A 57,671-nucleotide genomic window follows, 5' to 3' on the forward strand; every position below is an offset into this window, starting at 1 on the left:
TGGACGGCATGGCGCGTGACGTCGTCGCAGAAGCGGCTGAACTGTGCGGCAAAGTGAAATACGAGCCGACTTTCCTCGATCCGTGGGGCGATTTCCAGTCTTACGAAAACGTGGGTCACACTGAGAGCGGCTGGGACGTTGATCCGAAGACCGTCACTCAGGCAAATACCAAAGGCTTCCTCGGCGGTATGCGCGATCTGCAGGCCAAAGCGAAAAGCATGGGCCACAACCTTGAGCTGTCCATGAGCATCGGCGGCTGGACCATGAGTAACGGTTTCCACGAAACGGCGGCCTCTGACGCTTCCCGTAAAACCTTCGCGAAAGGCGTGGTGAAACTGTTCAAACAGTTCCCGATGTTCAGCGGCGTGGACCTGGACTGGGAATACCCGAACGTTGAAGCGGCGGGCAACCCTTACGGTGCCGAAGACGGCGCGAACTTTGCTCTGCTGATCGCGGAAGTGCGTAAGCAGCTGGACGCGGCTAACCGCAAAGACGTGAAAATCTCCATCGCAGCCTCCGCTGTGGTTGCCAACATTGAGTTCGCTGGCGTTAAAGAACTGATGAAATCCGGTATGGATTACATCAACGTGATGACCTACGACTTCTTCGGTACGCCGTGGGCTGAAACCCTGACTCACCACACCAACCTGAAAGCGCTGACCGCTGGCGGCTGGGCAGTTGAAACTATCGTTGATCACCTGCTGGCAGACGGTTTCCCGGCTGAGCGTATCAACATCGGTTATGCAGGCTACACCCGTAACGGTCGCAACGCTGAAATCTCCAGCTTCTCTCCGCTGGAAGGTTCCTACAATGCGGGCGAAGGCTTCACCACCGGTACGTTTGAATCCGGCACCAACGAATGGTACGACGTGATTTACAACTACCTGGATCTGGAAAACCAGAAAGGCCGTAACGGCTTCAACGTTTACACCGACCAGAAAGCAGACGCTGACTACCTGTACAACCCGGAATCCAAACTGTTCATGTCCCTGGACACCCCGCGTACCGTGAAAGCAAAAGGCGAATACGCAGCGAAACTGGGTCTGGGCGGTGTGTTTACCTGGACTGTCGATCAGGACAACGGCGTGCTGGTTAACGCGGCGCGTGAAGGTCTGGGCTATGAACTGAGCAAAGAAGTTATCGACATGGAGCCGTTCTACTTCGAAGGCATCAACGTTGATGAGAAAGAAGAAAAAGAAGAAGAAGGCGAAAAAGTGAACCATGCACCGAAAGCGGCTATCGATCTGCGCGTTGTTGCCGGATCCCGCGTACAGCTTTCCGGCGCGAACTCTTCTGACGAAGACAAAGACGAGCTGAGCTTCAGCTGGGGCGTACCGGCAGCGATTACCGTTGCTGATAAGACCAAAGCCGTGATCGAGTTCGAGGTGCCGGAAGTGACGGTTGAAACGCAATTCCAGTTCACTCTGTTTGTTCGTGATAGCTGGGGTGAGCCGTCAACGCAGCAGCGCTTCACGCTGACCGCTGTTCCTGCCATGTCTGATGTGCAGCCAGAGCCGCAGCCAGAACCACAGCCGGAGCCGCAGCCAGAGCCGCAGCCAGAGCCGCAGCCAGAACCACAGCCGGAACCGCAGCCAGAGCCGAAACCTGCGCCTTACGCACTGTGGGATGAGAACAAAGTTTACGGTGCCAATTGGGGTACGTTTGAGATTGTTAGCTGGAAAGGCCACAACTACCAGGTGAACTGGTGGTGCCAGGGCGAGCAGCCGGATCTGAACTGCGGTGCAGGCAAATCCTGGACTGACCTCGGCGCGTACTAATCAATCAAATACCACCTTGTATAAAGGATACAGGTAAATGGAAAGCCCCGGTTTACCGGGGCTTTGTTCCACTAAGGATAGAGGATTTATGATGTCGACCATTTCAATCAAGACCAGCGCGATCAATAGCCAGAGCTGGTATCAAAAAGTCACGCTCACCTTCACCAATAACGGCTCCCGCGCCGTGGATATGAATCACGCGAAAATCAGTTTCACGGCGACGGGGCATCCCGATCCGTGGGGCAATTTTGGTGGCACGCTGAAGGGTAACATTCCTGTGAAGCTGAGCACCCACGCGAAGGGCGCGCTGGACATCAACGAAATGATCATTAATAACCGTGCACCGCTGCTGCTGGAGCCAGGAAAAAGCGGGACGTTTTCCTTCAGCCTTGCGGCAACGCGCTGCCCGCTGACGTTCTCTGACCTGAGCATCGCGCTGGTCGCGGATGAGAAAGAAGAAGAGATTAAGCCCGCCCCTGCGCCGGAAGATAAAGAAGAACAACCGCTCCCGACACCGGAAGAGCCTGCGGATGAAGCACAAGAACCCGCCCCGCAGCCCGTGAGCGGAGAGGGGATCACCCTGTCAGTCAGCGATATCAACACCTTTAGCTGGTATCAGCGCGTTCGCCTGACCCTGAAAAACGGCTATTCCCGTTCTGTTGATCTGAATAAGCTGCAAATCACCTTCAAAGCCAGTGCCCATCCCGATCCTTACAGCCCGTTCAGCGGCAGCCTGCTGGGTAATCAGCCGGTGAAACTGGGCAGCGACGGCGGCTGGCCGATCGAAAAAAATAGCATCATTATTAACAACGACAGCTCGATGATGCTGGGCGCGGGCAAAACCGCTGAACTGGATTTTTATCTTTCTGCCACCCAGACGCCCATTGTCTTTGACGATCTTATCGCCCAGCTGGCCCGCGATCCGGGACGGCAGGGTAAAATTGAACTGGTTATGCCTGCGCAAGCGGTGAAAACGGATCTGCGGCCGGGCGTCGATATCACTCTCCCTGACGGTACGGTGAAGCACTACACCGGCGAATGGGGAAAAACGCTGGTCGTGACCGACCTCGCGGCGGGTCAGCACCAGATCTCTGTGCCGACGCTGCAAAATGATGATATGCAGATCGCCCCGGTAAAAGAAACGCTGACCGTCACGCTCGCGTCCGGGCAGGATAGCCAGCGGGTACAAATCGCGTATCAGCCGGTAGTGCTGTTCGCGTCTCTGAGCCTGAAGCTGGATATCGCGGGCTGCGAAGGCGGCGTGGTCAGTGCAGAACTGTGGGGCAGTGATAACACCGTCGCCCGCACCGTCGCGCTGAACGTCGGCGAGGTTACGCTGCTTAACCGTCTGAATGCCGGTCAGCGCTACGAAATTCGTCTGCTTTCCACCTGCATCAATAATCAGACCATTAGCTCACCTGCGCAGCCTGGTGTGGCGATCCCCCAGGCTGGTCACGTCACCGCCATCAGCGTTGGCTATCAGCAAAAAAGCGCGAATACCGCCGGTTTTGTTGAGGTGAAGGCTAACGTGCTGGGATTACCAAAAGGGGCCGGCGCCCAGCGCTATCGCCTGCGTAGCGGAGCCGGAAAAGGGGAGTATCAATATTTAGTCACGCTGGAAAGTCACAGCCAGCAGCAGGCGTTCCCGCTGCGCGTTGCGCCGGGGCAATACAGCGTTGAGGTCGCGGATGTGCATTGTGACGGCGTGCTGTGGCACTGTGAAACCACCAGCGTCCTGCGCTTAATGCAAAGCATTAACGTGATCACTCTTTCGTTCGAAAAAGGGATTATTTTGCAGGTTCGCGGCTGGCCGGATTTTGTCGCCCACGGTGGCGTCACGGTCAACGCGGCGGATACCGCCAATCTTTACCGCGACGTGCCGTTCAGCGCGCTGTTTAAATATGATGGTTTCGACGGCGGCGGCGATCCGATCCCGGCCCGCGAAATGGATCTCAACAGCGACGGTTTCCTCGATTACGACCTGCTGCCAATCCATAAAACCGTGCCGCTGGTGCGTCAGATCGAAAAAGAAGCGGGTCGCCCGATCATGCCGGTGATGGTGGTTTATACCGCGAACGCCAGCGGCGGCAGCGCGTTAAGCGATTTGCAGGATACGCAAAAGCTGCGTAACCACTTCGGTAACTTTATTACCCAGTGCCGCGCCGCGCAGTCTTACAAAGATGAGACGCATCCGGTACCGGCGACGTTCGTGATGAACCCGGATTTCCTCGGGGCCATCCAGCAGGAGCCTTACGGCTACACGGCGGTACGGCAGAAAAACAGCGTGCAGGTTAACGCCCAGCTTGCGGTCGCGGTGAAGGCGCTCGCGCCGCTGCTGGGTTACAGCATCCCGACGCTGCCGGTATTCAGCGACGATCTCTACGGTTATATCCAGGCGATAAACTATATCGTCCATCAATTTGCGCCGGACGCCGCTTTCGGCTGGCAGACCAACGTCTGGTCCACCGGTACGGCGGACTGGGTGCTGCGCGACAATGCCGATCCTGCGGCCCAGGGTAAACAGATTGCCGACTTTATTAATGAGTTGGGCGTTTACAGCGGCAGCTACACGCCTGATTTCATTGCGTTTGATAAATTCGAGCGCGACTGTTTCAGCCCGGACGCGCTGGCCCACTACGGCTGGAACGCCACCTGCTGGATGAACTACCTCGGCATGGTCAAACAGGCGGCAAAAGGCCTGAACAAACCGGCCATGCTCTGGCAGATCCCCGGCGGGCATATGCCAACAGTGGAGGAGGGCACCTCGAAAATCAGCGAAATGCATTTTGCTTCAGGCGGAACGTTCTTCATGGGAGATAAACGTATTGGCAGCAATGTCGATGCGATCACCTCTCTGTTGCAGAATACGGCGCTTAACAAGTCAACCTATGGCGCGGCCACCGTGGGCGAGTTCCTGCGCAAAGATAAAGGCTACGACTGGGGGCAAATGCAGGCGCTGAATCTGCCGGAATACAATGTCTTTTCCATTTTGTGGGGCGGCGGCTCTACCGTCAGCATTACCACCATTCATTCTAATGGCGAAGACGGCGGCTGGCTGGCGGATAAAATGCGTGAATATTATGCAGCGCCACGTCGCTTTGTTTAATGCCTGAGTAAATAATGACCCGGTTTTTCGGGTCATTATATTTTTCATGCTATGTGAAGTATTTTAACTCTTGATGTTAAGAATTATCCTGGTTAAGTTAATATAGAAATTCTATAAGCCTGTGTTAGTTATAATTAATTGATTTTGACTTTCGTAATTCGTACATTAAGCTCCCCTTAATTTGTTAAATAAGAATAGATAATGAATTTAGAGAACATTGAGAATAATAATGATGATTCATTACACTCTTTCATCTTTGCGCGTCAGGGAAAACCGTACGCATCTTTTGATAAGATATTTTCGGCCCTGATCCCCTACAGCGTGCCCATTTCATTAGCGGCGGGTGAGGTTTATCAGTTGGGCGCAAGAAAAGAAGAGTCTAAAATTGTGCTGCTGCTGGAAGGTATTTGTTCCTGTTGCCATAAGGAAAGCCAGTTGCATCTTGGTTCCATGTTTGCCCCCTCAATGTTGGGGATGCTCGACAGTTATGCCAGAACCTTCAACGTTTCTGCGTGGCCGGAGCACTATGTGATTGCCGAAACCGACTGCAAAGGCTATTCCATCCTGCTGGCTGATTTTCTTGAACTGGCCGACCGCTTTGAACTCTGGCACGACGTTGCCCGCATTCTGCTGCATCGCCTGATGATAATGAGCGCGCGCGAGCAGGAGCTGGTGGGCGTTGATTCCTATATCAAAGTCAAAGCGCAGCTTATTGAGGTCTGGGCTTATCCTGAAGCGTATCGTAAACGGATTAATATTCTGAACTTTATTCAGCAGCGTACCGGCTTATCCAAAAGCCGGATCATGAAGCTGCTGTCTGAGCTCAAAAAGGGCGGCTATATCGATATCGATGCCGGAAAGCTTACCGATCTGAAAAAGCTGCCGGTGGCCTATTAATCTTATTGAATCCGGCCTTTTTACGGGCTGAAAAAGGCCGGATTTCTTTGCACTACGCCTGTGGATATTTTTTTCATTAGCATAATCTTATTTCATGGTCAACCCGTAAATTGGCCTGTTCTTATCAGACTTTAATAGTCTTTTTTGAATCAACAAGTTACGCGAAGTCCTTTAAAGGGACGATAATAATATTGCTACTGAACACGCTGTTGGTAATAATAAAATTCGAATCGGAAACTCAATCTGTTTTACCGATTAAAGCTGCAAACTTATTGTTTAAATAAATAACGACCAAAGCTCTTTACAGGGAGTTTATCTCTGCTTATGCATATCGTATAGGGAATATACCGGGCAGGCGGGTGGGGCCAGCGCTCTTATATTTTATCAGAGGGTCACTTTTACCGTATTTAAAATTAAAAGAGGTTATATGAAAAAGTACTTATTAGCGATGGCGATGACCGCTATCTCCACGGGTGGAACAGCAATGGCCGCAGAAGCGTCAACCGTTACTGGCGGCACCGTGAATTTCGTGGGCCAGGTTGTTGATGCTGCCTGCTCCGTAACGGCAGATTCCATCGATCAGACTGTGACCTTAGGCCAGGTACGTTCCAGCAAATTAACGACCGCTGGCATGACGGCGAACCAGAAAGAAGACTTCAACATCAAACTGGAAGACTGCGACATCACCGTAAGCCAGAACGCTGCCGTTATTTTCAACGGTCAGCAAGATCCGACTCAGATTGGTGCGCTGGTCAACACTGCCGGTGCGGGTGCGGCAAGCAACGTAGCGCTGCAACTGTATGGCCCGGACGGGCAGGTACTGAACGTGGGTGAGTCCTCTTCAACCGTGACGCTTATTGACGGCGGCAACACGATCCCGCTGAGCGTTGACTACATCGCGACCGGCGAAGCGACTTCCGGTACTGTGGCAGCAACCGCAACCTTTAGCATGGTTTACTCCTAAGCGGATGCTCCTTCCGCCTTCCTCACGGTGAGGAAGGCGGCGTGCTTTTTGCGGCGCAAAAAGCAGAGCAAGCCGAAAAATAAAGAATAATTAATATGCAATACAACATCATTAAACGGCTTTTACGGCGGGTGAAAGCGTTCGCGCCTGCGCTGATGGCAGGCCTGATTATGCTGGGAACCCCGTTTAGTGCCTGCGCGGGCGGTGTGGCGCTCGGCGCAACGCGCGTGATTTATCCGCAGGGCGATAAACAGGTTTCTCTGCCGGTGACCAACTCTTCTGACAGCAATCTGTTTCTGATCCAGTCGTGGATCGCCAATGCGGACGGCAGCAAATCAGCGGATTTTGTTATGACGCCGCCGCTGTTTGTGATCCAGCCGAAGAAAGAAAACGTTTTACGTATTATGTATGTGGGTCCGGGCCTGCCCACCGATCGCGAAAGCGTGTTTTATATCAACAGCAAAGCGATTCCGTCGGTGGATAAACGCAAACTTCAGGGCAATGTTTTACAGATTGCCACCCAGAGCGTGATCAAGCTGTTTGTTCGTCCGAAAAATCTGCCGACCACCTCTCTGGAAGCGCCTGCGTCTTTACGCTGTCATCAGGCGGCGGGCAAAGTCACGATCGTCAATCCATCACCTTATTATGTGTCGCTGGTTGAACTGTTCGTCGGTAAAACCCGGCTGGCAAACACCATGGTTGCGCCGAAAGGTACGCTGATCCTGAACGCGCCTGCTGGCGGCGAGATCAAATTTGAAACGGTCAACGATTTCGGGGCCAATACGCCTTCGCAGACCTGTACTGGCGATTGATGGAATGAAACGCAACATGCTGAAAAGCGCAAAACCTGCTGCAAGGTGCTGGCTAACGCCGCTGGCACTGGCGGTAGCAGGTGCGCTGACGCCAGGGACCGGCCAGGCGGATAACTACTTTAACCCGGCTTTTCTATCGGACGATCCGGCAGCGGTTGCCGATCTTTCGCATTTTGAGGGCAGTGGACAAGCACCCGGTACTTACCGGGTTGACGTCTATCTGAACAGAAATTTTCTCGCCAGCCAGGATATCGAATTCAAAACGGCAAAACCGGTGCTGTCGGCGTCCGTCGCGGAACAGCGCGATAATACCGGGCTGAGCGCCTGCCTGACCTCTGACATGCTGGTGCAGATGGGCGTTAACCTCAGGGCATTTCCGGCGCTGGCCCATGCGCCTGCGGGTAGCTGTATTGATATCAGCGCCGCGATCCCGGCCGCCAGCGCCCGTTTTGATTTTGAACAGCAGCGGCTTGACATCAGTATTCCCCAGGCGGCGATGAACGCCAATGCCAGGGGATACATTCCCCCGGAACAGTGGGATGAGGGCATTAATGCGCTGACCCTCAACTACAACTTTACCGGTGCCAGCAGCCACGACGGCGAAGGCGGCGGCACCAGCAACGACAACTTCTTCGGCTTAAACAGCGGCCTGAATCTGGGACCGTGGCGACTGCGCGATTACTCTACCTGGAATTACACCAGCGGCGGTGAGCAGAGCGAAAACGACTGGCAGCATATCAGCACCTACGCGGAGCGCGATATCATAGCGCTGAAAGGGGAACTGACCGCCGGGGACAGCTATACGACCGCCGAAGTTTTCGACAGCGTGCCATTTCGCGGCGTGCAGATCGCCTCCGATGACAATATGCTGCCGGACAGCATGAAAGGATTTGCGCCCAACGTGCGCGGCATCGCCAAAAGCAACGCTCAGGTCACCATCAAACAAAACGGCTACACCATCTATCAGAGCTATGTACCGCCGGGCGCGTTTACCATTAAAGATCTCTATCCCACCTCTTCCAGCGGCGATTTAACGGTAGAAGTGAAAGAGTCAGATGGCTCGCTGCACAGCTACGTGGTGCCTTACGCCGCCGTCCCGGTTTTGCAGCGTGAAGGACGGGTGAAATATTCGGCGACCGCCGCAGAATATCGCGGAGACAGCAGCCAGAAAGAGGACGTGAAATTCGGCCAGGCGACGCTGCTGTGGGGTCTGCCGCACGGCTTTACCTTCTACGGCGGCAGCCAGCTTTCCGATCATTACCGCGCGGCGGCGCTGGGCGGCGGCATGAACATGGGCGAGATCGGCGCGGTTTCCGTTGACGTCACCCAGGCGCACAGCACCCTTGCGGACGGCAGTACGCATCAGGGGCAGTCGGTACGTTTCCTGTATGCCAAATCCCTTGAAGAGATCGGCACCCACGTCCAGTTGACGGGCTACCGCTACTCAACCTCCGGTTTTTACACCCTTGATGAAACCACCTGGCGACATATGCAGGGCTATACCGACTCGGACGACGACGACAATAAGCCAGAATGGCAGGATTACTACAGCCTCTACTACACCAAACGCGGCAAGATCCAGGTCAACCTTTCCCAGCCGCTGGGCCAGGGCGGATCGGTCTTTTTTACCGGCAGCAAGCAGAGCTACTGGCATACCGATCGCACCAATTCATTACTCCAGGTTGGCTATAGCGGAACGCTATGCCGGGTGAACTGGAGCCTGACCTACAGCTACACCAGAGCGCCGAGCGAAAAAGAGGGCGACCAGCTTTTCTCGCTAAGCCTGGCCCTGCCGCTCGGCCAGTGGCTACAGCCGGGTGGGGATGTCACCCAGCATCATCACAATGTTTATGCCACCTACAGCGCCAGCACCGACAAACACCATAACGTCACCCAGAACGCGGGTATTAGCGGCACGCTGCTGGACGATAACAACCTTAACTACAGCGTGCAGCAGGGTTATCAGAATCACGGCGTGGGGGCGAGCGGGTCGGCCGACATGGAATATGACGGGGCGTATGGCAATGTTGACGTCGGTTATAACAACAGCGACAACGGCAACTATCACCGCCTGAACTACGGCGTGAGCGGAGGGGTAGTTGCTCATTCGCAGGGTGTGACGTTCAGTCAGCCGCTTGGCGATACCAACGTGCTGATCGCGGTGCCTGGCGCGAAGGGTGTCCGGGTTGAAGGCGAACCGGGCATTCACACCGACGCGCGCGGCTATGCCATCGTGCCGTATGCCACGACCTACCGGCAGAACCGCGTGGCGCTGAACGTTGACTCAATGGCCGACGATGTGGATATCGATGATGCAGTGACCACCGTGGTGCCTACCGCAGGTGCGCTGGTGAAAGCCTCCTTCAACGCTCACGTCGGGGAGCGCGCGTTATTCTCCCTGATCCACCTCGGCAAACCGGTGCCGTTCGGCGCAACGGTCAGCCGGGACGATATCAGCGGAGAAACCATTGTCGGCGACGATGGCGAAGTCTATCTGTCAGGATTAAGCGCCCGGGGAACACTGAAAGCGCAATGGGGCAGTCAGTCCGATCAGCAGTGTCTGGTTCATTATCAACTGCCAAAAACTCAGCAACCGCTGGTGCGGCAAAAAGTGGAATGTCAGTAATGAGGGTGCGTTTTATATTTTTGGTTGGATTATTTCTGGCACAAAGCTGTCTGGCGGACGTTTGTCAGAATGTTAACGGTACGGCCTCAACGATTGATTACGATCTCTCTGCGGCGTTAACCGTGGCACAAGACCAGCCTGGTGAGACGGTACAAATGGCGAGAAGCCAGGAGGTGGATGTACAGGCCGTTTGCCCGGAGGGAATGTCGCGGTACGGCCGGACCTATCGCTCCTACGTCACCTCTTTGCCAGTGGTAGAAACCAGTGGGTCATGGCAATACCTTAAATTAGATGATGAGTACCTCGAAGGCGCGATGGAAATTCAGGACTCCGTAGCGGGGACGATTTATCCGCCACGGAATTATGTCCTGATGGGGTATGACGAAAATGTGGATCAGGGTTTGCCTTTTTATATTCGCGATTCGAACCTGGTTTTTCAGATTAAAATCGTCAAGCCCTTTATTGGCGAGATTACTATTCCTCTGAAAACGATGTTTAGCGTCTACGTCACGACCAGAAACACCGATCCACTTAATTACGTGGTTTATAACATCGTTTACAGCGGCAGCGTTACCGTGCCGCAAAGCTGTGAAATCAATGCCGGGCAAACGATCCTCGTCGATTTCGGCACGCTGAACAGCGGCGGATTTATTCGCGCGGGGCAGAAGCCGAAAGGCGTGCGCACCCGCACCTTTAACGTACCGGTGAAATGCAGCGGTGGCGACGATCGGGTCAGTTTAAGTATGCGCGTAATGGCGACGCCGGACAGTAATTTCAGCCAGGCAATCGCCTCGGATAACGCGGACGTCGGCGTGGTGGTTGCGGACAGCCAGGGCCGCGCCCTGACGCCGAACGACAGTTCCAGCAAGGTGCCGTTTACCACCAACGCGGCGGGCATCGCGGATCTTCAGTTCCAGGCTTACCCCGTCAGCACCACCGGTAATACGCCCGCAGAGGGGACGTTTACCTCGCTAGCCAGCTTACGGGTGGACTTTGACTAAATGAACATAAAAGCATGGCTGGCTGGCGGCATTCTGATCGCCAGCCTGGCGGCCCACGCCGATGACCCAGATTATAACCTTGAGTTTACCGGCACCATTGTGGCGCAGAGCTGTAGTGTCGATCTGTCGAGCATCAATCAGAGTATTGACCTCGGACAGTTTCCGGTCGATCAGTTCGCCTCCGTCGGCACGACGACCAAATTTAAGCCGTTTAACATTAACCTGATCGGCTGCTCGCGCAGCATCAGCGGCACGAAAATCTGGTTTAGCGGCGAGGCGGACAGCGATAACCCCGCGCTGCTGGCGCTGACGGACACCGGAATGGGCACCATGACGATAATGGCCACCGGCGTGGGTGTGGAACTGCTCAACGATGATCAGGATCCGATCGTCATTAATAACAGTGATTCGGCTGTCTATCCGCTGAAGGCCGGGCGCAACACGCTCTCATTTTATATCCGCTATAAATCCACCCAGCCACAGGTCACATCCGGTAACGCGACGGCGGTGATGTATTTTGATCTGGAATACCAGTAAGGAACGGTTATGAACTATTTTTGGGCGCTGCTGCTGACGTTGACGGCCAGCGTGCAGGCGTATGATGGCCGGGTCAATATTACCGGCACCATCACCGACAATACCTGCACGCTGTCGCAGGACTCAGAGAACATCACCGTTGAGATGGGCAACGTCTCTAATCGCCAGTTTTACCAGCCGGGCGCGGGGGCAGCGTATGAAAAATTTACGATCAATATCGAAAAATGTGGCAGCACCGTCAACGGCGTGACCGTGAGTTTCAACGGCGCAGCGGACAGCGCCTACCCGGGTTTGCTGGCACTCAGCGCCGGGGCAGGGAACGCGTCGGGCGTCGGCGTGGCGCTCTATAACGCCGATAAAAGTCCGATCCCGATCGGCGATGACAGCCAGCTTCTGCCGTTGATCGGCGGCCAGCAATCCGCGCATCTCAACTTTTACGCCCGCTACGTGGCGGACGGCGGCGCGGTAGCGGCGGGCACCGCCAACGCCTCGGCAACGTTTATTTTAACCTATGCGTAAATTCCTTCTTTGTATCCTGCTGGCGCTGCTCATGTTCTTCTGCGCCTCGACTCATGCGGGCGTGGTGATCGGCGGCACGCGCTTTATTTATGGCGAGGGTCGCTCGTCGCTGGACGTGTCGCTGCAAAATGACTCGGACAGCGCCTGGCTTATCAACAGTAAAGTGCTCTCTGCCGAACGCTGGCCGGGGGCAGAGGTGCCTGACCTGTCCGCCGCGCCTTTTATCGTCACGCCGCCGCTGTTTAAGCTGCCTGCAAACCAGGCGAATAAGGTGCGCCTGATCCGCACCGGGGTGCCGCTACCGGAAGATCGGGAGAGCCTGTTTACCCTCAGCGTGGCGACGATCCCGGCCGGAACCGTCGGGCCAAACAGCGTGCAGATGGGGGTCCGCTCCGCTCTCAAACTGATTTACCGACCAAAAGGACTGGCAGGCGATCCCGCCCAGGCCTATAGCCAGCTGCGCTGGTCGCGCACCGCCGATGGCGTGAAGGTCGAAAACCCGACGCCTTTTTACGTCACGCTTTTTATGAGCGAGATTAACGGCAGGCCGATCGATAACGCAGGCGTCGTTGCCCCCCGATCCACGCGCACCTTCAACGGCTGTCAGCACACCGCCGCCTGCCCGATCCGCTGGCAGACACTGAATGATTACGGGCGGGTGATGCCGCCGTTAACCTCGCAGGTTCAGTAACCGTATTTAACTCCACGAAATGGGAAGTCTGTTATGTCTGATAAATTATTCAAAATTCGCCGCCTTGCCGGATTGATGCTGCTGGCGGGGGCGTTCGTTGCGCCAGCCGTTCACGCGGAAGCCAGTCCGGCATTTACGCCCGCGCAGCAGGCACAAATTGGTCAGCTCGCTGAAAGTTACTTCACCGCCCACCCGGATAAAATGGGCGAGATCATGGGCACGTATCTGGCGAACCACCCGGAATTTCTGATCGCCGCCAGCGAAAGCCTGCATCAGCGTCAGCAAATCGCCCAGCAGCAGGCTTACGTACAGCTTGCGCTTCAGTATCAGTCCGATCTGTTGTCGGAAAACAGCCCTTCCGTTGGTCCGAAAAATGCCAAAGCGGCGGTGGTGATGTTCTTTGATTACCAGTGCGCGTGGTGTAGCAAAATGGCACCGGTCATTGAGCAGGTGATGAAAGCGAACCCGGACACACGCTTTGTGTTTAAAGAGTTCCCAATTTTTGCCTCCCGCTGGCCTGCGTCGGGTCTGGCGGCGCGCGTCGGCGAGCAAATCTGGCTGAATAAAGGAGGGCAGGCATACGTGGCGTGGCATAACGCGATGTACGCGACCGGGAAAGTCGAGGGCGAACTGGCCGACCAGGATATCATTACTCTCGCCCAGCCGTATTTAACCGCCCAGCAAATTGCCGCCGTGAAAGAGCAGCATGACAACGGTCCGGTACACGACGCGCTGCTGATCAACCGCGGGCTGGCGCAGCATATGGGCTTTACCGGTACGCCAGCCTTTGTGGTCATGCCGCAGACCATGAATCCTGATGTCAAACAGATCTCCGTCATTCCGGGCAGCACCTCGCAGGATATGCTGTTGATGGCCATCCAGAAAGCAAAAGGCTAATTTGTCAGGGATGCCTGCGGGCTTCCCTGTATTTTTTGCTTTATTATGGATTCTCCATGAGAAATGGTTTTTACCGCGCCACGCACAAAGGAGTGTCATGCATTATGAATATAAAGCCATTTACCCCGGTTATTCTTTTTTTCCCTCTTTGGCTGCCATCCGGTTTACTCTGCGCAGCGGGTCAGCTTGATTTCAGAGGCTCGGTAATAGAATCCGGCTGCTGGCATGAATCTAATTTGCCGATGGTCCTGTGCCAGAAACGTAATACGATTGAACGTCATATCATTATAGAAAATTTAAATACCACTATTTCCTCACCGAGCGCAACGGTCGAGCAGGTCTGGCTGGATGATGACAAACAAATTACGCTCCTGCGTATCATTTATGACTAATGATTAACTTTACGGGCAGCCTGAACAGCGTTGCCCGCATATCTTTTCTCTCTCAATGTCCCTCTCATCATTTCATCGCATTTCTTTTTAATCGTTTTTGTTATTTTGTGATTAGTCATTTAACGGCGGGAAAGGGAATATTTGCCCGGCAGAATGCACTGCAACAACATTTAAATTAAAAGGAAATTAATCATGGCACAGAGCAAGCTCATTAAGAGTGATACTCTCACAGAAACCAGTCATGCCGCTGACGGCTTTAACCCGGCAACAGAAGACAGCAAATATAGCTACACTTCTGCCCGCGTAGCTAAACCGGTCTACAACCAGTACAAAGCTGATGCCTCTAAACCGAAAGTGTTTGGCTACTTCACTGACTGGTCTCAGTACGATGCGCGTTTGCAGGGCGACGATGTTCCTGCTAACCGTGGTCGCGGTTACGATCTGATGAATGTCTCTCCGACGGCTTACGACAAAATCATTGTCGGCTTCGTGGGCATCGTGGGCTTCCATAAAGTGGACGGCATGGCGCGTGACGTCGTCGCAGAAGCGGCTGAACTGTGCGGCAAAGTGAAATACGAGCCGACTTTCCTCGATCCGTGGGGCGATTTCCAGTCTTACGAAAACGTGGGTCACACTGAGAGCGGCTGGGACGTTGATCCGAAGACCGTCACTCAGGCAAATACCAAAGGCTTCCTCGGCGGTATGCGCGATCTGCAGGCCAAAGCGAAAAGCATGGGCCACAACCTTGAGCTGTCCATGAGCATCGGCGGCTGGACCATGAGTAACGGTTTCCACGAAACGGCGGCCTCTGACGCTTCCCGTAAAACCTTCGCGAAAGGCGTGGTGAAACTGTTCAAACAGTTCCCGATGTTCAGCGGCGTGGACCTGGACTGGGAATACCCGAACGTTGAAGCGGCGGGCAACCCTTACGGTGCCGAAGACGGCGCGAACTTTGCTCTGCTGATCGCGGAAGTGCGTAAGCAGCTGGACGCGGCTAACCGCAAAGACGTGAAAATCTCCATCGCCGCTTCTGCTGTTGCTGCCAACATCGACTACGCCGACGTTCATACGCTGGTGAAATCCGGTATGGATTTCGTTAACGTGATGACCTACGACTTCTTCGGTACGCCGTGGGCTGAGACGCTGACTCACCACACCAACCTGAATGCACTGACCGCAGGCGGCTGGGCAGTAGATTCCATCGTCGATCACCTGCTGGCCCAGGGCTTCCCGGCTGAGCGTATCAACATCGGTTACGCAGGCTACACCCGTAACGGTCGCAACGCAGAAATCTCCAGCTTCTCTCCGCTGGAAGGCACCTACAACCCAGGTGAAGGCACCACCACCGGTTCGTTTGAATCCGGTACGTCTGAATGGTACGACGTGATTTACAACTACCTGGATCTGGAAAACCAGAAAGGCCGTAACGGCTTTAACGTGTACACCGACCAGAAAGCCAACGCTGACTACCTGTACAACCCGGAATCCAAACTGTTCATTTCTCTGGATACCCCGCGTACCGTGAAAGCGAAAGGCGAATATGCAGCGAAACTGGGCCTGGGCGGCTTCTTTACCTGGACTATCGATCAGGACAACGGCGTGCTGGTTAACGCCGCGCGTGAAGGCCTGGGTTATGAGATCAGCAAAAAAGTCATCGACATGGAGCCGTTCTACTTCGAAGGCATTAACGTGACCAAAGAAGAAGAAAAAGAAGAGGAAGAAGAAGACAAACAAGCGCCGACGGTGAACCATGCACCGAAAGCCGCGATTGAACTGCACGTTGTTGGCGGTTCCCGCATTCGTCTGTCCGGGGCAAAATCGTCCGATGAAGACAACGACGAAATGAGCTTCAGCTGGGGCGTACCGGCAGATATCGACGTTGCAGATAAAACCACCGAATCTATCGAATTCAACGCGCCGAAAGTGACTTCTGACACTGAGTTCACCTTTACGCTGTTCGTGCGTGATACCTGGGGCGAGCCTTCTACCCAGCAGCGTTTTGTCCTGACCGTTGTGCCTGCGGCTTCCAAAATTAAACCGGAAGATGAGGAAGAAGACGAGTACAACGACGACGAGTACGGCGATGATGACTACGATTACGGCGATGACGACTACGAGTACGACGAAGATGACTTCGAGTACGACGAAGAAGAAACCACCCCTGCCGATCCGAACGCTCCGCACCCGTGGTGGGATGCCAACACAGTTTATGGCGCAACCTGGGGCGCGTTTGAAACCGTCAGCTGGAAAGGCCACAACTACCAGGTGAAATGGTGGAGCCAGGGCGAGCAGCCGGATGAAAACTGCAGCCAGGGTTCAGTCTGGACCGATCTCGGCGCGTACTAAGTTTTAAAACCTTGTTGCTATTATCAAGCCCCGAAGCGATTCGGGGCTTTTTTTCTGAGGCTTACGCCAGTATAAACCGCGTATTCCGAACAGGGCGAAAAACTATTCATATCGTGAATCCGACAAGCTGCGGCAAGATGCTTTCAATGCCAGACATCATTTTGCCTGCTCCATGCGGATGGGTAACGTTAAGGTTTTGGTGTTGGGGAGGGTAATACGTTTCTGGAAAGTCAGCAGGCATAAAAAAACCCGCTTGCGCGGGTTTTTCACAAAGCTTCAACAATCAGGCGATTAAGCCAGTTTGTTGATCTGTGCGGTCAGGTTAGCTTTATGACGCGCAGCTTTGTTTTTGTGGATCAGACCTTTTGCGGCCTGACGATCCACGATCGGTTGCATTTCGTCAAATGCTTTCTGTGCAGCAGCTTTGTCGCCAGTTTCGATGGCTGCGTATACTTTCTTAATGAAGGTACGCATCATAGAGCGACGGCTTGCGTTGTGCTTGCGAGCCTTCTCAGACTGAACGGCGCGCTTCTTAGCTGATTTGATATTAGCCAAGGTCCAACTCCCAAATGTGATCTTTATGGACAATTCAAAGGCCGAGGAATATGCCCGGTTAGCCTTCTTTTGTCAATGGATTTGTGCAAATAAGCGTCGTTATTACGGCGACGCTCGTTACGTAGTGATGGCGCAGGATTCTACCAGCTTGCGCCGCGTGAATACAGCTTTTCCGCCATAAAAATCGCAGTCTGGCGATAGATTTTCCTGTATGCACCGCAAGGTGGCTGAAATCGCTGCCTCTTTCTGCTTAAGGATGCAATCGTCGGTTAACGTCGCCTGCTGTACAAGGTATAATCCGACGATTTTCACTGTTTTGAGCCAGAGATGAAGCTGATACGCGGCATACATAACCTCAGCCAGGCCCCACGCGGGTGTGTGCTAACCATTGGTAATTTCGACGGCGTGCATCGCGGACACCAGGCGCTGCTGAAAAATTTGCGTGCGGAAGGGCAGGCCCGTCATCTCCCGGTTGTGGTGATGATTTTTGAACCGCAGCCGCTGGAGCTGTTTGCCCCGGATAAATCCCCCGCCCGCCTGACGCGGCTGCGTGAAAAGCTGCGCTATCTGGCAGAATGCGGGGTCGATTACGTCCTTTGTTTGCGCTTCGACAGGCGCTTTGCCGCGCTGACGGCGCAGGCCTTTATCAGCGACCTGCTGGTCGACCGTCTCGGCGTGCAGTTTCTGGCCGTAGGTGATGATTTCCGCTTTGGTGCTGGTCGCCAGGGCGATTTCTTGTTATTACAGAAGGCTGGCGCAGAGTATGGTTTTGACGTCACCAGCACCCAGACCTTCTGTGAAGGCGGTGTGCGGATCAGCAGTACCGCCGTGCGCCGTGCGCTGGCAGAAGACGATCTCGCGCTGGCTGAAAGCCTGCTGGGCCATCCGTTCACCATCTCCGGGCGCGTGGTCCACGGCGACGAGTTAGGGCGCACAATTGGCTTTCCGACGGCGAATGTCCCACTGCGCCGCCAGGTCACGCCGGTGAAAGGCGTGTATGCGGTTGAAGTGATGGGCCTCGGTGAAAAGCCTCTGCCCGGCGTGGCAAACATTGGCACCCGCCCGACGGTGGCAGGCGTGCGCCAGCAGCTTGAAGTTCACCTGCTTGACGTTGCAATGGACCTTTACGGTCGCCATATAGATGTAGTGCTGCGCAAAAAAATACGCAGCGAGCAGCGATTTGCCTCCCTCGACGAACTGAAAGCGCAAATCGCCAAAGATGAGTTAACTGCCCGTGAATTTTTTGGGCTATCAAACCCGGCTTAACGCCTGAGTAATAAAATACGGAAACGAGAATCTGATGAGTGACTATAAATCAACCCTGAATTTGCCGGAAACAGGGTTCCCGATGCGTGGCGACCTCGCCAAACGCGAACCGGGAATGCTGGCGCGTTGGACCGATGATGACCTGTACGGCATCATCCGTGCGGCCAAAAAAGGCAAAAAAACCTTCATTCTGCATGATGGCCCTCCTTATGCGAATGGCAGCATTCATATTGGTCACTCAGTTAACAAGATCCTGAAAGACATTATTATCAAGTCTAAAGGGCTTTCCGGTTTTGACTCGCCTTACGTGCCAGGCTGGGACTGCCACGGTCTGCCGATCGAACTGAAAGTTGAGCAGGAATTTGGCAAGCCGGGCGAGAAATTCACCGCCGCCGAGTTCCGCGCGAAATGCCGCGAATACGCCGCCGGTCAGGTTGAAGGGCAGCGTAAAGACTTTATCCGCCTGGGCGTGCTCGGCGACTGGTCGCATCCGTACCTGACCATGGACTTCAAAACCGAAGCCAACATCATCCGCGCGCTGGGTAAAATCATCGGCAACGGCCACCTGCACAAAGGCGCGAAGCCGGTGCACTGGTGCGTAGACTGCCGTTCTGCGCTGGCGGAAGCGGAAGTCGAGTATTACGACAAAACCTCGCCGTCCATCGACGTTGCCTTCCAGGCGGTCGATCAGGCGGCGGTGCAGGCGAAATTTGGTCTGCCTGGCGTTAGCGGCCCGATCTCGCTGGTGATCTGGACCACCACCCCGTGGACCCTGCCAGCCAACCGGGCGATCTCGCTCTCCCCGGAATTTGACTACGCGCTGGTCCAGGTCGAAGGGCAGGCGCTGATCCTCGCCAAAGATCTGGTTGAAAGCGTCATGCAGCGCATCGGCGTTGCCGATTACAGCATCCTCGGCACCGTAAAAGGGTCTGAACTGGAGCTGCTGCGCTTTACCCATCCGTTTATGGGCTTCGACGTTCCGGCGATCCTCGGCGATCACGTTACGCTGGATGCCGGTACGGGCGCGGTCCATACCGCAGGTGGTCACGGTCCTGACGACTACACCATCAGCCAGAAATACGGTCTGGAGATCGCTAACCCGGTCGGCCCGGACGGCACTTATCTGCCGGGAACCTGGCCGGGTCTGGACGGCGTGAACGTGTTCAAAGCCAACGATGCCATCGTTACCATGCTGGGTGAAAAAGGCGCGCTGCTGCACGTAGAAAAAATGCAGCACAGCTATCCGTGCTGCTGGCGTCACAAGACGCCGATTATCTTCCGCGCCACGCCGCAGTGGTTTGTCAGCATGGATCAAAAAGGTCTGCGTGCGCAGTCGCTTAGCGAAATCAAAGGCGTGCAGTGGATCCCGGACTGGGGCCAGGCGCGTATCGAATCAATGGTCGCTAACCGTCCTGACTGGTGTATCTCCCGCCAGCGTACCTGGGGTGTGCCGATGTCGCTGTTCGTCCACAAAGAGACGGAAGAGTTGCACCCGCGCACGCTGGAACTGATCGAAGACGTTGCCAAACGTGTGGAAGTTGACGGCATTCAGGCATGGTGGGATCTCGATCCCCGCGACATCCTCGGTGACGACGCCGACAACTACGTGAAAGTACCGGATACCCTCGACGTCTGGTTTGACTCCGGTTCAACCCACGCGTCCGTGGTTGACGTACGCCCGGAATTCGCGGGTCACGCGGCGGATATGTATCTGGAAGGCTCGGATCAGCATCGCGGCTGGTTTATGTCCTCGCTGATGATCTCCACCGCCATGAAAGGCAAAGCGCCTTACCGCCAGGTACTGACCCACGGCTTCACCGTTGATGGTCAGGGCCGTAAAATGTCCAAATCCATCGGTAACACCGTATCGCCACAGGATGTGATGAACAAACTGGGCGCGGACATTCTGCGTCTGTGGGTGGCATCAACGGACTACACCGGCGAAATGGCCGTTTCCGACGAGATCCTCAAACGTGCTGCCGACAGCTATCGTCGTATCCGTAACACCGCGCGTTTCCTGCTGGCGAACCTCAACGGCTTCAACCCTGAAACTGATATGGTGAAACCGGAAGACATGGTGGTGCTGGATCGCTGGGCGGTCGGCTGCGCAAAAGCGGCGCAGGACGATATTATCAACGCCTACGAATCCTACGATTTCCTCGAAGTCGTTCAGCGCCTGATGCGCTTCTGCTCCGTCGAAATGGGGTCTTTCTGGCTCGATATCATTAAAGACCGCCAGTACACCACCAAAGCGGACAGCGTCGCGCGTCGTAGCTGCCAGACCGCGCTGTATCACATCGCCGAAGCGCTGGTACGCTGGATGGCTCCGATCATGTCCTTCACCGCAGATGAAATCTGGGGCTACCTGCCGGGCGAGCGTGAAAAATACGTCTTCACCGGTGAGTGGTATCAGGGGCTTTTCGGTCTTGCGGAAACTGAAGCCATGAACGATGCCTTCTGGGACGAACTGCTGAAAGTGCGTGGGGAAGTGAACAAGGTGATCGAACAGGCGCGTACCGACAAAAAAGTCGGCGGCTCTCTGGAAGCCTCGGTGACGTTATTTGCACAACCTGAACTGGCGGCTAAACTGACGGCGCTGGGTGACGAATTGCGATTTGTCCTGTTGACCTCAGGGGCCAGCGTTGCCGATTATGCCAACGCGCCTGCTGATGCGCAGCAAAGCGAATTACTCAAAGATCTGAAAGTGTCTCTGAGCAAAGCCGAAGGTGAGAAGTGCCCGCGCTGCTGGCACTATACTCAGGACGTCGGTAAGGTGGCGGAACACGCAGAAATCTGCGGCCGCTGTGTGGTCAACGTCGCCGGTGACGGCGAAAAACGTAAGTTCGCCTGATGAGTAAACCGATCTCTTCAACAGGGCTACGCTGGCTGTGGCTGGTGGTAGTCGTGCTGATTATCGATCTGGGCAGTAAATACCTGATCCTCCAGAATTTTGCTCTGGGGGATACAGTGTCCCTGTTCCCGTCGCTTAATCTGCATTATGCGCGTAACTATGGCGCGGCATTTAGTTTTCTGGCGGATAGCGGCGGCTGGCAGCGCTGGTTCTTTGCGGGCATCGCCATCGGGATCTCTCTGGTCCTGGCGGTGATGATGTACCGCTCGCAGGCCACGCAGAAGCTGAACAATATTGCTTACGCGCTGATTATTGGCGGTGCGCTGGGCAATCTGTTCGACCGCTTATGGCACGGCTTCGTCGTCGATATGATCGATTTCTACGTCGGCGACTGGCATTTTGCCACCTTCAACCTTGCCGACAGCGCTATCTGCATCGGTGCGGCGCTGATTGTGCTGGAAGGGTTTCTGCCTTCCAGAGCAAAGAAAGTCGCTTAAAACATTGCCGGATAGCGTTACGCTATCCGGCCTGTAATAAATGTCGGCCCGCCATCGGGCACTATAACAGAGCAATCTGCATGTCTAATTCTGTACAAAGCAACAGCGCGGTGCTGGTGCATTTCACGCTGAAGCTGGAAGATGGCTCGACCGCCGAATCGACGCGCAATAACGGGAAACCGGCGCTGTTTCGTCTTGGCGATGCGTCGCTCTCCGAAGGGCTGGAGCAGCACCTGCTGGGGCTGAAAAACGGCGACAAAACGACGTTTTCTCTGGAGCCGGATGCGGCGTTTGGCGTTCCCAGCCCGGATCTGATTCAGTATTTCTCGCGTCGGGAATTTATGGACGCGGGCGAGCCGGAAATCGGCGCAATTATGCTCTTCACCGCGATGGATGGCAGTGAAATGCCGGGCGTGATCCGCGAAATTAACGGCGACTCGATCACCGTCGATTTCAACCATCCGCTGGCCGGGCAAACCGTCCATTTTGATATCGAAGTGCTGGAAGTCGATCCGGCACTGGAGGCATAAGATGCAGATCCTGTTGGCCAACCCGCGCGGCTTCTGCGCCGGGGTAGACCGCGCTATCAGCATTGTTGAAAACGCGCTGGCGATTTACGGCGCGCCGATTTACGTGCGCCATGAAGTGGTCCATAACCGCTACGTGGTTGACACCCTGCGCGAGCGCGGCGCGATTTTCATTGAGCAAATCAGCGAAGTGCCGGACGGCGCGATCCTCATTTTCTCCGCGCACGGCGTCTCCCAGGCGGTGCGTAACGAGGCGAAAAGCCGCGATCTCACCGTCTTTGACGCCACCTGCCCGCTGGTCACAAAAGTGCATATGGAAGTGGCGCGCGCCAGCCGTCGCGGGGAAGAATCCATTCTGATCGGTCACGCCGGGCACCCGGAAGTGGAAGGCACTATGGGGCAATACAGCAACCCGGCAGGGGGCATGTATCTGGTCGAATCGCCGGACGATGTCTCGACGCTGAACGTCAAAGACGAAAGCAAGCTGTCGTTTATGACCCAGACGACCCTCTCGGTTGATGATACCTCGGATGTGATCGATGCGCTGCGCGAACGCTTCCCAAAAATCGTCGGACCGCGTAAAGACGATATCTGCTACGCCACCACCAACCGTCAGGAAGCGGTGCGCGCGCTGGCTGAACAGGCGGATGTGGTGCTGGTGGTCGGCTCGAAAAACTCTTCCAACTCTAACCGGCTGGCCGAACTGGCGCAGCGGATGGGTAAAGCGGCGTATCTGATTGACGACGCCAGCGATATCCAGGAAGCCTGGGTCAAAACCGTTAACTGCGTGGGCGTCACCGCAGGCGCATCCGCGCCGGACGTGCTGGTACAAAACGTCATTTCCCGTCTGCAGGCGCTGGGCGGCGGTGAGGCTATTCAGCTTGAAGGGCGCGAAGAAAATATCGTCTTCGAAGTGCCGAAAGAACTGCGCGTGGACGTGCGGGAAGTCGAGTAACGCTTCGCCTGGTCGGGCTGGATAAGCCCGACAATATTCCTGACCATAAACGTGATCCCCTCCGCAAAACCTCGTCGCCTGCCGCAAGGTTAATCGATTAATCTGCTATTATTACGCTGCTGTTCTCCTTGGGCCGGAGAAAATTATGCATACCTTAATTACCCAGCCGCCGCAGGTGGCGTGGGCCAGCGGCCTGCTGTCTGGCGCTCCTCTGATCCATAAATCTACCCGCATCGCGGATCTCAACGGCGTTTTTGCCGATCGCAACGCCTGGCGGGAATTCGATCCGCAGCAGGTGGTGTATGACGTGGAAATGTTTGATTCTCCCTCTCCTGAAGGCGCACTCTACACCGGCGTGACCCATCTCCAGCCGGGGAAAGTGGGCGACGAATATTTTATGACCCGTGGGCATTTTCATGCCCGGCGCGAGCAGGGCGAGGTTTATTGCGGTCTGCGCGGTACGGGGTATCTTCTGCTTCAGGATGCGCAAGGCGAGGCGCGGATTGAGCACGTCTTTCCCGGCTCGGTACATATCATCCCCGGCTTTACCGCGCATCGTCTGATTAATACCGCAAGCGAGGTGCTGTCGGCGCTGGCCGTCTGGCCGAGCGCGGCCGGGCACGATTACGCGGCGCTGGCGCAGGGATTTAGCGTGCGGGTGATCGAGCAGGGCGGGCAAGCGCGGGTGCAGGAGAAGACCCATGACTAACTTTGGCCTGGACATGACCATCCATCATCAGCCGCTGGGATTCAGCTACGGTAATGACGTCACCGGACCGATGCCGGAGATCCGCACCCTCGATCAGATCCGCGCCTCGCTGCGCGATCCCGCCTGCGAAGGGCCGGATCGGGTGTATGCCATTGCGATGGACGTGGCCCGCCTTCAGGATCGTGACGAGCTGCAAAAGCGGATGCTGTTGTTTGGCGTCGTCACCTATGCGGCGGGAAAACTGGGGGACGAGCCGATCCGCAGTCAGGGGCACATTCACCGCATCAGCCAGCACAGCGGCTGGTCGCCGCCGGAGCTGTATGAAATCTGGCAGGGGAAAGCGATTATCTATATGCAGGAGCGCGTCGAGAACGATCCGGGCCGCTGCTTTGCCGTACTTGCCGGGCCGGGAGACAAAGTGCTGGTGCCGCCGGGCTGGGGGCACGCCACCATTTCTGCCAGCCCGGACGAGGCGCTGACCTTCGGCGCATGGTGCGACCGGGAGTATGGCTTTGAATATGAGGCGGTGCGGGCGCACAAGGGGCTGGCCTGGTATCCTTTAGTGCAGGATAACAATATTATCTGGCAGCATAATTCGCATTACCAGCCGGGACGGTTGCAGGTGATTACCCCCCGGCGCTACAGCGAATTCGGAATTACCGAGGCGCCAATCTACCAGCAATTTATTACCGATCCGGCGCGCTTCCAGTTTATTTCCCGCCCGGATAAATCGGCGGAACTGTGGCACCATTTTCATCCGTAGCGCATCAGGTTGCAGGGAAATCCCTGCAACCTGCCCGCCTTAATCGGCAGAAAAGCCGTTCTCATTAATGACCTGTTTATACCAGCCCGCGCTTTTCTTCAGGCGGGTTTCTTTGGTTTCAGGATTGAACTCGACCAGCCCGTACATATTTTTAAACTGGTTGCTGGGCGACCATAAATCAATAAATGACCATAAATGGTAACCGTGCAAATTAACCCCTTCGCCAATGGCCTGGTGTGCGGCGGTCAGATGCTGTTTCAGAAAGTCGATCCGGTAATCATCAGCGATTTCGCCGTTCTCGCCCCGGTATTGCCATTCCCGCTCAACGCCCATGCCGTTTTCGCTGATATAGCATTCGATATTGCGATAGCGGGTTTTGATCATCGCCAGCGTATCGTACAGCGCCTGCGGGAAAATCTCCCAGCCGCGTGAAGTATTCATCACCCGCCCCGGCATCTCCCAGAAGTCATAAAAATCATAACGGCTGGTTTTAACCGTATCGCTGGCTTCTTTCGCCATAATGCGAGCCGGGAAGTAGTAATTCACCCCCAGTACATCAATGGTATTCGCGGCAATCGTCGCCAGATCGCCGTCGTGGATCTGCGGTGCCGCATTCGCCTGCGCCAGCAGCGGGAGATAATTTTCCGGGAAATGGCCGTGAATAAGCGGCGCAAGAAAACATTCATAATTGAACAGGCTGTAAGCTTGCGCCGCCTGAATATCTTCCGCCTGCTGGCTTCGCGGATAGGCATAACTGACGTCAATCACCGAGCCAATCTTGTTACGGAAATGATTCTGCCGGTAGCATTCAACCACTTTAGCGTGCGCCAGTACCATATTAAAAATGGCCTGGCTGTGATAACGAAAATCAGTGATATTCGGATAGCAGCGGTTATCCAGATATTTTAAATCAGCATCAACACGCGGTTCGTTATAGACGTGCCAGATATCCACTAAGTCATCGAAAAGGTCGAAGCAGTGATGGCAGTAGTTGACGAAATCACCAATAATTTCCCGATTGCCAAAGCCACCGCGATCTTCAAACAGTACCGGCATATCAAACCAGTAAAGCACCACATACACCTTAATACCGCGACGGCGTAAGTCCTGAAACAGCGAGCGGTAATAGTCTGCGGCCTGCGGATTAACATTTTTGCCGTCCGGCATCAGCCTTGCCCACAAAATTGAGGTACGGAAGCTGTCGTGCTGTAATTGTGAAAGATAATCGTGATAAACCGGAAAACGGTGATACCAGTCTAAGGTTTCATTCGGGCCTTGCTGCTGATAAAAACGGTCCGGGTGCTGCTGATAATATTTTTCATACACCGTCGGCGCTTGGCCGTCGTGATCCCATGCGCCTTCTGTTCCCTGGGCCCAAATCGCGCTTCCCCAGGAAAAATTGTCAGGAAACTGATAAAACATAGAAACTCCTTGATGATGAATTAATCTTGCTCGCGTTTGATCATATTTTGTTTGTTAATAATTCGGATAAAGGGCAGCCATATTAAAACGCCGATAAAAATATTAAATGCCTGAAGCAGCGCGCCCATCATGGAATTAGTCGCCAGAAAGCCAGAGAGTAAGGGCGGGGTGGTCCAGGGGATCTGCACCCCGGTGGGGCGGGGAACCATACCCAGACTCATAAAGAGGTAGGTGCTGATCACGAAAACGACCATCACCAAAACCCAGGGGATCAGCGTCAAAACATTGAGCACCACCGGCAGGCCAAAGGCGACCGGTTCCGAAATATTAAACACGCCTGCCGGGACTGAGATTTTGCCAATTTCAGCACCGGAGGTGCCTTTTGTGGCGAACAGCACCAGCGCAATGACCAGCGAGAAGAACTGCGGGGCGATAAAAATATCCATAAACTGCTGGGTCACGATGTAGGGCAAGGCTTCTCCGGCAGCAAAAGCCTGCGCGTTAGCGGTGGAGGCCACCTGCCACAGCGGCGACATAATCGCCCCGACCAGGCTTTGTCCGTGCAGCCCCATAAACCAGAACAGCTGAATAAATACGGCGGCGATGGCGGTAGGTATCAGTCCGGTCCCAATGTTAACCAGCGGCAGTTGCAGCACTTCATAAATAAATTTATTCATGTTCCCGTAGGGCGTTAACACGAAGCCGTAGCGGACAAGCGCCATGGCGAAAAACGTGATGATCAGCGGAAGCAGGGTGATAAACGAGTTCGCCACGTTCGGCGGCACCATCTCCGGTAATTTAATGGCTAAGTTTTTTGTTGTTAACCAGTGATACAGTTTGCAGGAGAAAAAGGATGAGATAATCCCGACAAACATGCCTGCCGAGCCAAGATATTGGGTGGGAATGGTGACGCCGCTCATGCCTTCAGCATTGGTCGTTAGCGTAAACGGAATCAATATAAAGAACGATCCTGCCACGATAACAATGGTAAAAAGTAGCGAAGTTTGATGCTGCTTCGCATAAAAATAACCGATGCAGAGAATCAGGTAGACGGAAATAAACCCCAGAGTAATATCAACAATCGGCGACAGCATTTCTCTGATAAAAAGTAATGCAGCGTCGGGAACAACTTTTTCAATAAACGGAAAATACATAATAATTAAGGCGCACGAGCCGCCAATGGTAATTGGGATTAACGATATCATTGCATTTTTTAATATCGTTAAAGTGCTGTTATTTGCGACCCAATTACCTGCCGGAATAAGCCATTTTTCTAAAAAACCCTCAATGTTATTCATAACTATCTCCATAGCCAAAAAGATCGTCCTTTGAGCGCCCGGTAACGGGCGGCGCTCATATTTACTGGCCTTCATCTTTCATTGTGGTGCTTACGGCTGGTTGCTAATAAAAGGTATGTCCTCCCTGTGAATAAGCCGCGATTAACCGGCAAACAGACCGCTCGCCACCCCAGCGGCAGCCAACGCCAGCAGTAACAGCATGGCTTTGACCGGCGACACGCCGCGTTTCGCCATCAGATACCAGGTGCCCAGCACCACAATCAGCGGCAGCAGCTGTGGGAAAATGCCGTCCAGCATTTGCTGAACATGAATATTCACGCCGTCTTTGGTAATAAACTCCAGCCCGGTGCCGAGCTTGACGTAGCTCGCCGCCACGCCGCCCATCACAAATACGCCCAGTAATGACAACGCCTCACGCAGGCGCGTGGATTTGCTGCTGACCAGCATCTCCACCGAGCCGGACCCCATTTTGTAGCCTTTCAGAAACAGCAGCCACGAGCCGGGAATGATGATGGCCAGCCAGGCGACGGTATAAAACAGTGGGCCGAGGATGCTGCCACCCGCCGCCAGCGCCATGCCGATGCTGAGCAAAATAGGGATCAGCATACCGGGGATCATGGAGTCGCCAATGCCCGCCACCGGCCCCATCAGCCCGACTTTCAGCGTGTTAATCGTCTCGCCGTCAATCGGTTCACCGTTGGCTTTTTTCTCTTCCAGCCCCAGCACCATGCCGTTAACGATGGCCCCAAGCTGCGGCTCGGTATTGTAGAAAGAGGCGTGGCGGCGCAGCATTTCGGTGCGCTGCGCGACATCCGGGTACAGTTTGCGGGCGACGGGCAGCATACTGAGGCAGAAGCCAAGCGATTCCAGGCGTTCAAAACTCATCGATGACAGATTGTGCATCATCCACGCCCGCCAGCAGCGGCGCAGATCGGATCGGGTAAGTTTGCGATCTTCCATCAGAATTCATCCTCATCATCTGCCGCACGCGGCGCGCTGGCGCTGGTCTGCGGTTCCGGTTTGTAGTTGTAGTGGATCAGCGCCAGCAGCGCGCCGACGATCACCAGCGCCACCATATTGAGCTTCAGAAAAACAATGCACACAAAGCCCACCAGGAAGTAGATCAGCAGGGAATAACTTTTGATGATCTGCTTAAGCAAAATGGCGATACCGACGGCAGGTAAGATCCCGCCCAGCACGTTCATGGTCGACAGCACCATTTTCGGCAGACTTTCCATAAAGCCGCTGATGTACTGCGCGCCAAAATAGACCGCGATAAACGTGGGAATAAAGCGCAGCAGGAAGTTGGTGGCCTGCGGGAAGATCACGCTGTTGAGATAAATTCCGCGCGGGTTGTCCTGTTCAATCGCCGTATCCGCGCGGTGGTTCCAGAATGAGTTCAGTACCATCATCGCGTTGAACAGAATGGTTCCGGCAATTCCGATGGTGGCGGCCAGCGCAACCGCCACTTCCGGCCCCTGACCGGACAGCACCCCCAGCGCAATCGCCGGGAAAGCCACGAAGTTCAGATCGGCGGGCATTGAGCCGCCGGGCGTCACCATCGCGATATACACCGCCTGCACCGCGACGCCAATCATAATGCCGGTTTTTACATCGCCGAGGATCAGGCCGACCAGTAAACCGGAGACCAGCGGACGGGTGATCAGATACCAGCCGCCGGTCAGCCCCAGCAGCCAGGGGCTACTGAGCGCGCCGAGATAGCAGAGGATGCCAATTAACGAAGCTTCGATAAACATGGTGTGTTCCTTATTTCAGCTTTTGCCGGGCGTCCTGCCATTGATAAGCGCTGGCATCCGGCACCAGCCGAAATTCAACGAGATGCCCGCGCGCCGTCAGCCAGTCAAAGGCGGCGATTTCCCCGGCGTTGACCGACTGGTTGGGTCCGATGGTGGTCGTACCCGCGCGGGCGCTCATCGGGCCGACGTTGATCTTGCCGTTGGCGTTTTGCAGACTGATGCCCGCTTCCTCAAGGCGTTGCAGGGTAATCGGCGATTTGCCAATCACGAAGTAGCGCTTGTCGCTGGCAATCACTTTCGGCAGCTTTTCAATCGCGGTAGCGGTATCGAACAGCCAGACTTTGGTATCCTGGACGGCACCTTTCATCACCGAGGAGAGCAGGGGATCGGCGGCAACGGCGTCGTCAATCGCCACAATGCCGTCGCAGGGTAGCTCCTTCGCCCAGCGAGTGATCAACTGGCCGTGGATCACCCGGTCATCGATGCGAACAAATGAAATACTCATAGCGTGCTCCTTAAAAGTCGTCCGTCTCGGGGAATACCGTCAGGACGGCCTGAATCAGCGTAGGGTGCGTCAGCTCGATAAGCTGCCGGGCGGCGGCGTTAACATCAGAGAAATCACCCACCTCGTCGGTTTGCAGCAGCATCGGAAAATTCACGCCAGCCACCACCGCCACCGGCGGGGCAGTGCGCGGTGAGAAGGCAAGCTGGCAGGCCAGGTTCCACGGCGTGCCGCTCTGCATATCGCACAGCACCAGCACGCCGTCCGCGCCGTCGCTGGCATCCGCCAGCGCGCGGCTAAAATCGGCCTTAAACCCGTCAATTCCGGCCTCTTCACTTAGCGTGACGGCCCGCACGTTGGGTAGCGTGCCGTACACCATCCGGCTACTTTCCAGCAGTGCCGTTGCCAGCGGCCCGTGGGTGGCAACAATAAAATGGATCATAATTTACCCCCTTACCCAGGCTTTGACCGTCGCCAGCGTCTGACCTTCGCCTGTGGGTGAAATGCGATACTCGCCGACGCTCGCCGGGACGATAAAGGTTTCGGCATAGCGCACGATAAAGGGTTCAAACGCCCCGGAAGGACTTTCCACCCGCGCTTCGTCGCCCTCGACCAGGTTCAGCACGTTGACGCCGCCGTGGGTATGGTGCGTCACCGGGGCGGTAAACCAGTGGCGGCGGGTTTCGATAAACTCGCGCTCGTGCAGCCCGGTGCGCTCCTCGCGCCAGCCGTCGCCTTCCGCCAGCGGTTCAATCCGGTTAACCAGGTTCTTCATCACCCAGTCGGTATCGCGCTGCCAGTCAATCACCTGTTCGCCGTGCGCAAGATGCACCGGGCGAGGCAGACCGTCCATTCCCAGGCGGCCCCAGTCCCACAGCTTGAAGGTAAAAATGTAGGGCGTGGCGCTGATCTCCAGCACCATCGTCCCCGCCCCGGAGCAGTGGACCGTGCCCGCCGGAATTAAAAAGTGATCGTGCTTACGCGCCGGGATCGCGTTAACGAAACGGGCATCATCAAAGGCTTTTTCTCCGCGCTGGGCGGCATGAAGATCGGCCAGCATCGCCTGCGGCTGCGTCCCGGTTTTGGTCCCCAGAAACACCGTCGCGCCGGGGATGGCATCGAGAATGTAATAACTCTCATCCTGGGTGTAGTGCATCCCGAACTGCTGCTGGATGTATTCCGTCAGCGGATGCACCTGAAAACTGAGATTTTGCCCGCCGACGGTATCGAGAAAATCAAAACGGATCGGAAACTCCGCGCCGAAACGGGCATGGACTTTTTCGCCCAGCAGGGCGCGTGGCTCCAGCAATACCAGATCCTGGGAGGGGATCTCGATCCGCACAGCGCCGAAACGCAGTAACAGGCTGTTTTCCTCGGGCACGCAATCAAAACACCATGCGTAATTCGGCGCTGAGGGATCGAGATCGAACTTTTCTTTCATCCACTGACCGCCCCACACGCCGGGATCGAAGAACGGCATCACCCGGAAGGGGCGCTGGGTGGTTTGCGCCAGACCGGCGCGCAGGGCATCGCCGCTGACCAGCGCGGGCGTGTCGCGGCGGGTGGTATCCAGCAGATAATCCATGCGTCTGAGCAGCGGGGTTTTATGCCGGTCAAAGACCCGCCATTCAACGAAGAACGCGCGTTTGTAGCGCCGGAGCATCTCTTCATCCGCGTTGTCCGCGCCCCAGTTGCCCAGCTCGCCGCTGCGCATCCGCTGCTGGATCTCCCAGCGTGGCAGGTCGGCGTAAATCAGCACATCGCCGGGATGCACCAGCGACGCGCCCGGCCCGTAGACGATCACCAGCCCGCACTGAACCTGCTCAACCTCAGCGCGCAGGACGCTTAAGCGGGCGCTGTCAAAAAACTCCGCAAGCTGGTGGCAGGAGAGCACGCCGAATACCCGGTCGTCGGTCAGGTTGCGGGCCAGCAGATCGTGCAGCGCCTGCCGATCCCGACGCGCCGTTTCCACGTTGATCGTCAGCACCGCGCCCAGATCCGCCAGCAATTGCGTTTCCAGATCGTGCAGCCGCACGCCGGGGTAGCAGTCCACGATCAGCACCGTCCGGGGACGGCGGGCGAGGCTCGCTTTTAGCGTGGCAACGATCGGTTCCCGACCCTGCCAGGCACAGTGGTCATAGCCGCTAACAGCGACTTCCGGGAATTTGTCATAACGCGTTTTACTCATGCTTTCTCTCCCCTGTCATTGTATTAAGATTAATCGATTAACCTTGCGTGGGAAGAGTGGTTAATGCGATTAACCCGTCATTTACCGCGAGTGGAGGCGATTCGTGAATGGATGTGTGAATCGAATCACAAAGAAACAGGCACAAAAAAGGTTATTCGATTAATCTTGTGCAGTAACAGGGGGAGACGATGACCACAATTACGCTGGCTGAAGTGGCAAAACGCGCCGGAGTATCCACGGCGACGGTATCAATGGTGTTACGCAACCGGGGGCGTATTTCCCCGGCGACGCGCGAACGGGTATTGCAGGCGCTGGATGAATCCGGCTACGTCTATAACCAGACGGCGGCGAATCTGCGCAACCGCAGCAGTAATCAGGTCGGCCTGCTGCTGCATGACATTACCAACCCGTTTTATGGCGAAATGACGGCCGGACTAAGCCATGAAATGGAACGGCATGAAATGCTGCTGTTTCTGGCGAACAGTGAAGAATCCTGCGAGCGGCAGCAAAAATTTGTTGATTCGTTAATGCGCAATAACGCCTGCGGAATGGTGCTCTGCGCGGCGCGCGAGACGCCGCCTGCGTTTTTCGAGGCGCTAAAGCGGCGCAATATTCCGGCCATTATGGTGGTGCGTCCCCCGGACGAGCCGGGGTTTGATTTCGTGGGGACGGATAACTTTCTCGGCACGCAGATGGCGACGGCGCACCTGTTGAAAATGGGGCACCGCGATATTGCGTTTATCGGCGGTAGTCAGCATTCCAGAACGCGTTCGCAGCGTATCGGCGGCTTTACCAGCAAACTGCTGGAAAACGGCATCGCGCCGAAGGCAGAGTGGCTGGTCACAGCCGAAGCCAGCCAGAGCGACGGGGCGCGGGCGGCGGAAGCCCTGTTCAGCCGTTACCCGCAGATCACGGCGGCGGTATGCTATCAGGATATTGTCGCGCTGGGCGTGATGCAGACGCTGCGCAAAATGGGCCGCGAGCCGGGGCGCGATTTTGCGCTGGTCGGTTTTGATGACATCAGCGAGGCCGCGCTGGTCCAGCCCGCCTTAACCACGGTTTCCGTCGCCGCCAAAGAGATTGGCCGCAAGGCCGGAGAACTGTTATTCAGCCGCATTCAGGGCAACGACGAACCGCCAAAGAGCATTATTTTGCCGCCCGCGCTGGTGGTACGTGAATCGTGCGGCTTTCGTTAATGCCAGGTTTTGATGCGCAATGACCTTCACCACGCCGACAACAAGCGAACGGCAGCACCCGCTACCGTTCGCCGCGTGGCTTAGGCTCTGACCGAGGCTTTTATGGTTGCCAGTTGTTCACTGGCGCTGTGAGCGGTAGGGGAAATTCGGTACTCCCCGATGCCCGCAGGAACGATGAACGTTTCAGCGTAGTGAACGATAAAGGGTTCGAATGCCCCCGTGGGGCTGTCCACTTTTGCCTCGCTGCCTTCGATCAAATTTAGCACGTTGACGCCGCCGCATGTGTCGTGCGTCACCGGCGCGGTAAACCAGTGACGGCGGGTTTCAATAAACTCGCGCTCATGCAGCCCGGTGCGTTCCTCGCGCCAGCCGTCGCCGTCTGCCAGCGGCTCAATGCGATTGACGAGGTTGTCCATCACCCATTGGGTATCGCGTTCCCAGTCGATCACCTGCGCCCCATGTTCCAGGTGTACCGGGCGCGGTAGGCCATCCAGTCCGAGTCGGCCCCAGTCCCACAGTTTGAAGGTGAAAATATAGGGCGTGGCGCTGATCTCCAGCACCACGGTGCCTGCGCCGGAGCAGTGCATGGTGCCAGCGGGGATCAGAAAGTGATCGTGTTTCGACGCGGCAATCCGGTTCACGAAGCGGGCATCGTCAAACGCTTTTTCGCCGCGCTGCGCCGCGTGCAGATCGCGTAGCAACGCCTGAGGATCGCTCTTCGTTCGTCTCCCCAGATACACCGTCGCGCCCGGCTCCGCGTCGAGGATGTAATAGCTTTCATCCTGGGTGTAATGCATTCCGAACTGCTGCTGGATGTATTCCGTCAGCGGATGGACCTGAAAGCTCAGATTCTGCCCGCCCATGGTGTCGAGAAAATCAAAGCGGATGGGAAACTCCGCGCCGAAGCGGGCATGAACTTTTTCACCCAGCAGCGGACGCGGGTACAGCAGGACCAGATCCTGCGCGGGAATTTCGAGGCGAGCATTGCCATAACGCAGCAGCAGGCTGTTTTCTTCCGGGACGCAATCAAACCCCCACGCGTAGTTTGGCGCGCCGGGATCGAGATCGAACTTTTCTTTCATCCACTGCCCGCCCCATACTCCAGGGTCAAAAAACGGCACCACGCGGAAAGGCTGCCGGGTGGCCTGCCGCAGCCCGGCGTGAAACGCCTCGCCGTCAATCATCACCGGTTCGTTTGCCACGGTGGTGTCCAGCAGATAATCCAGGCGCTTAAGCAGCGGCGTTTTATGCCGGTCAAACACGCGCCACTCGACGAAAAAGGCCCGTTTGTAGCGGCGAAGCATGTCTTCGTCCTGATTATCTGCGCCCCAGTTACCCATCTCGCCGCTGCGCATCCGCTGCTGGATTTCCCAGCGCGGCATATCGGCGTAGATCAGGATGTCTCCCGGATGCACCAGCGCCGCGCCCGGACCGTAGACGATGATTAATCCTTGCGGACAGGCCGCAATTTGCTGGCGAAGGGCAGCCAGTTTATCCGCAACGAAAAATTCGCTGAGCTGGTGGCAGGAGAGCACGCCGAACACGCGGTCGTCGGTGAGATTTCTCGCCAGCAAATGGTGGAGATCTTCGGCGTCGTGGCGGGCGGTTTCGGCGTTCAGCATGAGCGTTGCGTTCAGGGAGCTAACCAGCGCGGCGCGCATTTCATCGAGGCGCACGCCGGGGTAGCAGTCAATAACCAGCACGGTTTTCTGCCGACCCGCAAGCCGGGCGGTGAGCGCATCGGTCACCGCTGACCAGCCTTGCCATACGCTGTCGTCACAGTGCGGGACGACGATTTCCGGGAACTTATCATAGGCAATGTTAGTCATGACGGCCTCCGGCAACGCTTTCCACCGCCAGGGTGAGGTAATCTTTGGCGGCAATGACCACCTCGCCGGTTATCGGCTGGCGAGTGTCTTCCCGTAACGTCAGCGCAGAGAAGCGCAACGCCTGCGGCGATGCAAAGTCAGCGGTCTGTGGCTGATCGGTGGGATTAAACACCCTGATAATCAACTCGTGCGCATGGCTTCCCGGCTTACACATGCTCAACAGAATGTGGGGATTCGTCTGGCTTAGCCAGGCTGCGGCTGGCGCGATACCGGTATCAGGCAGCGGAATAGTGAAGCGCTCGAGGCGCTCTTCAAAGGTATTAAGCTGCTGAAGCTGATAGGTCATGTAGTGTTCGCGATAGTGATGGCTGGCCTGAAACAGTGCCGTATCGTCGGTCTGGCTGTTCATCATCAGCGCGTATTCAAAGACCATGCTCTGATGCATTTGCGCATCCGGCGTTTCGACGACCTTATTGTTGATGCCGGAGGCCCGGCCCGGTCGCCAGAGGGTGTCGTCTTTGCCGAGCAAACCGACGCTGCGGAATAACGTCAGCGCCAGCGTATTTTCCGCCACCAGCACTTCATACTCTTTAATCCCGCGCGTGATGACGCCGAAAACGTGCTGGTCATTGCGCACGACCACACTGTTTTCCAGGGTGTAAATGGGTACCGGTTTTTCGACGAAGCCCTGTTCGCGCCACGTCGCCACCCACGGGCTGACGCTATCCCGGCGCAGCAGGCTGTAGCCCTGATCGGCCCAGGAGTATTGCGGGTGGTCCACCGGCGTTTTAAGGTGGACGCGCAGACGGTGGTCGTCGGCCTGATTTTCCAGTTGATGCTGTACGCGCACATACTCTTCATGCTGGCGCAACTCCAGCGTGGTCTGGATGGTCATCGGCAGTGACGCCTCGCCCGCCAGCCGCTGTTGCATGTTTTGCGGCAGCGTGAGGGTGGCTTCCAGCGTCATTCGGCATACCTGCGGACTGACTTCGCAGGCGATCAGCGTGAAGTTCCGGGCCACGCGCGGCTGTTCGTGCTCAAGCGGCGCGAAGTCAAATTCATCGCCGTTATCGCCGCAGTCCACAAAGCTGAGGAAGTTATTAACGCACTGGCGGGTCTGAAGATTTTCCAGGGTTAATTCGCCGTTATGCAGGCTGATACGATAGCGATCGTTTTCGATGGACGGACGCTGGCACCGCGTCAGCACCGATCCCGATTCTTCTTCACCGACCACGAAGGTCTGATAGCCCAGGCCATTAATGCCCTCAGCCTTAAACAGAATTTCGCTGCGGTAGTAGTTATCAACGTTTTCCAGCTTCTCGCCTGCGGCCGTGACAATCACCCGTTGCCCGCCATCCAGCATCTGTTGATTAAGCAGGGTAAAGTCAACGCGGGTTTCTCCCCGATGCAGGGAGAGGTGTTTTCCTTGGCTGAACACTACGGCGCTGACCAGCCGGTTAAGCGGATTAAGGTCGCCATTAAACACCACCAGAATATTATTCTGCCCCATCTGACGGCCGATCCCGTGGCTGATTTTCTTTTTCAGCAGGTTAATCAGGCTGAGCGCGGAGCGTTCGACGCTGATTAACCGATGTTTGATATTGTGGTTTACCGGATCGGCGTTGGTGGCTTCAATGCCGTTATGTGCATGGGAAGAAAAGACTTTTTTCCACAGTTCCTCCATCAGCGGCTGCGGCCAGTGAATGCCAAGCTGGTTAGCTATCACGGTTAGCGGCTCAAGCTGGTCGAGCAGCAGGTGCTCGGTCTGCCAGGTCTGGCGCTTGATGTCATAGCGGGTGGAATGACAGGTGCGGTGAATACGTGATTTCTGGCAGGCAAACAGCTCGCCGTCGATCACGTTGTCAAAGGTCTGCGCTGACCACGTTTCCTGCATGTAATTTTCATAGCTGGACAGGGTGAAATGATAAGGCGTATCCCGTTGATTCAGCGCTTTTACGGTAGCCGGGAACTGCGCGTTGGGCAGCACCTGATCGCCGCCGCAGGGCAGCAGCAGATTATCGGTATGGCGGTTCATGTCGCTAAGCTGTTGCAGGATGGGGAACAGGCGATGCTGAAGATAATCCGCATCTGCCGAGAGGAATTTTCCCGGCCCGTAGCCGTAATACATATAGTTGGTGGCGACGGTTTTTTGGTTCGGCGCGCGCCAGAGGAAGTTCAGATCGCCACGGATTTGATCGGTATAGACGCCGCGCTGCAACACGCAGTAATCAATCCCGGCATCGGTAAAGATGGCGGGCAGGTAAGCGTGCTGACCGAAAATATCCGGCAGGTAGCCAACGTTCATACTGTGACCAAACTGCGCGGCGGTGCGGATGCCGTACTGTAAATTGCGGATCAGCGATTCGCTACGAATCAACAGGGAATCACACTGTGTATACCACGGACCGACATAAAGCCGCCGCTGGCGAACCAGTTCAGCAATGCGTGACGCATTCTCCGGGCGCACCTGCAAATAGTCGTCAAGCACCACCGCCAGGCCATCGAACGTATAGCTGGAAAAGTTTGCATCGCTTTCCAGCAGGTTCAGCAGATAATCCATATTCTCGACCAGCAGAATGTGGGAATCCTCACAGGTAAAATACCATTCTGCATCCCAGTGACAGTGTGGAACGACATAGACGTTTTTTGGCGTCATCTCCATTAATCTCCTGATCAATTCAGCGTCATTTTGCCGATTTTAATTAAGTAGTAACGAACCAGAACGTTGGCAAAGGCGATGAAAAGTATCCCGCTGCCCATGCCGCAAAGATAAGCCGGAAGGTTTTGTACCAGCGGCCAGCCCCAGATCGCGGGCAGGGGATACCACTGCACCGAGCCAAGCCCGATGGCGATCAGCGAGCCGATAATCGCGCCGGTGATGTTGATGGAAATGGTGATAATCGGATTCCTGAGCATGAAAGGGATCGCCCCTTCACCGATGGCTAAAAAGCCGAGGATCAGGGAGGTCATGCCGGTCACCCGCTGGTTTTCATCAAACACCCGCTGGCGGACGATAAAGCGATCGAGAAGTGTGGCAAGGCCAATCCCGATCGGCGGGATCACGATGCCCAGCACCCGCGACGTGAGCGGGAAGATGTGATCCGCCGCCAGGCCGATGGCGATAGCGCCCGCAGACTTATTTACCGGACCGCCCAAATCGAACGCGGTGAGCGCAGCGATAATGGTCGCCAGCATAATGGTGCTTGAGGTACCGTGATCGGTAATAAACTCTTGCAGGAAGCGGTTGATGCCGCCGAAAACCGGATCGACAAAGTAGAAGTTGATGAAAAAGATCGCCAGCACGGACAGGCCGGGAACAATAAGCATCGGCTTCATGGCCTGAAGGTTTTTATGCAGGCGAATATGGCGATTCAGGTAGTTGGCGATAAACCCTGCCAGCGCACCGAGGATCAGCGCGCCGAGGAAACCGGAAGGAATGCCGCCGCTGACCGACCAGAAGGTGTAATGCAGGCCACCGGCAAATGCGCCGCCGACAAATCCCGGCACCAGCCCCGGCCTGTCTGCAATGCTGTAAGCCATATAAGCAGCAAAAACCGGATACATAAACTTCATGATCATGCTGCCGTACAGGGTTAAAAAGTGACAAATGACCAGCAGCGTATTCTCATCGGTAGCCCAGGCACTGTTACCGATATCCGTAATGCCAAGCGTGCTTGCCAGCAGTTGCCCGATACCGATCATTAAGCCCGCGGCGACGATCACCGGGATCATGTAAGAGATGCCTGTGGAAATTCCCTGATAGAGCTGTCTGCCAAAGGAGAGCGATTGCGTGGCCGTCTGGCGATCGCCGTTTTCCGCTTCATCCACGATGCCATCCGGGCGCGTCAGCAGACGGTCAATCAGCCCGTCGGCGTCCTTCAACGGTTCAGACACTGAAGTGGTGATAAAGGGTTTACCGTTAAAGCGGGCTTTACCTTTTGGCGGTAGCTCGGCGGCAAAAATGACCCCTGCGGCCTGGCGAATTTGCGCCTCATTGACCGCATCCTCAATACCGCTGGCCCCTTGTTTCTCGCTGTAAACGCGAATACCGCGAGCCGCGCCCGCCTTTTCCAGCGCTTCCGCCGCCATATAAGTGTGAGCAATTCCCGCCGGGCAGGAGGTAATGACAATAAGGCTTTTACCGCTATCGTTGACCAGCGTTTTTTCTGCGGGAGCCTGGTGAGCATCCAGCAGCGCGAGAAATTCCGCAACGGTCGGCGCGGCTTTCAGCGCGGCAACGTTGTCTTCATCCATTAACGCCAGGCTTAACGTTGAAAGTAATCGCAGATGCCCGTCGTCGTCTCCAAAGGGCACCGCCAGCAAAAATACCAGCGAAACGCTGTCTTCACCGTCCATCGTTGGCCAGTCACTGACTGGCTGGCGTAACCGCGCGACGGCAAAAGCGGGCTGACTGACCACCGCCGATTTGCCGTGCGGGATGGCGATACCCTGCTCAAATCCGGTTTCTGAAAGATTTTCCCGCTCCCAGACGGCGCGCAGAAACGCGGCTTTATCGGAGACTTTCCCTTGTTCAAATAACAGGTTACAGAGATTTTCCAGAATGGTTTCGCGGCTGTTCCACGTCTGGTCCAGGAGAATGAGCTCCTGTGAAGTCACGTCACTTAAAAACATATATCCCCCAAAATGGTACGATTTCTTATGTCTTTGTTCGTTGTGCGGAGTAATCGATGACGCTTTTCGGTCAGGGTTAATGCGATTAATCCGCCATAGCGAATATTTTTTAAATTAATGGGCTGGTGGTGAAGCTTTTTGCCTGACCTCTTGTCATTCAGGCTTCATGCGCTATTGCATTAGCGAAGTTGATACGTTTATTCATTCAATTAATATATGAAACTTGCTATTTGCATGGTTGTCTCGTATGAGTTAATAAAAAGTGCGTTAATTTTTAGTAGCCGGGTTTGTGCTGTTTATATAAGCGTGTCGCCTCATTTTGTGTCAAGCGTATAGCGATACAACGAATGTATCATAAAATAGTGTCACTCCCGGAGGATGCAGGGTTAGCCTTGCCTGATAGTTAAACTCTGTTTTTCGTTAGTCCCGGTGAATAGTGGGTAAATATGAAGAATATAAAAGCAACGATCACCCTGGCTATTTCAGTCCTGTTTATTGTAGGGTGTCAGCAGAAAAAGATAAATAATTCTACAGCGTCTTTCATTGCTCATGGCGAAAATAAAGCGGACCTGACCATGCGACAAATAAACTGTTACGGCATTCCATTAAGAAAAGCGGTAATTTACGGTGACAGTATCTCCACCGGAACGCACGGCAAGGGCGGATACGAAGCTAAGCTAAAACAATCATTACAGCTGGCGCAAATTTATAATTATTCCATTGGCTCCAGTGGTCTCTCCACCAGTACACCTGATTCTATGGTCGCGCTGATTAAAAAAGATGACAAAATCCCCGCCGACGCCGATTTAGTGATTATCTGGCACGGCACGAATGACTGGTATTGGGGAACGCAGATTGGCCGGGAGGGTGATACGGCGTTAAATACTTTCTGGGGCGGGATTGACTACGTCGTCACCCGGCTACGTAAAAAACTCCCTGACGCACGCATTGTCTGGGGGACGCCGCTGTATCGCTGGCAGGCACCTCACTTAACGCAACGCAGCGGTGAGGCTTATGCATTGCCAAACGCCGTCGGCTATACGTTACTGGATTACGCCAACGCTCTGGAAGCCGCCAGTAAACGCTACGGGTTTAACCTCATCGACTTTGGGCGCTTAACGAATATCCATAAAGAAAACGAGAGTCGCTATCTGGAAGATCGCGTCCACCCGAATGCCGAAGGCTATGAGGTTATTCATCGGATTTTTTATCATGAGATCCAACAAATATGTGGGCTGTGAACGAGCGGCGTTTGCGCAAGGGCTATCCGTTATCGGACGTACTGAGCAGTCTGCATCCGATGCTGTCGATAAAATTTAAAAGCTGGATCTGCGTTTCTCTTTTATAAAGTGAAGACATATCGGTCACCGTATCCACGTGCCAGGCACGAGAGGCAATTTTTGACAGCGATGACATTTCGCGCGTGATCGCAATAATCTTTATTTTCTTGCGTTTTGCGTTGCGCGCCATATCCAGAATATCGGCAGTTTCGCCGGATTTACTCACCAGCAGAATAGTTCCCCGGGTAATTAACGCCAGTTGATGAATGTCGATCAATATCAGGTGCGGGATCCCGGCGATAGATAAAAACCGTGATAAATAATTCAGGCTGGTTAGCGTTGCCCCTCTGGCATATAAATAGATGTGTTGCCCGTTATTTAATTCCCGGCAGATATCAATCAGCTCGCGCTCATCGTTTGAGGGCGCAGGCTGGTTGTCCATAATCTGAGACGATGGCTCTGTTCCATATTTATAGCGCAATTCCGTATACCCGGAATAGCCCATTTTTTTACTGACGCGATTCACTGAGGTCGTAGTGGAAAAAGTATTATTGGCAATGGTTTTGGCGGAGAGCGTTGATAACCGATGAATATTACACAGGATATATTCATAAATAATACGTTCAGTCTTTGAAAAAGTATCCATTTCGATCGCCCTTCCTTTGCAGAATTGATTAGAAATACCGGTGTTTCTGGCGCGCTGTTTTCCAGCTGTTATCGCGCGACAGACCTGTAAACGCCGCGTAGTACACGACTTTTGCCTCCAGAATGCCATAGCGCAGGGGGGGAATCATCTTATCTTGCTACGATCATTAATGTGATTAACCCATCAGAATGCACAAATGCCGCGGCGAGCGGGTGGACGCAAAGACCCCGGCAGACCCGCTGCCGATCATGTCTTTTGCTGATATCTCTCTGCGGTTAACATAAATTTCTAATTATCGCGGTTTTTGGCTGGCAGCCTGCGCGCAGGCTGGGTAATCTGAAAACGTTTTGTAATCATTTTTTAACATAAGAGTAAGACTATGCATGATGCAAAAATCCGTGTCGCCATTGCTGGCGCGGGCGGTCGTATGGGACGTCAGCTTATTCAGGCTGCGCTGGCAATGGAAGGCGTTGAACTGGGCGCGGCGCTGGAGCGCGAAGGTTCCACGCTTATCGGCAGCGATGCGGGCGAACTGGCGGGCGCAGGTCAGTCAGGCGTGACCGTACAGAGCAGTTTAGAGGCGGTAAAAGAGGATTTCGACGTCTTTATCGACTTCACCCGCCCGGAAGGGACGCTGGCGCATCTGGCGTTTTGCCAGCAGCACGGCAAGGGAATGGTCATCGGCACCACTGGCTTTGACGACGCGGGCAAGCAGGCGATTCATGATGCCGCCGCGCAGGTGCCCATTGTCTTTGCGGCAAACTTTAGCGTTGGCGTTAACGTCATGCTGAAGCTGCTGGAGAAGGCGGCAAAAGTGATGGGCGATTATACCGACATCGAAATCATTGAAGCGCACCACCGCCACAAGGTTGACGCGCCATCCGGCACCGCGCTGGCGATGGGCGAGGCTATTGCTTCGGCGCTGGATAAAGATCTTAAAGCGTGCGCGGTCTACAGCAGGGAAGGGCACACCGGCGAGCGCGTACCCGGCACGATTGGTTTTGCCACCGTGCGTGCGGGTGACATCGTGGGCGAGCATACCGCGATGTTTGCCGACATCGGCGAGCGGGTGGAGATCAGCCACAAGGCCTCCAGCCGCATGACCTTTGCAAATGGCGCAGTTAAATCGGCTTTATGGCTGAAAGAGAAGAAAAACGGTCTTTTTGATATGCGTGATGTGCTCGGTTTGCACGATTTATAGTGATTTATTACCCATCGTGATGTGGTTGTGGTAATCATAATCTTTTGATTACACGGGACAATAATTTATTGTCCCTTTATTTTATGGGCTTTGATGGTTTTTTTTAACTTAACTGGTTTTATACTGTCTTATCCTCTTCTTTATTGTTATCAGAGTGTGTTTTTATAGCAAATTCTCTCTGTTAAAAGTATCTGATGTTTTTTACCTAACCAGGTGCGCTGCGCAAGCGTTTTCGTCTGTGGTTTATCCTTCTGTTTTATCACCCATCTTCGGATATCTTACCCTGTGGCGCAAAATGACAGAAAAAATCGCGTCATAAGTTGACTTTGAGGCGACTTGTCTTCAGAATGCCGCCGTTTGCCAGAAATCCACCGGTAAACGAAATTTGCATTGATTCAGGCCGTATTAATGAATTAATATGCAAATAAAGTGAGTGAATATTCTCTGGAGGGTGTTTTGATTAAGTCAGCGCTATTGGTTCTGGAAGACGGAACCCAGTTTCACGGTCGGGCCATCGGGGCAACGGGTTCGGCGGTTGGGGAAGTCGTTTTCAATACTTCAATGACCGGTTATCAAGAAATCCTCACTGATCCTTCCTACTCCCGCCAAATCGTCACTCTAACTTATCCCCATATTGGTAATGTCGGCACCAACGAAGCCGATGAAGAGTCTTCCCAGGTACATGCGCAGGGTCTGGTCATTCGCGACCTGCCGCTGATTGCCAGCAACTACCGCAGCACGGAAGACCTTTCTGCGTACCTCAAACGCCATAACATCGTCGCCATTGCCGATATCGACACCCGCAAGCTGACCCGCCTGCTGCGCGAGAAAGGCGCGCAGAACGGCTGCATCATCGCGGGCGATAGCCCGGACGCACAGCTGGCGCTGGAAAAAGCCAAAGCGTTTCCGGGACTGAACGGTATGGACCTGGCAAAAGAAGTGACGACGCCGGAGGCCTATAGCTGGAATCAGGGAAGCTGGACGCTGGCGGACGAACTGCCGGAAGCCAAAAAAGACGACGAGCTGCCGTTCCACGTGGTGGCCTACGACTACGGCGCTAAGCGCAACATCCTGCGGATGCTGGTGGACAGAGGCTGCCGCCTGACCGTCGTTCCGGCAAAAACGCCTGCCGAAGACGTGCTGAAAATGAACCCGGACGGCGTGTTCCTCTCCAACGGTCCCGGCGACCCGGCACCCTGTGATTACGCAATTACCGCGATTCAGAAATTCCTCGAAACCGATGTTCCGGTCTTTGGCATCTGCCTCGGCCATCAGCTTCTGGCGCTGGCGAGCGGCGCGAAAACCGTGAAGATGAAGTTCGGTCACCACGGCGGCAACCATCCGGTGAAAGATATCGACAACAATACCGTGATGATCACCGCGCAAAACCACGGCTTTGCGGTCGACGAAGCGACGATGCCTGCCAACCTGCGCGTAACGCATAAATCGCTGTTCGACGGCACGTTGCAAGGTATTCACCGCACCGATAAACCGGCGTTCAGTTTCCAGGGACACCCGGAAGCCAGCCCCGGCCCGCACGATGCCGCGCCGCTGTTTGACCACTTTATTGACCTTATTAAGCAGTACCGTCAGTCCGCTAAATAATCAGGAGCCGAGAAGACCATGCCAAAACGTACAGATATAAAAAGCATCCTGATCCTCGGCGCTGGCCCGATTGTTATCGGCCAGGCCTGCGAATTCGACTACTCCGGTGCCCAGGCGTGTAAAGCGCTGCGTGAAGAGGGCTACCGCGTCATTCTGGTGAACTCCAACCCGGCGACCATCATGACCGACCCGGAAATGGCGGACGCCACCTATATTGAGCCGATCCACTGGGAAGTGGTGCGTAAAATCATCGAAAAAGAGCGCCCGGACGCGGTGCTGCCAACCATGGGCGGACAGACCGCACTGAACTGCGCGCTGGAGCTGGAGCGCCAGGGCGTGCTGGCAGAATTCGGCGTCACCATGATTGGTGCCACCGCCGACGCGATTGATAAAGCCGAAGACCGCCGCCGTTTTGACGTGGCGATGAAGAAAATCGGCCTTGATACCGCGCGTTCCGGCATTGCGCATAATATGGAAGAGGCGCTGGCGGTTGCCGCCGACGTGGGCTATCCGTGCATCATCCGCCCGTCCTTTACGATGGGCGGCACCGGCGGCGGCATTGCTTACAACCGCGAAGAGTTTGAAGAGATTTGTACCCGCGGTCTGGATCTCTCTCCGACCAACGAGCTGCTGATTGATGAATCACTGATCGGCTGGAAAGAGTACGAGATGGAAGTGGTGCGCGATAAAAACGACAACTGCATCATTGTCTGCTCTATCGAAAACGTCGACGCAATGGGCATCCACACCGGTGACTCCATCACCGTGGCCCCGGCGCAGACCCTGACCGACAAAGAGTATCAAATCATGCGTAACGCTTCGATGGCGGTACTGCGTGAAATCGGCGTTGAAACCGGCGGGTCGAACGTCCAGTTCTCGGTAAACCCGAAAAACGGTCGCCTGATTGTTATTGAAATGAACCCGCGCGTTTCCCGTTCTTCGGCGCTGGCTTCAAAAGCGACCGGTTTCCCGATTGCCAAAGTGGCGGCGAAACTGGCGGTAGGTTATACCCTCGACGAACTGATGAACGATATTACCGGCGGGCGGACTCCGGCCTCGTTTGAACCGTCCATCGATTACGTGGTGACCAAAATCCCGCGCTTCAACTTCGAAAAATTTGTGGGGGCGAATGACCGCCTGACGACCCAGATGAAATCGGTCGGGGAAGTGATGGCGATTGGTCGCACCCAGCAGGAGTCGCTGCAAAAAGCGCTGCGCGGGCTGGAAGTGGGCGCAACCGGCTTCGACCCGAAAGTGAGCCTTGACGACCCGGAAGCGCTGACCAAAATCCGCCGCGAGCTGAAAGACGCGGGCGCGGAGCGGATCTGGTACATCGCCGACGCGTTCCGTGCCGGGCTGTCGGTGGATGGCGTCTTTAACCTGACCAACATTGACCGCTGGTTCCTGGTGCAAATCGAAGAACTGGTGCGGCTGGAAGAGAAGGTAACGGAAGTGGGGATTAACGGTCTCAACGCCGAATTCCTGCGCCAGTTAAAACGTAAAGGCTTTGCCGATGCCCGTCTGGCGACGCTGGCAGGCGTGCGCGAAGCGGAAGTACGCAAGCTGCGCGAACAGTTTGACCTGCACCCGGTTTACAAGCGCGTGGATACCTGCGCGGCGGAATTTGCCACCGACACCGCCTACATGTACTCGACGTATGAAGAAGAGTGCGAGGCAAACCCAACGCAGGATCGTGACAAAATCATGGTCCTCGGCGGCGGCCCGAATCGTATCGGCCAGGGCATTGAGTTTGACTACTGCTGCGTCCACGCCTCGCTGGCGCTGCGCGAAGACGGTTACGAGACCATCATGGTCAACTGCAACCCGGAAACCGTCTCTACCGATTACGACACCTCCGACCGTCTCTACTTCGAGCCGGTGACGCTGGAAGACGTGCTGGAAATCGTCCGTATCGAGAAGCCGAAAGGGGTGATCGTTCAGTACGGCGGCCAGACGCCGCTGAAACTGGCGCGCGCGCTGGAAGCGGCGGGCGTGCCGGTGATTGGCACCAGCCCGGATGCTATCGACCGCGCGGAAGACCGCGAACGCTTCCAGCAGGCAGTCGATCGCCTGAAGCTGAAACAGCCTGCCAACGCCACCGTCTCCGCTATCGAGCAGGCGGTAGAGAAAGCAAAAGAAATCGGCTACCCGCTGGTGGTGCGCCCGTCTTACGTCCTGGGCGGACGGGCGATGGAAATCGTCTATGACGAAGCTGACCTGCGCCGCTACTTCCTGACCGCCGTCAGCGTCTCTAACGACGCGCCGGTGCTGCTGGACCGTTTCCTTGACGATGCGGTGGAAGTGGACGTGGACGCCATCTGCGATGGCGAAATGGTGCTGATTGGCGGCATCATGGAGCATATCGAACAGGCGGGCGTACATTCCGGCGATTCCGCCTGTTCGCTGCCAGCCTATACCTTAAGCCAGGAGATTCAGGATGTGATGCGCCAGCAGGTGCAGAAGCTGGCTTTTGAGTTACAGGTGCGCGGCCTGATGAACGTGCAGTTTGCTGTGAAAGACAACGAAGTTTACCTGATTGAGGTCAACCCGCGTGCGGCGCGTACCGTGCCGTTCGTCTCCAAAGCGACCGGCGTACCGCTGGCGAAAGTGGCGGCGCGGGTGATGGCAGGCAAAACGCTGGCCCAGCAGGGCGTCACCAAAGAAATCATCCCACCGTACTACTCGGTGAAAGAGGTGGTACTGCCGTTCAACAAGTTCCCCGGCGTTGACCCGCTGTTAGGGCCAGAAATGCGCTCTACCGGTGAAGTGATGGGCGTGGGCCGCACCTTCGCTGAAGCCTTTGCCAAAGCGCAACTGGGCAGCAACTCGACGATGAAGAAGAAAGGGCGTGCGCTGCTTTCAGTACGCGAAGGCGACAAAGAGCGGGTAGTGGATCTGGCGGCGAAGCTGCTTAAGCAGGGCTTCGAGCTGGATGCGACCCACGGCACGGCGGTGGTGCTCGGTGAAGCTGGCATTAACCCGCGGCTGGTAAACAAGGTGCATGAAGGGCGTCCGCACATTCAGGACCGGATCAAGAATGGCGAATACACCTACATCATCAATACCACCGCAGGCCGCCAGGCGATTGAGGATTCTAAACTGATCCGCCGCAGCGCCCTGCAATACAAAGTGCATTACGACACGACTCTGAACGGCGGCTTTGCCACAGCCATGGCGCTGAATGCGGATGCCACCGAGAAGGTGACGTCAGTGCAGGAGATGCATGCGCAAATCCAGAAGTAAGGATTAATGCGTTAAAACAGGCCAGCATAAGCTGGCCTGTTTTATCTCCGGGAAGCGCTGTTTTGTGACTTTTGCCCCCCATTTTTAGGAGGGGGATTTTAAAATTTCTAACGTCTTTTTCACAACTCCATTAGCATCGTTAGCCTTAAAGGTGTTTTAGCCTTGTTAAAGTTAACGGAGAAACTTGTGATTAAAAGAATATTACTGCTGGGTGCCTGCGTCAGCCTGACCGCCTGTTTTGGCGACAGCAAAGAATTCATCATCGACAACCCCACCGCAAAACCCCTGGCTATTTCCATTGATAACGAAAAAATAACCATTCCGGCGCAGGAAACGCAAAACATCAAGCTTGATGCGGGTCTGCATACTCTGTCGCTGGAGAATGGCGAGAATATCAAGTTTAACGTCTTCGACGCCTGGCCCCGTTCCGGCGTCAGCGGTTTAATTAACCCGACCCGCACCCGTTATATTCAGGTGGTGCAAAAATATGTTGCGGCAGGGGTTCAGCCCGCCAATGAAAACAGCGACGTGCACACCATCCGCATTAACGGTGAGGTCGTTACCGGGCCGTTCCAGGATCTGGGCAGCGAACTGTTTATTGATAAATTCAGCTACGACTGGGAGCTTGGCCCGACCGAGGCGCTGCCGGAGTCGATGTCCTCAACGTCGAAAGACAATTACAAAACCAAACTCTTCCGGGTCGATGATTTCCTCCAGTATTACGCCAACGAATTTACGCCTTCTGTGGATTACAGCCAGCTGACGCGGATCACCGAGTCGCGCTATCAGCCGCCGGAAATTACCTATAACTTCTCCTCCCCGGAATTGAAGCAGAATCTGGCGGAGGCGACAAAAATCTACACCGCGTTTATTCATGCCGATTCGGCGAGCAAACAAAAAGATCTGCTCGACGAATTCGAAAAACAAAATCGCGAAAAATGGCGTAATCCCAAAACCGGTGGTCAGGAAACCTCACATTATTATGAAATCATGAGTACCCTTAACCACACGATGATGAGCTCTGTTCTTGAGCTGAAAGAGTAATATCTCTCCCGAACGGGCCTCTGGCGTTGTTGAGGCCCGCCTTCAGAACGTTCTGGTTTTCCATCCACATTCAGTGAATTAGCCTAAACTGATCCTGTTAATAATGAAAACCAACTGAAAGCAAGGGAGTACACCATGCGCAATAAATTACTTATGTCCTCGATTTTTGCTGCCGCAGCGCTGTTCACCGTGGCCGGTTGTTCATCCAACCAGGCAGTGAAAACCACCGATGGTAAAACGATTGTGACCGACGGCAAGCCGGAAGTGGACAGCGATACCGGTCTGGTGTCGTATGAAAATGCGGAAACCGGTAAAACCGAGCAGATTAACCGCGATCAGGTTAAAGGCATGAACGAGCTGGATAACTAATTCAGCGCCCTGCGCCCACGCCCGTGGGCGCAGGTTGTTTTATGATCCTCTCTGCATGTTGCATCTTTAACGCGGTCTGGGTTTGTCCCTGACATGAATCCCCGGAACGCCGTGCAGAACCCCGCAAAACAGAAATTTTTCTCATTCTTTACTCTACCGCCAGTCGACGAAAGATTAGGCTTTACGTATAGTGGCGGCAATTTTTGTATCCGGGATAACTTCTAATGATCAGTCTGATTGCGGCGTTAGCGGTAGATCGCGTCATCGGCATGGAAAATGCGATGCCGTGGGATCTACCAGCAGATCTCGCCTGGTTTAAACGTACGACCTTAAATAAACCTGTGGTGATGGGCCGCCTGACCTGGGAGTCCATTGGACGCCCGCTGCCAGGCCGTAAAAATATTGTTATCAGCAGCCAGCCCGGCACAGATGACCGGGTACTGTGGGTGAAATCCGTGGATGAGGCCATTGCCGCCTGCGGCGATGCCGAAGAGATTATGGTGATCGGCGGTGGGCGCGTTTACGAGCAGTTCCTGCCGAAAGCGCAGAAGCTGTACCTGACGCATATTGATGCCGAAGTGGAAGGTGATACCCATTTCCCGGACTACGAGCCGGACGAGTGGGAATCGGTCTTCAGCGAATTCCACGACGCCGACGCGCAAAACTCCCACAGCTACTGCTTTGAGATCCTCGAACGGCGATAAGCCCGTGTTCCCGGCGGCGGATGTTCGCCGGGAGAATGAATAATTGTTAACAGTGATGCTTCGGTACGTGCGCCATATTCGCCGGTTTTCAGCTACGACGCCGCCGCTTCGCCTTCGCCCAAATCCATCTGCCGGTTCGACGGCTGCACAAAATACTGCTTATCTTCCCAGCGCAGGCAGGTTAAATCTCCGCCCCAGCAGCAGCCGGTATCCAGCGCGTAAATGCCTTCAGGCGTTCCTTTGCCTTCCAGCGAGGCCCAGTGCCCGAAAACAATGCTGTACGCTTCGCTGACCGGCCCCGGAATCGCAAACCACGGCTTCAGCGGGGCAGGGGCATTTTCCGGCGATTCTTTGGCGTACATATCCAGTTGCCCGTTCGGGAAGCAGTAGCGCATACGGGTAAAGGCGTTAGTGATAAAGCGCAGTCGCGCCAGCCCGGTCAGTTCTGTTGACCAGTTGTTTGGCATATCGCCGTACATGGCGTCGAGGAAAAAGGGATAGGAGTCGCTGGCGAGCACCGCTTCGACGTCGCGCGCGCAGGTGATGGCGGTCGGCAGATCCCATTGTGGGGTGATCCCGGCGTGGGCCATGACCAGTTTTTTCTCTTCATCAACCTGTAACAGCGGCTGACGACGCAGCCAGTTCAGCAATTCGTCGGCATCCGGTGCTTCCAGCAGCGGCGTGACGCGATCTTTCGGTTTATTACGACTGATGCCCGCAAACACCGCCAGCAGGTGGAGATCGTGGTTGCCGAGGACAATGCGCACGCTGTCGCCAAGTGATTTCACGTAGCGGAGCACTTCCAGCGAGCCGGGGCCGCGCGCGACCAGGTCACCGGTTAACCATAACGTATCCTGCTCAGGGGTAAACGCCACCTGGTCTAACAACGCGATCAGTTCATCGTAGCAACCGTGAATGTCGCCAATCAGATATGTAGACATATTTTTAATGGATTAGAGTTGAAACTGCCAGACGGAAAACGGGGATGTCGATGGTGAAAGGCTTACCTTCTTCATCGATCATGTCATAGTGGCCCTGCATCGTGCCGAGCGGCGTTTCAAGAACGGCACCGCTGGTGTACTGATATTCACCGCCAGGGGCGATGTGGGGCTGAACGCCGACCACTCCTTCACCCTGTACTTCGGTTTCACGGCCGTTCGCATTGGTAATCAGCCAGTAGCGTCCCAGAAGTTGAACCGGATATCGCCCCAGATTGCGAATCGTGACCGTGTAGGCAAAAACGTAACGCTCATCTTCTACGGAAGACTGCGCCTCAATATAGACGCTCTGCACCTGTACGCAAATTCGGGGCGAATCGATCATCGGTTAACTCTCCTTCGGGGGCGCTTGATCTGCCAGATAGTTGGCGAGCTGGCAGTATTGTGCGACCGAAATATTTTCTGCGCGCATGGCCGGGTCAACACCCAGTTCGTTCAGCACGTCAACGCTGAAGACGTTGCCAAGGCTGTTGCGAATCGTTTTACGGCGCTGGTTGAAGGCTTCCGTCGTAATACGGCTCAGTACGCGAATATCTTTTACCGGATGCGGCATGACCACATGCGGCACCAGGCGCACCACGGCGGAATCTACTTTCGGTGCTGGCGTAAACGCCGTCGGCGGCACTTCAAGCACCGGGATCACCTGGCAGTAATATTGCGCCATGACGCTTAAACGACCATACGCTTTACTGTTCGGCCCTGCAACCAGTCGATTAACCACCTCTTTTTGCAGCATGAAGTGCATATCAGCAATGGCGTTAGTATAGGTAAAAAGGTGGAACATCAGCGGTGTGGAGATGTTGTACGGCAGGTTGCCGAATACGCGCAGCGGCTGCCCCATTTTTTCAGACAGCTCGCCGAAGTTCATGGTCATCGCATCCTGCTGATAGATAGTCAGCTTAGGGCCGAGAAACGGGTGCGTTTGCAGGCGCGCGGCCAGATCGCGGTCCAGTTCGATAACCGTCAGTTGATCCAGACGTTCACCCACCGGCTCGGTCAGCGCCGCCAGGCCCGGACCGATTTCGACCATCGCCTGGCCCTTTTGCGGATTGATGGCCGAGACAATGCTGTCGATCACAAACTGATCGTTGAGGAAGTTCTGCCCGAAGCGTTTACGGGCTAAGTGGCCCTGATGGACTCGATTATTCATTTAGTATTAACAATCATTTTGATGGCGAGATTAAGCGCCGTAATAAAACTGCCGACGTCCGCTTTTCCCTGGCCCGCCAGTTCAAGCGCGGTGCCGTGGTCAACGGAGGTACGAATAAAGGGTAAACCGAGGGTGATGTTCACGCCACGGCCAAAGCCCTGGTATTTTAGCACGGGGAGCCCCTGATCGTGGTACATCGCCAGCACGGCGTCTGCATGATCGAGGTATTTCGGCTGGAAAAGCGTGTCGGCGGGCAGGGGGCCGGTCAAATTCATGCCCTGCGCGCGCATCTCGTTCAGTACCGGGATCAGCACGTCGATCTCTTCGGTTCCCATATGCCCGCCTTCGCCCGCGTGGGGATTCAGGCCGCAAACCAGCACATGCGGTTGAGCGATGCCGAATTTGCGCTGTAAATCATCATGCAGAATGGTGATGACCTCGCGCAGCAGCGCCGGGGTGATGGCGTCCGCAATGGCGCGCAGCGGCAGGTGAGTTGTTGCCAGCGCGACGCGCAGCTCTTCGGTCGCCAGCATCATCACCACTTTCGATGCGTGGGAGCGCTGTTCTAAAAACTCGGTGTGGCCGGTAAACGGCAGGCCCGCATCGTTGATCACGCCTTTATGCACCGGGCCGGTGATCAGCGCGGCGAATTCACCGTTCAGACAGCCGTCGCAGGCGCGTGTCAGCGTCTCTACCACGTAATGCCCATTCTCCACGCTAAGCTGCCCGGCGACCGTCGGCGTGCGCAGGGAAACGGGTAGTAGCGTCAGCGTTCCCGCGCGCTGCGGTTGGGCAGGCTGCGAGGGAGACCAGGGGAGCAGAGAAAGCGGAAGACCGAGCATCGCTGCCCGGTCTGTGAGAAGTGTGGCATCTGCGCAAACCACCAGTTCAACCGGCCAGTCGCGCTGGGCAAGCTGAACAACGAGATCAGGACCAATCCCGGCAGGTTCGCCGGGAGTGATAATTACGCGGTGGAGAGAAGCCATTAGTTGCTCAGGATTTTTACATAAGCCGATGCACGCTGTTCCTGCATCCAGGTCGCTGATTCTTCAGAGAGCTTGCGGTTCATCAACATACGGTAGGCTTTGTCTTTCTGGGCCGCATCGGTTTTATCAACCTGGCGGGTATCCAGCAGTTCGATCAGGTGCCAGCCAAAGGAAGAGTGGACCGGTCCGCTGGTCTGGCCTTTGCTGAGTTTCATCAGCGCATCGCGGAACGCCGGATCGTACATGTTAGGCGTTGCCCAACCCAGATCGCCGCCCTGGTTAGCCGAGCCGGGATCCTGCGAGAACTCTTTCGCCGCGTTAGCAAAGGTGGTTTTTCCGCTCTTAATATCAGCCGCGATTTCTTCCAGCTTCACGCGGGCCTGCTCGTCGGTCATGATCGGCGACGGTTTCAGCAGAATGTGACGGGCATGGGCTTCGGTCACGGAGATATTCTGGCTCTGGCCGCGCATGTCGTTCACTTTCAGAATATGGAAGCCAACGCCGGAACGGATGGGGCCAATGATGTCACCTTTTTTCGCGGTGACTAACGCCTGCGCGAACAGTGAAGGCAGCTCCTGGATACGGCCCCAGCCCATTTGACCACCCTGTAACGCCTGCTGATCGGCAGAGTAGGTGATCGCCAGTTTGCCAAAGTCGCCGCCGTTACGCGCCTGCTCAACAATAGAATTGGCCTGGTCCTGCGCTTCTTTTACCTGGTCGGAAGACGGATTTTCCGGCAGCGGCAGCAGAATGTGGCTCAGGTTGATCTCGGTACTGGCATCGTTCTGGTTGCCAATCTGCTTCGCCAGGGTGTCCACTTCCTGCGGCAGAACGGTGACGCGACGACGCACTTCGCTGTTACGCACTTCAGAAATGGTCATTTCTTTACGGATCTGGCTACGGTAAGTGTTGTAGTCCAGACCGTCATACGCCAGACGGCTGCGCATTTGATCGAGCGTCATGTTGTTCTGTTTGGCGATGTTGGCGATAGCCTCGTCGAGCTGTTCGTCAGAGATTTTCACCCCCATCTTCTGGCCCATTTGCAGGACGATCTGGTCCATGATCAAACGTTCAAGGATTTGATGACGCAGCGTTTCATCATCGGGAAGCTGCTGTCCGGCCTGACCCGCATTTAATTTTACCGATTGCATCAGGCCATCGACGTCGCTTTCAAGCACGACGCCGTTGTTGACGACGGCGGCGACCTTATCGACAACCTGTGGGGCGGCGAAACCTGAATTCACCACCATTGCGAGGGCGAAAGCAGGAAGCAGCGTTTTCCAGTTCTTCATACATTTTCCATTTCAATTAACCGCAATGCGGATTACGTTTTCAAACAACTGCATTACAGAGAGCTATGATAAGGCAGAATGTTCGAGCGCAGCATCTGCTGTGTGCCCAGACCATAGTTTGAGCTCAGGCCACGCAGTTCAATATTAAAGCCGATGACATTGTCGTACACGCTTTTGTTATCTTCCCAGCCGTTAAGCTTCCGCTCGTAACCAACGCGGATGGCATAACAGCAGGAGCTGTATTGCACGCCCACCATCTGGTCAGCCGCTTTTTTCTCGTTGGTATCAAAGTACCACGCGCCAACGAATGACCAGCGATCGGCCAGCGGCCAACTGCCCACCGCGCCGACCTGGGAGATACCTTCTTTGTACTCATCAGACTTCGCATAAGACGGCAGCGTTGCCTGAATATATTCCGGGCTGGCGTAACGATAGTTCAACTGTAACAGTCGGTCTTCGTCACGACGATATTCAATGGTGCTGCTGCTGGTGGCGATGTTGTCCAGACGGGTATCGTACTGGACGCCGCCGCGCAGACCCCAACGGTCGGAGATCCGCCAGTAGGTATCTCCGGCCCAGACCAGCGAACCGGTTTTGTCGTCTTCTTCCCATTGTATATTGTCATCACCGGTGCGTGATTCGGTGAAGTAGTAGATTTGACCTACGGAAACGTTAAAACGTTCCACGGCAGATTCATCATAAACGCGAGACGTGACGCCGGTCGTTACCTGGTTTGCTGACGCGATGCGGTCAAGGCCGCCGTAGGTACGGTCGCGGAACAGGCCAGTGTAATCAGATTGCAGCAGCGACGAGTCATAGTTATTGATATGGCTCTGGTCACGGTATGGCACATACAGGTACTGCGCGCGCGGCTCCAGCGTCTGGGTAAAGCCATCCGCCAGCAGCATGTCGCGCTCGAAAACCATCTTGCCGTCAACTTTGAACTGCGGCATTACGCGATTCACCGAGTCGTCCAGTTGGGTGGTGTTGTTATTGTTGTAGGTGTCTAAATTGGTCTGCTGATAGTGCGTTGCCAGCAGTTTTGCTTCGGTATTGACGCTGCCCCAGCCGTTAGAGAGCGGCAGGTTGATGGTCGGCTCCAGGTGAAGACGCGTGGCTTCCGGCTGGTTGCTTTCGGTATTCACGAAGTGAACGGCCTGGCCGTAAATTCGGGTATCAAACGGGCCGACGTCGTTCTGGTAGTAGTTCAGGTCGAGCTGTGGTTCAGCGGAGTAGCTACTGTTGTTCTGATCGCTGAAGACCTGGAACTGCTTGGTCGATACGGTGGCGTCGAAGTTATCGACTGCGTAGCCGACGCTGAATTTCTGCGTGGCGTAGCCGTCGGTACTGGAACCGTACTTGCTGTCAAAGTCGTTAAAATAGTTGGAGTCGCTGACCTTGGTGTAGTCAACGTTAAAGCGCCACACCTGGTCCAGCACCCCGGCGTGCTGCCAGAAGAACAGCCAGCGATGGCGGCTGCCTTCTTTATCGTGATCGTCCTGATAGACGTCATCCGACGGCAGATAGTCCAGCTCCATCAGGCCCGCGCCCGCCTGGGTCAGATAGCGGAATTCGTTTTCCCACATCACGTTGCCACGACGATGCATGTAGTGCGGCGTGATGGTGGCGTCCATATTGGGCGCGATGTTCCAGTAGTACGGCAGGGTGAACTCAAAATAGTTCTTGCTGCTGTACTTCGCATTGGGGATCAGGAAGCCCGAACGGCGTTTATCACCCACCGGCAGTTGCAGGTATGGACTATAAAAGACCGGAACCGGACCCAGCTTAAAGCGGGCGTTCCAGATTTCCGCCACCTGCTCTTCACGGTCATGGATCACTTCGCTACCCACGACGCTCCAGGTGTCTGAGCCTGGCAGACAGGAAGTAAAGGTGCCGTTTTCCAGAATGGTGTAGCGGTTTTCGCCACGCTGCTTCATCAGATCCGCTTTACCGCGTCCCTGACGACCCACCATCTGATAGTCGCCTTCCCAGATATTGGTGTCTTTGGTATTCAGGTTGGCCCAGCCTTTTGGCCCTTTGAGGATCACCTGATTATCGTCGTAGTGGACGTTGCCGAGAGCATCAACGGTACGCACCGGCTCCGGCTGGCCCGCCGCTTCTTTTTGATGAAGCTGTACTTCATCAGCCTGCAGGCGGCTGTTGCCCTGATTGATATCCACGTTGCCGGTAAACGCAGCGTTGTCGGGATAATTCCCTTTGGCATGATCGGCGTTGATGGTGACCGGCAATTCATTTGGCTCGCCCTGCACCAGAGGACGGTTATAGCTCGGCACGCCCAGCATACACTGCGAGGCGAGATCGGCGGCCATTCCCTGCTGACTGTACAGGGCGCTGCCGATCATGGTGGCCAGAAGGGTGGGAATACGTTTTTTCATACGTTGTATTTGTTGTTCCGTCATCAGTGGCGTAGCGACTAGCAAACGGTCAGAGACTAACTTACTCAACCCCATCGCGCTAGTCTTAATCCTGCCCGTTTCATGCCCTTGTGTTAGGCACGGCATAGAATGACGGGTATGATAAAACATATTTTAGTCGCAGGCATGACGATTTGGGGAGTATATGCAGTATTGGGGAAAAGTGATCGGTGTGGCGATGGCATTAATTATGGGCGGCGGCTTTTGGGGCGCGGTGCTCGGACTGCTGATCGGCCATATGTTTGACAAAGCGCGCAGCCGCCGCATGAACTGGTTTGCCAATCAGCAGGAGCGACAATCGCTGTTTTTCGCCACCACGTTTGAGGTGATGGGGCATCTTACCAAGTCGAAGGGCCGCGTCACCGAGGCGGATATTCAGATTGCCAGCGTGTTTATGGATCGGATGAATCTCCACGGCGACTCGCGCACCGCCGCCCAGCAGGCGTTTCGGGTGGGGAAAGCGGATAACTACCCGCTGCGCGAAAAAATGCGTGGGTTTCGCAGCATTTGTTTTGGTCGTGCCGATTTGATTAGGATGTTTCTGGAAATCCAGATCCAGGCCGCGTTTGCTGACGGGCAACTGCATCCGAACGAGCGCGAAGTGCTGTACGTAATTGCCGAGGAGTTAGGCATCACCCGTCTTCAGTTCGAGCAGTTCTTGCGCATGATGCAGGGCGGCGCGCAGTTTGGCGGAGGTTATCAGCACCAGCAGCAGTCCGGCGGCGGCTGGCAGCAGGCGCAGCGCGGACCGACGCTGGAAGACGCCTGCAACGTGCTGGGAGTGAAGCCGACCGACGATGGCACCACCATCAAGCGTGCTTACCGTAAGCTAATGAGCGAGCATCACCCGGACAAACTGGTGGCGAAAGGCCTGCCGCCGGAGATGATGGCGATGGCGAAGGAAAAAGCGCAGGAAATCCAGAAAGCCTACGAGCTAATTAAAGAGCAGAAAGGGTTTAAGTAAGGTGAGCGGCTCGCTCTTCCTCATGGGAGCGTAAACGCCCTCTCCCTGACCCTCTCCCCCAGGAGAGGGAACAGTCCGTGGCACAGGTTTACCATTGTTCCCCGACGCCGTTTTTCCCCCTCTCTCCCAGGAGAGGGAACAGTCCGTGGCACAGGTTTACCCCTGTTCCCCGACGCCGCTTTTCTCCCTCTCCCTTGAGGGAGAGGGAACAGTCCGGCGTCGTAGTCACGTTCAGTGACGG

Annotated in this window: 47 protein-coding genes and 1 pseudogene (1 of these 48 only partly in view); 30 read left to right on the top strand and 18 right to left on the bottom strand. The window is 55.3% G+C overall.

Annotated elements, in window-relative coordinates:
• The 13 genes from RT197_RS14385 to RT197_RS14445 form a co-directional block, all read left to right on the top strand.
• Positions 1-1,778: the 3' portion of a glycosyl hydrolase family 18 protein gene (locus RT197_RS14385; RefSeq protein WP_312951728.1), read on the top strand. Its footprint begins 322 nt before the window's first position; the window shows 1,778 of its 2,100 coding nt (coding positions 323-2,100); the start codon falls outside the window, past its left edge; its stop codon occupies positions 1,776-1,778.
• Positions 1,779-1,869: 91 nt separating this feature from the next.
• On the top strand, positions 1,870-4,884 hold the full coding sequence (locus RT197_RS14390; protein ID WP_312951730.1) for a chitinase: 3,015 nt from the start codon (positions 1,870-1,872) through the stop codon (positions 4,882-4,884).
• A 201-nt stretch (positions 4,885-5,085) separates the two neighbouring features.
• A complete protein-coding gene (locus tag RT197_RS14395; RefSeq protein WP_312951732.1) occupies positions 5,086-5,781 on the top strand; it encodes a helix-turn-helix domain-containing protein in 696 nt (231 codons plus the stop codon).
• 427 nt (positions 5,782-6,208) lie between these two features.
• On the top strand, positions 6,209-6,745 hold the full coding sequence (locus RT197_RS14400) for a fimbrial protein BcfA (protein ID WP_312951734.1): 537 nt from the start codon (positions 6,209-6,211) through the stop codon (positions 6,743-6,745).
• A gap of 95 nt (positions 6,746-6,840) precedes the next feature.
• Positions 6,841-7,557, top strand: a complete 717-nt coding sequence (locus RT197_RS14405; protein WP_409529698.1) for a fimbria/pilus periplasmic chaperone — start codon at positions 6,841-6,843, stop codon at positions 7,555-7,557.
• Between the two features lie 4 nt (positions 7,558-7,561).
• A complete protein-coding gene (locus tag RT197_RS14410) occupies positions 7,562-10,183 on the top strand; it encodes a fimbrial biogenesis usher protein (RefSeq protein WP_409529699.1) in 2,622 nt (873 codons plus the stop codon).
• On the top strand, positions 10,183-11,184 hold the full coding sequence (locus tag RT197_RS14415; RefSeq protein ID WP_312951737.1) for a fimbrial protein: 1,002 nt from the start codon (positions 10,183-10,185) through the stop codon (positions 11,182-11,184). Before RT197_RS14410 ends, RT197_RS14415 begins: the two co-directional genes overlap by 1 nt.
• Entirely contained in the window at positions 11,185-11,721 is a 537-nt protein-coding gene (locus RT197_RS14420; RefSeq protein ID WP_312951739.1) for a fimbrial protein BcfE, read from the top strand.
• A 9-nt stretch (positions 11,722-11,730) separates the two neighbouring features.
• Entirely contained in the window at positions 11,731-12,240 is a 510-nt protein-coding gene (locus RT197_RS14425; RefSeq protein ID WP_312951741.1) for a fimbrial protein, read from the top strand.
• Positions 12,233-12,931 (top strand): fimbria/pilus periplasmic chaperone, encoded by a 699-nt coding sequence (locus tag RT197_RS14430; protein ID WP_312951742.1) that lies wholly within the window; start codon positions 12,233-12,235, stop codon positions 12,929-12,931. The genes RT197_RS14425 and RT197_RS14430 overlap by 8 nt, the downstream gene beginning before the upstream one ends.
• A gap of 33 nt (positions 12,932-12,964) precedes the next feature.
• Positions 12,965-13,828, top strand: a complete 864-nt coding sequence (locus tag RT197_RS14435; RefSeq protein WP_312951743.1) for a DsbA family protein — start codon at positions 12,965-12,967, stop codon at positions 13,826-13,828.
• A 104-nt stretch (positions 13,829-13,932) separates the two neighbouring features.
• The gene (locus tag RT197_RS14440; protein WP_312951744.1) at positions 13,933-14,220 is read left to right on the top strand and encodes a hypothetical protein; all 288 of its coding nucleotides are present in this window, start codon (positions 13,933-13,935) and stop codon (positions 14,218-14,220) included.
• Positions 14,221-14,412: 192 nt separating this feature from the next.
• Positions 14,413-16,566 carry a glycosyl hydrolase family 18 protein gene (locus RT197_RS14445; protein WP_312951746.1) on the top strand — a complete coding sequence of 718 codons (2,154 nt, stop codon included), beginning with the start codon at positions 14,413-14,415 and terminating at the stop codon, positions 16,564-16,566.
• 291 nt (positions 16,567-16,857) lie between these two features.
• Here RT197_RS14445 and rpsT read toward each other — a convergent pair whose 3' ends face one another.
• Positions 16,858-17,121, bottom strand: a complete 264-nt coding sequence (rpsT, locus tag RT197_RS14450) for a 30S ribosomal protein S20 (protein ID WP_312951748.1) — start codon at positions 17,119-17,121, stop codon at positions 16,858-16,860.
• A 108-nt stretch (positions 17,122-17,229) separates the two neighbouring features.
• Between rpsT and RT197_RS14455 the strand changes: the two are divergent.
• From RT197_RS14455 to RT197_RS14490, 8 genes and pseudogenes are all read left to right on the top strand, one after another.
• Positions 17,230-17,441, top strand: a pseudogene (locus RT197_RS14455) (DUF2575 domain-containing protein); the annotation flags it as partial.
• Positions 17,442-17,448: 7 nt separating this feature from the next.
• Positions 17,449-18,387, top strand: coding sequence for a bifunctional riboflavin kinase/FAD synthetase (gene ribF, locus RT197_RS14460; RefSeq protein WP_312951750.1), 939 nt, complete (start codon positions 17,449-17,451; stop codon positions 18,385-18,387).
• A 34-nt stretch (positions 18,388-18,421) separates the two neighbouring features.
• Positions 18,422-21,238, top strand: a complete 2,817-nt coding sequence (gene ileS, locus RT197_RS14465) for an isoleucine--tRNA ligase (RefSeq protein WP_312951751.1) — start codon at positions 18,422-18,424, stop codon at positions 21,236-21,238.
• On the top strand, positions 21,238-21,735 hold the full coding sequence (lspA, locus tag RT197_RS14470) for a signal peptidase II (RefSeq protein WP_312951753.1): 498 nt from the start codon (positions 21,238-21,240) through the stop codon (positions 21,733-21,735). Before ileS ends, lspA begins: the two co-directional genes overlap by 1 nt.
• Positions 21,736-21,815: 80 nt before the next feature.
• Entirely contained in the window at positions 21,816-22,265 is a 450-nt protein-coding gene (fkpB, locus tag RT197_RS14475) for an FKBP-type peptidyl-prolyl cis-trans isomerase (RefSeq protein WP_312951754.1), read from the top strand.
• Position 22,266: 1 nt separating this feature from the next.
• Complete coding sequence (gene ispH / locus RT197_RS14480) at positions 22,267-23,217, top strand: 4-hydroxy-3-methylbut-2-enyl diphosphate reductase (protein ID WP_312951756.1); 951 nt, start codon at positions 22,267-22,269, stop codon at positions 23,215-23,217.
• Between the two features lie 145 nt (positions 23,218-23,362).
• Positions 23,363-23,926, top strand: a complete 564-nt coding sequence (locus RT197_RS14485; protein WP_312951757.1) for a glucose-6-phosphate isomerase family protein — start codon at positions 23,363-23,365, stop codon at positions 23,924-23,926.
• Positions 23,919-24,689: a glucose-6-phosphate isomerase family protein gene (locus tag RT197_RS14490; RefSeq protein ID WP_312951758.1), complete on the top strand. Its 771-nt coding sequence runs from the start codon at positions 23,919-23,921 to the stop codon at positions 24,687-24,689. The genes RT197_RS14485 and RT197_RS14490 overlap by 8 nt, the downstream gene beginning before the upstream one ends.
• A 39-nt stretch (positions 24,690-24,728) precedes the next feature.
• Here the strand turns inward: RT197_RS14490 and RT197_RS14495 are convergent, their stop codons facing one another.
• From RT197_RS14495 to RT197_RS14525, 7 genes are all read right to left on the bottom strand, one after another.
• Positions 24,729-26,111 (bottom strand): glycoside hydrolase family 1 protein, encoded by a 1,383-nt coding sequence (locus tag RT197_RS14495; RefSeq protein WP_312951760.1) that lies wholly within the window; start codon positions 26,109-26,111, stop codon positions 24,729-24,731.
• A gap of 20 nt (positions 26,112-26,131) precedes the next feature.
• On the bottom strand, positions 26,132-27,484 hold the full coding sequence (locus tag RT197_RS14500; RefSeq protein ID WP_312951762.1) for a PTS transporter subunit EIIC: 1,353 nt from the start codon (positions 27,482-27,484) through the stop codon (positions 26,132-26,134).
• 66 nt (positions 27,485-27,550) lie between these two features.
• Positions 27,551-28,369, bottom strand: coding sequence for a PTS system mannose/fructose/sorbose family transporter subunit IID (locus RT197_RS14505; RefSeq protein WP_312951764.1), 819 nt, complete (start codon positions 28,367-28,369; stop codon positions 27,551-27,553).
• A complete protein-coding gene (locus RT197_RS14510; protein WP_312951765.1) occupies positions 28,369-29,166 on the bottom strand; it encodes a PTS sugar transporter subunit IIC in 798 nt (265 codons plus the stop codon). Before RT197_RS14510 ends, RT197_RS14505 begins: the two co-directional genes overlap by 1 nt.
• Positions 29,167-29,176: 10 nt before the next feature.
• Complete coding sequence (locus RT197_RS14515; protein WP_312951766.1) at positions 29,177-29,671, bottom strand: PTS sugar transporter subunit IIB; 495 nt, start codon at positions 29,669-29,671, stop codon at positions 29,177-29,179.
• 10 nt (positions 29,672-29,681) lie between these two features.
• Positions 29,682-30,110, bottom strand: a complete 429-nt coding sequence (locus tag RT197_RS14520; protein ID WP_312951768.1) for a PTS fructose transporter subunit IIA — start codon at positions 30,108-30,110, stop codon at positions 29,682-29,684.
• 3 nt (positions 30,111-30,113) lie between these two features.
• The gene (locus RT197_RS14525; RefSeq protein WP_312951770.1) at positions 30,114-31,856 is read right to left on the bottom strand and encodes a class I mannose-6-phosphate isomerase; all 1,743 of its coding nucleotides are present in this window, start codon (positions 31,854-31,856) and stop codon (positions 30,114-30,116) included.
• Between the two features lie 188 nt (positions 31,857-32,044).
• On the opposite strand from RT197_RS14525, the gene RT197_RS14530 reads away from it, so the two are divergent.
• Positions 32,045-33,052: a LacI family DNA-binding transcriptional regulator gene (locus RT197_RS14530; RefSeq protein WP_312951771.1), complete on the top strand. Its 1,008-nt coding sequence runs from the start codon at positions 32,045-32,047 to the stop codon at positions 33,050-33,052.
• 80 nt (positions 33,053-33,132) lie between these two features.
• Here the strand turns inward: RT197_RS14530 and RT197_RS14535 are convergent, their stop codons facing one another.
• From RT197_RS14535 to RT197_RS14545, 3 genes are read right to left on the bottom strand one after another with little or no spacing between them, the layout of a single operon-like run.
• On the bottom strand, positions 33,133-34,881 hold the full coding sequence (locus RT197_RS14535) for a class I mannose-6-phosphate isomerase (protein ID WP_312951772.1): 1,749 nt from the start codon (positions 34,879-34,881) through the stop codon (positions 33,133-33,135).
• The gene (locus RT197_RS14540; RefSeq protein ID WP_312951773.1) at positions 34,874-37,537 is read right to left on the bottom strand and encodes a glycoside hydrolase family 38 C-terminal domain-containing protein; all 2,664 of its coding nucleotides are present in this window, start codon (positions 37,535-37,537) and stop codon (positions 34,874-34,876) included. The genes RT197_RS14535 and RT197_RS14540 overlap by 8 nt, the downstream gene beginning before the upstream one ends.
• A gap of 17 nt (positions 37,538-37,554) precedes the next feature.
• Positions 37,555-39,513, bottom strand: a complete 1,959-nt coding sequence (locus tag RT197_RS14545; protein ID WP_312951775.1) for a fructose-specific PTS transporter subunit EIIC — start codon at positions 39,511-39,513, stop codon at positions 37,555-37,557.
• A 446-nt stretch (positions 39,514-39,959) separates the two neighbouring features.
• Between RT197_RS14545 and RT197_RS14550 the strand changes: the two genes are divergently transcribed.
• Positions 39,960-40,754 carry an SGNH/GDSL hydrolase family protein gene (locus RT197_RS14550; RefSeq protein ID WP_312951777.1) on the top strand — a complete coding sequence of 265 codons (795 nt, stop codon included), beginning with the start codon at positions 39,960-39,962 and terminating at the stop codon, positions 40,752-40,754.
• 22 nt (positions 40,755-40,776) lie between these two features.
• On the opposite strand, the gene RT197_RS14555 is transcribed toward RT197_RS14550, so the two are convergent.
• Positions 40,777-41,439 carry an SIS domain-containing protein gene (locus RT197_RS14555; protein ID WP_312951779.1) on the bottom strand — a complete coding sequence of 221 codons (663 nt, stop codon included), beginning with the start codon at positions 41,437-41,439 and terminating at the stop codon, positions 40,777-40,779.
• A 379-nt stretch (positions 41,440-41,818) separates the two neighbouring features.
• On the opposite strand from RT197_RS14555, the gene dapB reads away from it, so the two are divergent.
• The 6 genes from dapB (at position 41,819) to folA (ending at position 49,605) form a co-directional block, all read left to right on the top strand.
• Positions 41,819-42,640 (top strand): 4-hydroxy-tetrahydrodipicolinate reductase, encoded by an 822-nt coding sequence (gene dapB / locus RT197_RS14560; protein WP_312951781.1) that lies wholly within the window; start codon positions 41,819-41,821, stop codon positions 42,638-42,640.
• 456 nt (positions 42,641-43,096) lie between these two features.
• Positions 43,097-44,245 (top strand): glutamine-hydrolyzing carbamoyl-phosphate synthase small subunit, encoded by a 1,149-nt coding sequence (gene carA / locus RT197_RS14565; protein WP_312951783.1) that lies wholly within the window; start codon positions 43,097-43,099, stop codon positions 44,243-44,245.
• A gap of 18 nt (positions 44,246-44,263) precedes the next feature.
• Complete coding sequence (gene carB / locus RT197_RS14570) at positions 44,264-47,488, top strand: carbamoyl-phosphate synthase large subunit (protein ID WP_312951784.1); 3,225 nt, start codon at positions 44,264-44,266, stop codon at positions 47,486-47,488.
• Positions 47,489-47,674: 186 nt separating this feature from the next.
• Positions 47,675-48,532 carry a hypothetical protein gene (locus RT197_RS14575; protein ID WP_312951785.1) on the top strand — a complete coding sequence of 286 codons (858 nt, stop codon included), beginning with the start codon at positions 47,675-47,677 and terminating at the stop codon, positions 48,530-48,532.
• A gap of 135 nt (positions 48,533-48,667) precedes the next feature.
• Positions 48,668-48,901 (top strand): YgdI/YgdR family lipoprotein, encoded by a 234-nt coding sequence (locus RT197_RS14580; RefSeq protein ID WP_312951786.1) that lies wholly within the window; start codon positions 48,668-48,670, stop codon positions 48,899-48,901.
• A gap of 224 nt (positions 48,902-49,125) precedes the next feature.
• Positions 49,126-49,605 carry a type 3 dihydrofolate reductase gene (folA, locus tag RT197_RS14585; protein ID WP_312951788.1) on the top strand — a complete coding sequence of 160 codons (480 nt, stop codon included), beginning with the start codon at positions 49,126-49,128 and terminating at the stop codon, positions 49,603-49,605.
• A 92-nt stretch (positions 49,606-49,697) separates the two neighbouring features.
• Here folA and apaH read toward each other — a convergent pair whose 3' ends face one another.
• From apaH to lptD, 6 genes are read right to left on the bottom strand one after another with little or no spacing between them, the layout of a single operon-like run.
• Positions 49,698-50,546, bottom strand: a complete 849-nt coding sequence (gene apaH, locus RT197_RS14590) for a bis(5'-nucleosyl)-tetraphosphatase (symmetrical) ApaH (protein ID WP_312951790.1) — start codon at positions 50,544-50,546, stop codon at positions 49,698-49,700.
• Between the two features lie 4 nt (positions 50,547-50,550).
• Entirely contained in the window at positions 50,551-50,928 is a 378-nt protein-coding gene (apaG, locus tag RT197_RS14595; protein ID WP_312951792.1) for a Co2+/Mg2+ efflux protein ApaG, read from the bottom strand.
• A gap of 3 nt (positions 50,929-50,931) precedes the next feature.
• The gene (gene rsmA / locus RT197_RS14600; RefSeq protein WP_312951794.1) at positions 50,932-51,753 is read right to left on the bottom strand and encodes a 16S rRNA (adenine(1518)-N(6)/adenine(1519)-N(6))-dimethyltransferase RsmA; all 822 of its coding nucleotides are present in this window, start codon (positions 51,751-51,753) and stop codon (positions 50,932-50,934) included.
• The gene (pdxA, locus tag RT197_RS14605) at positions 51,750-52,739 is read right to left on the bottom strand and encodes a 4-hydroxythreonine-4-phosphate dehydrogenase PdxA (protein ID WP_312951795.1); all 990 of its coding nucleotides are present in this window, start codon (positions 52,737-52,739) and stop codon (positions 51,750-51,752) included. Before pdxA ends, rsmA begins: the two co-directional genes overlap by 4 nt.
• A complete protein-coding gene (gene surA, locus RT197_RS14610) occupies positions 52,739-54,031 on the bottom strand; it encodes a peptidylprolyl isomerase SurA (protein WP_312951796.1) in 1,293 nt (430 codons plus the stop codon). The genes pdxA and surA overlap by 1 nt, the downstream gene beginning before the upstream one ends.
• A 53-nt stretch (positions 54,032-54,084) precedes the next feature.
• On the bottom strand, positions 54,085-56,427 hold the full coding sequence (gene lptD / locus RT197_RS14615) for an LPS assembly protein LptD (RefSeq protein ID WP_312951798.1): 2,343 nt from the start codon (positions 56,425-56,427) through the stop codon (positions 54,085-54,087).
• A gap of 184 nt (positions 56,428-56,611) precedes the next feature.
• Between lptD and djlA the strand changes: the two genes are divergently transcribed.
• Positions 56,612-57,430 (top strand): co-chaperone DjlA, encoded by an 819-nt coding sequence (gene djlA, locus RT197_RS14620; RefSeq protein ID WP_312951799.1) that lies wholly within the window; start codon positions 56,612-56,614, stop codon positions 57,428-57,430.
• Positions 57,431-57,671: the final 241 nt, after the last annotated feature.

This window comes from Superficieibacter sp. (genome assembly GCF_032071645.1).
Lineage (GTDB): Bacteria > Pseudomonadota > Gammaproteobacteria > Enterobacterales > Enterobacteriaceae > Superficieibacter.

What these genes read in the sequence shown, in the direction of transcription:
- RT197_RS14390 (WP_312951730.1), top strand. Translation starts at nt 1,870, where the DNA reads ATGTCGACCATTTCAATCAAGACCAGCGCGATCAATAGCCAGAGCTGG.
- RT197_RS14395 (WP_312951732.1), top strand. Translation starts at nt 5,086, where the DNA reads ATGAATTTAGAGAACATTGAGAATAATAATGATGATTCATTACACTCT.
- RT197_RS14400 (WP_312951734.1), top strand. Translation starts at nt 6,209, where the DNA reads ATGAAAAAGTACTTATTAGCGATGGCGATGACCGCTATCTCCACGGGT.
- RT197_RS14405 (WP_409529698.1), top strand. Translation starts at nt 6,841, where the DNA reads ATGCAATACAACATCATTAAACGGCTTTTACGGCGGGTGAAAGCGTTC.
- RT197_RS14410 (WP_409529699.1), top strand. Translation starts at nt 7,562, where the DNA reads ATGAAACGCAACATGCTGAAAAGCGCAAAACCTGCTGCAAGGTGCTGG.
- RT197_RS14415 (WP_312951737.1), top strand. Translation starts at nt 10,183, where the DNA reads ATGAGGGTGCGTTTTATATTTTTGGTTGGATTATTTCTGGCACAAAGC.
- RT197_RS14420 (WP_312951739.1), top strand. Translation starts at nt 11,185, where the DNA reads ATGAACATAAAAGCATGGCTGGCTGGCGGCATTCTGATCGCCAGCCTG.
- RT197_RS14425 (WP_312951741.1), top strand. Translation starts at nt 11,731, where the DNA reads ATGAACTATTTTTGGGCGCTGCTGCTGACGTTGACGGCCAGCGTGCAG.
- RT197_RS14430 (WP_312951742.1), top strand. Translation starts at nt 12,233, where the DNA reads ATGCGTAAATTCCTTCTTTGTATCCTGCTGGCGCTGCTCATGTTCTTC.
- RT197_RS14435 (WP_312951743.1), top strand. Translation starts at nt 12,965, where the DNA reads ATGTCTGATAAATTATTCAAAATTCGCCGCCTTGCCGGATTGATGCTG.
- RT197_RS14440 (WP_312951744.1), top strand. Translation starts at nt 13,933, where the DNA reads ATGAATATAAAGCCATTTACCCCGGTTATTCTTTTTTTCCCTCTTTGG.
- RT197_RS14445 (WP_312951746.1), top strand. Translation starts at nt 14,413, where the DNA reads ATGGCACAGAGCAAGCTCATTAAGAGTGATACTCTCACAGAAACCAGT.
- ribF (WP_312951750.1), top strand. Translation starts at nt 17,449, where the DNA reads ATGAAGCTGATACGCGGCATACATAACCTCAGCCAGGCCCCACGCGGG.
- ileS (WP_312951751.1), top strand. Translation starts at nt 18,422, where the DNA reads ATGAGTGACTATAAATCAACCCTGAATTTGCCGGAAACAGGGTTCCCG.
- lspA (WP_312951753.1), top strand. Translation starts at nt 21,238, where the DNA reads ATGAGTAAACCGATCTCTTCAACAGGGCTACGCTGGCTGTGGCTGGTG.
- fkpB (WP_312951754.1), top strand. Translation starts at nt 21,816, where the DNA reads ATGTCTAATTCTGTACAAAGCAACAGCGCGGTGCTGGTGCATTTCACG.
- ispH (WP_312951756.1), top strand. Translation starts at nt 22,267, where the DNA reads ATGCAGATCCTGTTGGCCAACCCGCGCGGCTTCTGCGCCGGGGTAGAC.
- RT197_RS14485 (WP_312951757.1), top strand. Translation starts at nt 23,363, where the DNA reads ATGCATACCTTAATTACCCAGCCGCCGCAGGTGGCGTGGGCCAGCGGC.
- RT197_RS14490 (WP_312951758.1), top strand. Translation starts at nt 23,919, where the DNA reads ATGACTAACTTTGGCCTGGACATGACCATCCATCATCAGCCGCTGGGA.
- RT197_RS14495 (WP_312951760.1), bottom strand. Translation starts at nt 26,111, where the DNA reads ATGTTTTATCAGTTTCCTGACAATTTTTCCTGGGGAAGCGCGATTTGG.
- RT197_RS14500 (WP_312951762.1), bottom strand. Translation starts at nt 27,484, where the DNA reads ATGAAGGCCAGTAAATATGAGCGCCGCCCGTTACCGGGCGCTCAAAGG.
- RT197_RS14505 (WP_312951764.1), bottom strand. Translation starts at nt 28,369, where the DNA reads ATGGAAGATCGCAAACTTACCCGATCCGATCTGCGCCGCTGCTGGCGG.
- RT197_RS14510 (WP_312951765.1), bottom strand. Translation starts at nt 29,166, where the DNA reads ATGTTTATCGAAGCTTCGTTAATTGGCATCCTCTGCTATCTCGGCGCG.
- RT197_RS14515 (WP_312951766.1), bottom strand. Translation starts at nt 29,671, where the DNA reads ATGAGTATTTCATTTGTTCGCATCGATGACCGGGTGATCCACGGCCAG.
- RT197_RS14520 (WP_312951768.1), bottom strand. Translation starts at nt 30,110, where the DNA reads ATGATCCATTTTATTGTTGCCACCCACGGGCCGCTGGCAACGGCACTG.
- RT197_RS14525 (WP_312951770.1), bottom strand. Translation starts at nt 31,856, where the DNA reads ATGAGTAAAACGCGTTATGACAAATTCCCGGAAGTCGCTGTTAGCGGC.
- RT197_RS14530 (WP_312951771.1), top strand. Translation starts at nt 32,045, where the DNA reads ATGACCACAATTACGCTGGCTGAAGTGGCAAAACGCGCCGGAGTATCC.
- RT197_RS14535 (WP_312951772.1), bottom strand. Translation starts at nt 34,881, where the DNA reads ATGACTAACATTGCCTATGATAAGTTCCCGGAAATCGTCGTCCCGCAC.
- RT197_RS14540 (WP_312951773.1), bottom strand. Translation starts at nt 37,537, where the DNA reads ATGACGCCAAAAAACGTCTATGTCGTTCCACACTGTCACTGGGATGCA.
- RT197_RS14545 (WP_312951775.1), bottom strand. Translation starts at nt 39,513, where the DNA reads ATGTTTTTAAGTGACGTGACTTCACAGGAGCTCATTCTCCTGGACCAG.
- RT197_RS14550 (WP_312951777.1), top strand. Translation starts at nt 39,960, where the DNA reads ATGAAGAATATAAAAGCAACGATCACCCTGGCTATTTCAGTCCTGTTT.
- RT197_RS14555 (WP_312951779.1), bottom strand. Translation starts at nt 41,439, where the DNA reads ATGGATACTTTTTCAAAGACTGAACGTATTATTTATGAATATATCCTG.
- dapB (WP_312951781.1), top strand. Translation starts at nt 41,819, where the DNA reads ATGCATGATGCAAAAATCCGTGTCGCCATTGCTGGCGCGGGCGGTCGT.
- carB (WP_312951784.1), top strand. Translation starts at nt 44,264, where the DNA reads ATGCCAAAACGTACAGATATAAAAAGCATCCTGATCCTCGGCGCTGGC.
- RT197_RS14580 (WP_312951786.1), top strand. Translation starts at nt 48,668, where the DNA reads ATGCGCAATAAATTACTTATGTCCTCGATTTTTGCTGCCGCAGCGCTG.
- folA (WP_312951788.1), top strand. Translation starts at nt 49,126, where the DNA reads ATGATCAGTCTGATTGCGGCGTTAGCGGTAGATCGCGTCATCGGCATG.
- apaH (WP_312951790.1), bottom strand. Translation starts at nt 50,546, where the DNA reads ATGTCTACATATCTGATTGGCGACATTCACGGTTGCTACGATGAACTG.
- apaG (WP_312951792.1), bottom strand. Translation starts at nt 50,928, where the DNA reads ATGATCGATTCGCCCCGAATTTGCGTACAGGTGCAGAGCGTCTATATT.
- rsmA (WP_312951794.1), bottom strand. Translation starts at nt 51,753, where the DNA reads ATGAATAATCGAGTCCATCAGGGCCACTTAGCCCGTAAACGCTTCGGG.
- pdxA (WP_312951795.1), bottom strand. Translation starts at nt 52,739, where the DNA reads ATGGCTTCTCTCCACCGCGTAATTATCACTCCCGGCGAACCTGCCGGG.
- surA (WP_312951796.1), bottom strand. Translation starts at nt 54,031, where the DNA reads ATGAAGAACTGGAAAACGCTGCTTCCTGCTTTCGCCCTCGCAATGGTG.
- lptD (WP_312951798.1), bottom strand. Translation starts at nt 56,427, where the DNA reads ATGAAAAAACGTATTCCCACCCTTCTGGCCACCATGATCGGCAGCGCC.
- djlA (WP_312951799.1), top strand. Translation starts at nt 56,612, where the DNA reads ATGCAGTATTGGGGAAAAGTGATCGGTGTGGCGATGGCATTAATTATG.